Source organism: Pelomicrobium sp. G1, from assembly GCF_051905455.1.
Lineage (GTDB): Bacteria > Pseudomonadota > Gammaproteobacteria > Burkholderiales > UBA6910 > Pelomicrobium.
Genome location: NZ_JBQACR010000003.1, coordinates 223,228 through 278,881, shown reverse-complemented (window position 1 = coordinate 278,881; position 55,654 = coordinate 223,228). Strand labels below are relative to the sequence as shown.

The 55,654-nt window shown below is 68.0% G+C and carries 50 protein-coding genes and 1 pseudogene (2 of these 51 running past the window's edge); 22 read left to right on the top strand and 29 right to left on the bottom strand.

Translation table 11 applies throughout. The annotated features are described in order from the left end of the window. Positions 1 to 210, top strand: partial view of an acylphosphatase gene (locus tag ACTFO6_RS05005; protein ID WP_439933344.1) — the 3' portion only. It extends 57 nt beyond the left edge of the window; only the last 210 of its 267 coding nucleotides appear in the window; its start codon lies off the left edge, out of view; it ends in the stop codon at positions 208 to 210. A 427-nt stretch (positions 211 to 637) separates the two neighbouring features. Here ACTFO6_RS05005 and ACTFO6_RS05000 read toward each other — a convergent pair whose 3' ends face one another. Continuing rightward, on the bottom strand, positions 638 to 4,981 hold the full coding sequence (locus ACTFO6_RS05000) for a DEAD/DEAH box helicase (protein WP_439933343.1): 4,344 nt from the start codon (positions 4,979 to 4,981) through the stop codon (positions 638 to 640). A gap of 224 nt (positions 4,982 to 5,205) precedes the next feature. Between ACTFO6_RS05000 and brnA the strand changes: the two genes are divergently transcribed. Beyond that, positions 5,206 to 5,469, top strand: coding sequence for a type II toxin-antitoxin system BrnA family antitoxin (brnA, locus tag ACTFO6_RS04995; RefSeq protein ID WP_439933342.1), 264 nt, complete (start codon positions 5,206 to 5,208; stop codon positions 5,467 to 5,469). A 25-nt stretch (positions 5,470 to 5,494) separates the two neighbouring features. Here the strand turns inward: brnA and ACTFO6_RS04990 are convergent, their stop codons facing one another. From ACTFO6_RS04990 to ACTFO6_RS04975, 4 genes are all read right to left on the bottom strand, one after another. Beyond that, positions 5,495 to 7,093, bottom strand: coding sequence for a 4-hydroxyphenylacetate 3-hydroxylase family protein (locus tag ACTFO6_RS04990; RefSeq protein WP_439933341.1), 1,599 nt, complete (start codon positions 7,091 to 7,093; stop codon positions 5,495 to 5,497). A 165-nt stretch (positions 7,094 to 7,258) separates the two neighbouring features. Beyond that, positions 7,259 to 8,623, bottom strand: coding sequence for a SpoVR family protein (locus tag ACTFO6_RS04985; protein ID WP_439933340.1), 1,365 nt, complete (start codon positions 8,621 to 8,623; stop codon positions 7,259 to 7,261). A 10-nt stretch (positions 8,624 to 8,633) separates the two neighbouring features. Continuing rightward, entirely contained in the window at positions 8,634 to 9,827 is a 1,194-nt protein-coding gene (locus tag ACTFO6_RS04980) for a DUF444 family protein (RefSeq protein ID WP_439933339.1), read from the bottom strand. 34 nt (positions 9,828 to 9,861) lie between these two features. After that, on the bottom strand, positions 9,862 to 11,796 hold the full coding sequence (locus ACTFO6_RS04975) for a serine protein kinase (RefSeq protein ID WP_439933338.1): 1,935 nt from the start codon (positions 11,794 to 11,796) through the stop codon (positions 9,862 to 9,864). A gap of 593 nt (positions 11,797 to 12,389) precedes the next feature. Here ACTFO6_RS04975 and ACTFO6_RS04970 point away from each other — a divergent pair. Beyond that, on the top strand, positions 12,390 to 12,935 hold the full coding sequence (locus tag ACTFO6_RS04970) for a C40 family peptidase (RefSeq protein WP_439933337.1): 546 nt from the start codon (positions 12,390 to 12,392) through the stop codon (positions 12,933 to 12,935). Positions 12,936 to 13,077: 142 nt separating this feature from the next. Next, positions 13,078 to 13,836: an SDR family oxidoreductase gene (locus ACTFO6_RS04965; protein WP_439933336.1), complete on the top strand. Its 759-nt coding sequence runs from the start codon at positions 13,078 to 13,080 to the stop codon at positions 13,834 to 13,836. On the opposite strand, the gene ettA is transcribed toward ACTFO6_RS04965, so the two are convergent. Then, positions 13,833 to 15,506 carry an energy-dependent translational throttle protein EttA gene (gene ettA / locus ACTFO6_RS04960; protein ID WP_439933335.1) on the bottom strand — a complete coding sequence of 558 codons (1,674 nt, stop codon included), beginning with the start codon at positions 15,504 to 15,506 and terminating at the stop codon, positions 13,833 to 13,835. The two genes, ACTFO6_RS04965 and ettA, sit on opposite strands and share 4 nt — an antisense overlap. Before the next feature lie 331 nt (positions 15,507 to 15,837). Between ettA and ACTFO6_RS04955 the strand changes: the two genes are divergently transcribed. Next, complete coding sequence (locus tag ACTFO6_RS04955) at positions 15,838 to 16,266, top strand: DUF2917 domain-containing protein (protein ID WP_439933334.1); 429 nt, start codon at positions 15,838 to 15,840, stop codon at positions 16,264 to 16,266. A 237-nt stretch (positions 16,267 to 16,503) separates the two neighbouring features. Here ACTFO6_RS04955 and ACTFO6_RS04950 read toward each other — a convergent pair whose 3' ends face one another. Both ACTFO6_RS04950 and ACTFO6_RS04945 read right to left on the bottom strand, forming a co-directional pair. Beyond that, the gene (locus tag ACTFO6_RS04950) at positions 16,504 to 17,313 is read right to left on the bottom strand and encodes an enoyl-CoA hydratase/isomerase family protein (protein WP_439933333.1); all 810 of its coding nucleotides are present in this window, start codon (positions 17,311 to 17,313) and stop codon (positions 16,504 to 16,506) included. Between the two features lie 16 nt (positions 17,314 to 17,329). After that, the gene (locus ACTFO6_RS04945) at positions 17,330 to 18,265 is read right to left on the bottom strand and encodes an SMP-30/gluconolactonase/LRE family protein (protein WP_439933332.1); all 936 of its coding nucleotides are present in this window, start codon (positions 18,263 to 18,265) and stop codon (positions 17,330 to 17,332) included. A gap of 155 nt (positions 18,266 to 18,420) precedes the next feature. On the opposite strand from ACTFO6_RS04945, the gene gcvA reads away from it, so the two are divergent. Further along, entirely contained in the window at positions 18,421 to 19,326 is a 906-nt protein-coding gene (gcvA, locus tag ACTFO6_RS04940) for a transcriptional regulator GcvA (protein ID WP_439933331.1), read from the top strand. Positions 19,327 to 19,392: 66 nt separating this feature from the next. Then, positions 19,393 to 20,490 (top strand): NAD(P)H-dependent flavin oxidoreductase, encoded by a 1,098-nt coding sequence (locus ACTFO6_RS04935; RefSeq protein ID WP_439933330.1) that lies wholly within the window; start codon positions 19,393 to 19,395, stop codon positions 20,488 to 20,490. A 53-nt stretch (positions 20,491 to 20,543) separates the two neighbouring features. Here the strand turns inward: ACTFO6_RS04935 and ACTFO6_RS04930 are convergent. The 5 genes and pseudogenes from ACTFO6_RS04930 to ACTFO6_RS04910 all read right to left on the bottom strand — a co-directional run. Beyond that, positions 20,544 to 20,980 (bottom strand): annotated as a pseudogene (locus ACTFO6_RS04930) (CorA family divalent cation transporter); the annotation flags it as partial. Beyond that, on the bottom strand, positions 20,962 to 21,123 hold the full coding sequence (locus tag ACTFO6_RS04925; RefSeq protein ID WP_439933415.1) for a hypothetical protein: 162 nt from the start codon (positions 21,121 to 21,123) through the stop codon (positions 20,962 to 20,964). The gene ACTFO6_RS04925 and the pseudogene ACTFO6_RS04930, both read right to left, overlap by 19 nt. 120 nt (positions 21,124 to 21,243) lie before the next feature. Then, positions 21,244 to 21,552, bottom strand: a complete 309-nt coding sequence (locus tag ACTFO6_RS04920) for a PA2779 family protein (protein WP_439933329.1) — start codon at positions 21,550 to 21,552, stop codon at positions 21,244 to 21,246. Positions 21,553 to 21,701: 149 nt separating this feature from the next. Then, on the bottom strand, positions 21,702 to 21,968 hold the full coding sequence (locus tag ACTFO6_RS04915) for a YdcH family protein (protein WP_439933328.1): 267 nt from the start codon (positions 21,966 to 21,968) through the stop codon (positions 21,702 to 21,704). 170 nt (positions 21,969 to 22,138) lie between these two features. Continuing rightward, on the bottom strand, positions 22,139 to 22,444 hold the full coding sequence (locus ACTFO6_RS04910) for a hypothetical protein (protein WP_439933327.1): 306 nt from the start codon (positions 22,442 to 22,444) through the stop codon (positions 22,139 to 22,141). Between the two features lie 336 nt (positions 22,445 to 22,780). On the opposite strand from ACTFO6_RS04910, the gene ACTFO6_RS04905 reads away from it, so the two are divergent. Together ACTFO6_RS04905 and ACTFO6_RS04900 are read left to right on the top strand one after the other, a co-directional pair. Further along, the gene (locus ACTFO6_RS04905) at positions 22,781 to 22,945 is read left to right on the top strand and encodes an FmdB family zinc ribbon protein (protein WP_439933326.1); all 165 of its coding nucleotides are present in this window, start codon (positions 22,781 to 22,783) and stop codon (positions 22,943 to 22,945) included. Between the two features lie 127 nt (positions 22,946 to 23,072). Next, the gene (locus tag ACTFO6_RS04900; protein ID WP_439933325.1) at positions 23,073 to 23,681 is read left to right on the top strand and encodes a glycine zipper 2TM domain-containing protein; all 609 of its coding nucleotides are present in this window, start codon (positions 23,073 to 23,075) and stop codon (positions 23,679 to 23,681) included. Between the two features lie 549 nt (positions 23,682 to 24,230). On the opposite strand, the gene ACTFO6_RS04895 is transcribed toward ACTFO6_RS04900, so the two are convergent. Continuing rightward, complete coding sequence (locus ACTFO6_RS04895; RefSeq protein ID WP_439933323.1) at positions 24,231 to 24,884, bottom strand: 2OG-Fe(II) oxygenase family protein; 654 nt, start codon at positions 24,882 to 24,884, stop codon at positions 24,231 to 24,233. A 752-nt stretch (positions 24,885 to 25,636) separates the two neighbouring features. On the opposite strand from ACTFO6_RS04895, the gene pepN reads away from it, so the two are divergent. From pepN to chrA, 3 genes are all read left to right on the top strand, one after another. Further along, positions 25,637 to 28,306, top strand: a complete 2,670-nt coding sequence (gene pepN / locus ACTFO6_RS04890; protein WP_439933322.1) for an aminopeptidase N — start codon at positions 25,637 to 25,639, stop codon at positions 28,304 to 28,306. A 22-nt stretch (positions 28,307 to 28,328) separates the two neighbouring features. Next, positions 28,329 to 29,099 carry a DUF1499 domain-containing protein gene (locus ACTFO6_RS04885; protein ID WP_439933321.1) on the top strand — a complete coding sequence of 257 codons (771 nt, stop codon included), beginning with the start codon at positions 28,329 to 28,331 and terminating at the stop codon, positions 29,097 to 29,099. Between the two features lie 98 nt (positions 29,100 to 29,197). Next, positions 29,198 to 30,592, top strand: coding sequence for a chromate efflux transporter (gene chrA, locus ACTFO6_RS04880; protein WP_439933320.1), 1,395 nt, complete (start codon positions 29,198 to 29,200; stop codon positions 30,590 to 30,592). 54 nt (positions 30,593 to 30,646) lie between these two features. Here the strand turns inward: chrA and ribA are convergent, their stop codons facing one another. The 6 genes from ribA to ACTFO6_RS04850 form a co-directional block, all read right to left on the bottom strand. Continuing rightward, positions 30,647 to 31,279: a GTP cyclohydrolase II gene (gene ribA, locus ACTFO6_RS04875; RefSeq protein WP_439933319.1), complete on the bottom strand. Its 633-nt coding sequence runs from the start codon at positions 31,277 to 31,279 to the stop codon at positions 30,647 to 30,649. Between the two features lie 142 nt (positions 31,280 to 31,421). Further along, a complete protein-coding gene (locus ACTFO6_RS04870; protein ID WP_439933318.1) occupies positions 31,422 to 31,835 on the bottom strand; it encodes a thioesterase family protein in 414 nt (137 codons plus the stop codon). Positions 31,836 to 31,849: 14 nt separating this feature from the next. Continuing rightward, complete coding sequence (locus ACTFO6_RS04865; RefSeq protein ID WP_439933317.1) at positions 31,850 to 32,521, bottom strand: ceramidase domain-containing protein; 672 nt, start codon at positions 32,519 to 32,521, stop codon at positions 31,850 to 31,852. Between the two features lie 109 nt (positions 32,522 to 32,630). Then, positions 32,631 to 33,122, bottom strand: a complete 492-nt coding sequence (locus ACTFO6_RS04860) for an Hsp20/alpha crystallin family protein (protein WP_439933316.1) — start codon at positions 33,120 to 33,122, stop codon at positions 32,631 to 32,633. Between the two features lie 170 nt (positions 33,123 to 33,292). Beyond that, positions 33,293 to 35,734 (bottom strand): endopeptidase La, encoded by a 2,442-nt coding sequence (lon, locus tag ACTFO6_RS04855; protein ID WP_439933315.1) that lies wholly within the window; start codon positions 35,732 to 35,734, stop codon positions 33,293 to 33,295. A 13-nt stretch (positions 35,735 to 35,747) separates the two neighbouring features. Beyond that, positions 35,748 to 36,155, bottom strand: a complete 408-nt coding sequence (locus ACTFO6_RS04850) for an Hsp20/alpha crystallin family protein (RefSeq protein ID WP_439933314.1) — start codon at positions 36,153 to 36,155, stop codon at positions 35,748 to 35,750. Between the two features lie 160 nt (positions 36,156 to 36,315). On the opposite strand from ACTFO6_RS04850, the gene ACTFO6_RS04845 reads away from it, so the two are divergent. The 3 genes from ACTFO6_RS04845 to ACTFO6_RS04835 all read left to right on the top strand — a co-directional run bounded on the left by ACTFO6_RS04845 (position 36,316) and on the right by ACTFO6_RS04835 (position 40,339). Next, the gene (locus tag ACTFO6_RS04845; RefSeq protein ID WP_439933313.1) at positions 36,316 to 37,044 is read left to right on the top strand and encodes a DUF72 domain-containing protein; all 729 of its coding nucleotides are present in this window, start codon (positions 36,316 to 36,318) and stop codon (positions 37,042 to 37,044) included. Positions 37,045 to 37,150: 106 nt separating this feature from the next. Beyond that, complete coding sequence (locus ACTFO6_RS04840) at positions 37,151 to 38,491, top strand: HD-GYP domain-containing protein (RefSeq protein ID WP_439933312.1); 1,341 nt, start codon at positions 37,151 to 37,153, stop codon at positions 38,489 to 38,491. A 75-nt stretch (positions 38,492 to 38,566) separates the two neighbouring features. Further along, entirely contained in the window at positions 38,567 to 40,339 is a 1,773-nt protein-coding gene (locus ACTFO6_RS04835) for a putative bifunctional diguanylate cyclase/phosphodiesterase (RefSeq protein ID WP_439933311.1), read from the top strand. 87 nt (positions 40,340 to 40,426) lie between these two features. On the opposite strand, the gene ACTFO6_RS04830 is transcribed toward ACTFO6_RS04835, so the two are convergent. From ACTFO6_RS04830 to ACTFO6_RS04805, 6 genes are all read right to left on the bottom strand, one after another. Continuing rightward, on the bottom strand, positions 40,427 to 40,630 hold the full coding sequence (locus ACTFO6_RS04830) for a cold-shock protein (RefSeq protein ID WP_439933310.1): 204 nt from the start codon (positions 40,628 to 40,630) through the stop codon (positions 40,427 to 40,429). Positions 40,631 to 40,811: 181 nt separating this feature from the next. Beyond that, positions 40,812 to 42,365 (bottom strand): ATP-dependent DNA ligase, encoded by a 1,554-nt coding sequence (locus tag ACTFO6_RS04825; RefSeq protein ID WP_439933309.1) that lies wholly within the window; start codon positions 42,363 to 42,365, stop codon positions 40,812 to 40,814. 5 nt (positions 42,366 to 42,370) lie between these two features. Further along, positions 42,371 to 43,264, bottom strand: coding sequence for an alpha/beta fold hydrolase (locus tag ACTFO6_RS04820; RefSeq protein ID WP_439933308.1), 894 nt, complete (start codon positions 43,262 to 43,264; stop codon positions 42,371 to 42,373). Then, entirely contained in the window at positions 43,261 to 44,031 is a 771-nt protein-coding gene (locus ACTFO6_RS04815) for an alkaline phytoceramidase (RefSeq protein ID WP_439933307.1), read from the bottom strand. Before ACTFO6_RS04815 ends, ACTFO6_RS04820 begins: the two co-directional genes overlap by 4 nt. Before the next feature lie 251 nt (positions 44,032 to 44,282). Then, complete coding sequence (gene dnaE, locus ACTFO6_RS04810; RefSeq protein WP_439933306.1) at positions 44,283 to 47,708, bottom strand: DNA polymerase III subunit alpha; 3,426 nt, start codon at positions 47,706 to 47,708, stop codon at positions 44,283 to 44,285. 135 nt (positions 47,709 to 47,843) lie between these two features. Continuing rightward, positions 47,844 to 48,605, bottom strand: a complete 762-nt coding sequence (locus tag ACTFO6_RS04805) for a ribbon-helix-helix protein, CopG family (protein ID WP_439933305.1) — start codon at positions 48,603 to 48,605, stop codon at positions 47,844 to 47,846. Positions 48,606 to 48,778: 173 nt separating this feature from the next. Between ACTFO6_RS04805 and ACTFO6_RS04800 the strand changes: the two genes are divergently transcribed. From ACTFO6_RS04800 to ACTFO6_RS04770, 7 genes are all read left to right on the top strand, one after another. Next, positions 48,779 to 49,264: a DUF4124 domain-containing protein gene (locus ACTFO6_RS04800; protein ID WP_439933304.1), complete on the top strand. Its 486-nt coding sequence runs from the start codon at positions 48,779 to 48,781 to the stop codon at positions 49,262 to 49,264. A 5-nt stretch (positions 49,265 to 49,269) separates the two neighbouring features. Beyond that, the gene (locus tag ACTFO6_RS04795) at positions 49,270 to 50,148 is read left to right on the top strand and encodes an alpha/beta fold hydrolase (RefSeq protein WP_439933303.1); all 879 of its coding nucleotides are present in this window, start codon (positions 49,270 to 49,272) and stop codon (positions 50,146 to 50,148) included. Between the two features lies 1 nt (position 50,149). Continuing rightward, a complete protein-coding gene (locus ACTFO6_RS04790) occupies positions 50,150 to 50,803 on the top strand; it encodes a 2-hydroxychromene-2-carboxylate isomerase (RefSeq protein ID WP_439933302.1) in 654 nt (217 codons plus the stop codon). A 161-nt stretch (positions 50,804 to 50,964) separates the two neighbouring features. Beyond that, positions 50,965 to 51,864, top strand: coding sequence for a transporter substrate-binding domain-containing protein (locus ACTFO6_RS04785; protein WP_439933301.1), 900 nt, complete (start codon positions 50,965 to 50,967; stop codon positions 51,862 to 51,864). A 60-nt stretch (positions 51,865 to 51,924) separates the two neighbouring features. Then, positions 51,925 to 52,665, top strand: a complete 741-nt coding sequence (locus ACTFO6_RS04780; protein ID WP_439933300.1) for an amino acid ABC transporter permease — start codon at positions 51,925 to 51,927, stop codon at positions 52,663 to 52,665. A gap of 3 nt (positions 52,666 to 52,668) precedes the next feature. After that, complete coding sequence (locus ACTFO6_RS04775; RefSeq protein ID WP_439933299.1) at positions 52,669 to 53,352, top strand: amino acid ABC transporter permease; 684 nt, start codon at positions 52,669 to 52,671, stop codon at positions 53,350 to 53,352. Further along, a complete protein-coding gene (locus tag ACTFO6_RS04770) occupies positions 53,349 to 54,074 on the top strand; it encodes an amino acid ABC transporter ATP-binding protein (RefSeq protein WP_439933298.1) in 726 nt (241 codons plus the stop codon). Before ACTFO6_RS04775 ends, ACTFO6_RS04770 begins: the two co-directional genes overlap by 4 nt. Before the next feature lie 124 nt (positions 54,075 to 54,198). On the opposite strand, the gene ACTFO6_RS04765 is transcribed toward ACTFO6_RS04770, so the two are convergent. The 3 genes in view from ACTFO6_RS04765 to ggt are tightly spaced (at most 48 nt apart) and all read right to left on the bottom strand, a layout consistent with a single transcriptional unit that may run on beyond the window. Then, positions 54,199 to 54,408 carry a dodecin gene (locus ACTFO6_RS04765; protein ID WP_439933297.1) on the bottom strand — a complete coding sequence of 70 codons (210 nt, stop codon included), beginning with the start codon at positions 54,406 to 54,408 and terminating at the stop codon, positions 54,199 to 54,201. A 48-nt stretch (positions 54,409 to 54,456) separates the two neighbouring features. Beyond that, positions 54,457 to 55,476 (bottom strand): D-cysteine desulfhydrase family protein, encoded by a 1,020-nt coding sequence (locus ACTFO6_RS04760; RefSeq protein WP_439933296.1) that lies wholly within the window; start codon positions 55,474 to 55,476, stop codon positions 54,457 to 54,459. A 2-nt stretch (positions 55,477 to 55,478) separates the two neighbouring features. Then, positions 55,479 to 55,654, bottom strand: the 3' end of a protein-coding gene (ggt, locus tag ACTFO6_RS04755) for a gamma-glutamyltransferase (protein WP_439933411.1). Its footprint extends 1,414 nt past the window's final position; 176 of the gene's 1,590 nt are visible here — the last part of the coding sequence; the start codon falls outside the window, past its right edge; it ends in the stop codon at positions 55,479 to 55,481.

The window sequence follows — 55,654 nt, the reverse complement described above, 5'->3', positions numbered from 1 at the left end:
TACTCCATGGTGCGCAAGGCCCGGGAGCTGGGCGTCACCGGCTGGGTGCGAAACCTGCGCAGCGGGGACGTGGAAGCCATGGTGGAGGGCAGCCCGGAGGCGGTGGAGGCCATGATCGCCTGGGCGCGCAGAGGCCCGCCGGGCGCCCACGTCGCCGCCGTGGACATCCGCGAGGGGGAAGGCAGCTACGCGGATTTCGACATCCGGTAGTAGGCGCGAGACGCCGGCCCACGAGCAACGACGCCCGAAACACGAACCCCGGGCTACTCGTCACCTCCTTCGGCGTCATGGGAGACCGTCCGGCCGTCCTGGTCCAGATCGAGGACGCGCACGGCGCCGCGGGCGAGACGGCAACGCCTGAGCTCCGCGAGAACGGGCACCTCCGCCAGGGCCTTTTCGGGAAGCTTGTCCCAGTCGATGCCCTCCGGCGCAGGAAGAGGGTTGGGCGCCTCGATCGTTCCCTCCGGCGTGACGATCAGGGAAACCGGCAGATCGTGGGCCTCGACGGAAAGTCGTCGAGAAGCTGAAGCGGGTGCACGGTGGTGGCGACCGGCATCGGCGGATTGCCCAGCTTCCGCAGGATCCCGTACTCCAGACCCCGCCTCCAGCGCGGACGCCTTGTCCTTGAAGCCTAGTATCAGAGCAGCCGGGCGAGGGCGGGCGGCGCGTGGCTCTTCAACAGCACATTGGCGAGCTCCCACTGCCGGGCGGCGGGGAGGGTTTCCAGGAACCGCGCTTCGCCCGCGCTCAGCACGGCCAGGGCCGCCCCGTCCCGGTACAGCACCCGATTCGCGGCAAGGGCCGGCACCCGCGGCCCAGGCACCAGGAGGCCCACCAGATTGAGGGGATCGGCGCCGCTCACGCATACCAGCTCCCCGTTCTTTTCCTCCCGGCGGGTGTCCCGCAGCAGCCCCACCGCCTCGGGAAGGGCGAACTGCTCGCCGGCAAAACCGTCGACGAAGCGGCCACCCCGGATCTCGCCTCGGGCCTCCAGGCGACGATAGGCCATGAGCAACTCCCGCCACGGGGGCAGGACATCGGCCTCCCGGTAAACCAGCTTCCAGAACACCACCCCATATCGCTTGAGCAGGGTCCGGGCAGCGTGCTCCACGGCCTGAGGGTCGAAGCCCGCACCCGGCCGGCCGGCCGGTTCCCCCAGCCGGCCCACGAGGAACCAGCGGCCCGCGTCTTCGATGCCGAACAAGGCGGTGCGCCGCCGGCGTTCCCCTCCCCCGCCCATGGGCCGGCGCCGCCCGGCGGGGAGCAGCAGGGCCCGCAGGCCCGCGAAGCTGTCGCAGCTCGCGAGACCCCACGCGGTAAGCTCCCCCAGGGCCTCTTCCACATAGGTGCGCGGCAGCCGCGCCCCGTCCACGATCTCGTCGAAGAAGGACGCTCCGTGGGCGGCGAGATGCTCCAGGACGGCCCGCGCCCGGGAGCTCAGGCGCAAGGCGGCCGGATCGATCTTGGGAGCGAGCTTCGCCCAGTGGTTCAGGTGGCGGCGCAGGACCAGGGTCACCGGCGTCGCTCGCACCGGCCCGGCCACCCGTTCCCGCTCGGGCGAAAGCCGCTGGGCGTCCACCCGCATCCACGCCACCCGGCCCGCCAGACACAGGTCGTCGAGCCAGACCGGGTCGTAGCCGGCCACCCGGGCAGGCAGGATTTCCGACTCCCAGGCCACCGCCGGCGCCTCGAATCCCTCCAACTGGGCGATCACCGCCGCTACCGCATCGGGTCCCTCCATCCGCTCCCCGGGCGCGAGGCGCTGCCAGCGCAGGAGGAAGCGCAGGAAATCGCCGCTGACCACGGGCTGGATTTCGCTGCGTAGGCGCTTCAGGGTATAGCGGTGGATGCGGGCGAGGAGCCCGCGCTCGCACCATTCGTCCTCGGTCGCGCCGGGGGTGAAGCGCCCGCGCAGGGCGAACCCCTCGGCCTCCAGCCGGGCGAGGGCCCCTTCCACCGGGCCCGCCGGCAGCGCGCCGGCCGCCGCCAATCCCCGCGCGGTCACCGGGCCCAAGCCCTCCAACCGTCCCCGCACGATTTCCGTCAGCGCCTCCTCCGGCGTCCAGGCCCGGGCCGCGTACTCCGGGGGCGCTTCCAGGGCCGGCGTGACCGCCCGCTCGGGGTACAGGGATTGGAACTGGGGTAGCCGCTCGGCGGCGATCCACAGCCCTCCCCTTGCGCCCCCCAGGTCCAGCCGCCCGGCCCGCCGCTGCCGGGCGAGGGCTTCCAGCAGGGCGCACCAGGAAGGCTGCCGTTCCACTTCCGCGTCGCTCAGGTAACCGAGCCAGAGCAGGGCATCATGCAGCTCGTCCGCCGTTTCGGCTTCGGGCCAGGCCTCTTCCCGCACCCGGGCGATGGCTTCCGGGTCGAGCCGCCCCAGATCGGCGGCCGTCTGCGGGTCCAGCCAGCGCCGGCTGACGACCGCCTGGGTGCGCCGCTCTTCCAGGGGCGCGTCGTCGAGGAAGGCGTAGGGCCGGGCGGAGAGAATCTCCAGCGCCAGGGGGGAAGGCGAGGTGAGATCCCGGGCGATCACCTGCACCTCCCCCCGGGCCAGGGCGGCGAGCAACCGCTCCAGGCCCTCCACGTCCATCGCCTCGAACAGGCAGTCGGCGATCGCCTGCCGCACCAGGGGATGGTCGGGGATTTCCCGGTCGCCCACCAGGTTCTCGCCGCAGGCCACCTGGTCGGGGAAAACCGCTGCCAGCAGATCCTCCGCCGCCAGGCGCTGGAGCTGGGGCGAGACCCTGGCGCCGCCCCTGAAACGGGGCAGCGCCAGGGCGATGGTGGCATCCCAGCGCCAGCGCGTGACGAACATGGGGGCGTCTAGGAGCGCCTGGGTGAGGAGCTTGCGCACCTCTTGGGCGTTCAAGTAGCCCACCACCTCCTCTAGCGGAAAGCTGTGGGCCGAGGTGAGGGATAGGACAATGGCATCCTCCGTGGCGGCGGCCTGGAGCTCGAAGTTGAACTTGCGGCAGAAGCGCTTGCGCAGCGCCAGGCCCCAGGCCCGGTTCACCCGGCTGCCGTAGGGGGAGTGGATGACGAGCTGCTGCCCGCCGAGCTCGTCGAAGAAGCGCTCGAACACGATGCAATCCTGGCGGGGCAGGCGCCCCAGCGCCGCCCTGGCCGTCGCGTAATAGTCGACGAGCTGGGTGGCGGCTTCGGGAGCGAGGCCCACCGTCCCCACCAGCCACTCCAGGGCGCGGGCCCCGCCCTCCTCGCCGGCCGTCCCCGCGAGGCGCGCCTCGATCTCGGCCCGCAGGCGGGACACGGCGAACGACACTTCGTCGGTTCGCGCCGGCGCCTCCCCCAGCCAGAAGGGGATGCCGGGCGGCGCGTCTTTCGCGTCCTCCACCCGCACCCGCCCCGCTTCGATGCGGAGAATCCGGTAGGCCACGTTGCCCAGTTGGAACACGTCCCCCGCCAGGCTCTCCACGGCGAAGTCCTCGTTCACCGTGCCCACCACCTGGCCGCCAGGCTCCAGCACCACCTGGTAGTCGGCGGTGTCGGGGATGGTGCCGCCGCTGGTGAGGGCTGCGAGCCTCGCCCCCCGGCGGGGCTTGAGCCGCCGGTTCACCGCGTCCCGATGGATGTAGGCCCGGCTGCGGCCGCGCTTACCGTGGAAGCCGTCAGCCAGCATCTCCACCACCTGGCGATACTCCTCCCAGGCGAGCCCCCGGTAGGGCCAGGCGCGGCGGTAGCATTCGTAGAGGTCCTGCTCGTCCCATTCCCGGCAGGCCACCTCCGCGGCGATCTGCTGGGCCAGCACGTCCAGGGGTTTTTCCGGGATGGTGAGGCGGTCCAGCTCGTCGCGCCGCACCGCGTCCAGCAGCGCCGCACACTCCGCCAGGTCGTCCCGGGAGAGGGGGAACAGCCGCCCCTTGGGCACGCCGCCCACCCGGTGTCCCGAGCGGCCCGCCCGCTGGAGCAGCCCGGCGATGGAGCGGGGAGAGCCGATCTGGCACGCCAGATCCACGAAGCCCACGTCGATGCCCAGCTCCAGGGAAGAGGTGGCGACCAGAGCCTTAAGCTCCCCGCGCTTCAGCCGCTGCTCCGCCTCCAGCCGCCGCTCCCGGGAAAGGCTGCCGTGGTGGGAGGTCACCCGTTCCTCCCCGAGCCGCTCCGAGAGGTGCCGCGCCACCCGCTCCGCCAGGCGCCGGGTATTCACGAACACCAGGGTGGTGCGGTGCTCCTCGATCAGGGCCGCCAGGCGGTCGTAGACCTGGCTCCACACTTCCTGGGACATCACTGCCTCCAATGGGGAGCCCGGCACCTCGATGGCGAGATCCCGCTCCCGGGCGTAGCCGGTGTCGATGATGGTGCACGCCTCGCCCCCCGTCAGGAACCGGGCCACCTCCTCGATGGGCTTCTGGGTCGCCGACAGCCCGATGCGGGTGAGCTTGGCGGAGGCGAGGGCCTGGAGCCGCTCCAGGGAAAGGGCAAGGTGAGCCCCGCGCTTGTTGGGCGCGAGGGCGTGGATCTCGTCCACGATCACGCTTCTTACGGTGGCGAGCATTTTTCGGCCCGAGTCGCTGGTCGCCAGGATGTAGAGGGACTCGGGCGTGGTCACCAGGATGTGGGGCGGGCGGCGGCGCATGCGCTCCCGCTCGGCCTGGGGCGTGTCCCCGGTGCGCACCAGGGTGCGGATCTCCACCAGGGGCAGTCCCAGCGCCTCCAACGCTTCGCCGATGCCGATGAGGGGCAGCTCCAGGTTGCGCTGGATGTCGTTGGACAGGGCCTTCAAGGGCGAGACGTACACCACCTGGGTCTCGTCCTTAAGGCCCTCTTCCAGGGCCTGGCGCACCAGGGCGTCGAGGGCGGCGAGAAAGGCCGCCAGGGTCTTGCCCGAGCCCGTGGGCGCGGCGATCAGGACGTGACGGCCCTCGCGGATGGCTGGCCAGGCGCGGGCCTGGGGCTCCGTGGGCGCGGCGAAGGTGCGCCGGAACCAGTGGGCGACGGCGGGGTGGAAGGCGTCCAGGGGCATGGGCGGAGGTTAGCCGCGGCCGCACAGTGGATCAAGCGGTGGCTGCCGCTCTTCCCGGAGATGGCCGATCCCGGATTCGGGCGACGGCTCTGCAACGCCGCATTGCGCTGGGACAAACCCTGGAGGGCCGCCGGCTCTACATCACGTTTACCTTGCGGCGTGAGGGCACGCGCATCCGCGTGATCTCTCGGCTTGCGACATACCTCGGAGAAAGAGGGAACTCTATGAAAAGGAAGCTTAAGGCACAGCCCCGGTTTCGCAGCGAAGCCGCGGAAAGAAAGTTCTGGGAAAGCCACGACAGCACGGAGTATGTCGACTGGTCGAAGGCGGAACGGGCGGTTTTCCCCAACCTGAAACCGTCGCACCGGAGCATTTCCCTCAGGTTGCCGGTTCACATGCTGGAGTGGATCAAGGGGGCGGCCAACGCGCGGGACGTACCGTACCAGTCCCTCATCAAGATGTGGCTGGAGGAGAAGCTTTCCGCCTGATCCAAGTCCCGAGCGCGGGCGCCCTTCACGAACCCACCTCGCCGCTTTCCTCCCGGGTTTCGCCTTCTCGCGCCTTCGGTGGCTCGGCGGGCAGGGGCGCGACGGCGGGGACCTCGGGCGCCTGGCAGCCGGTGAGGCAGCACCGGCCGGGCTGGCGATTGCGGGTGATGGCGCGCCCAGGGCTCGCCAGCGCTTCCCGTTCCAGCAGCCGCTCCACCAGGTCCACCTTATTGCCCAGGGGGTAGTGGCGGAAGATTTCCATCTTCATCGCTTCCGGAGAACCACCGCCGTGCAGCGAGATGACCGAGTACCAGCCGCCGGCGTAGGAGGCGGTCACGTCCTCCAGGAGCCGGGCCACCTCCATGCGTTTTTCATAGGGAATGTCGGGTCGGCCCCGCAGCACCTCGGCCAGGGTTCCCGCGGTGTGGGGGTTGTGGTCCTCCTCCGGCCCGGGCAGCGCCACCACCAGTCCCCCGGACACGTAGTGGGCGATCCGGTGCATGTCGTAGATCTGGGTCGAGAGGAGGAGCTTGCCCACGTTGGCGAATACGGGCTCCGGCTCGAATCCACCCGACGGGTCCCTCATCCCGTAGACCGAGGCCGCCACGCCGCAGGCGAAAAAGCCCTCCACGATCTTGATCAGCTCCACCATGGCGTCGCGCAGATGATGGACGCGGTCCAGGTCCAGCCCGTTCGCCTCGCACATGAGGGCCCCCGCGCCGATCAGCAGGTCCCCGAACCCGGCCCGGGCGCCGATGCAGGAATGGCGATGGTGGGTGGCGTAGGTGCGGGTGAGATACTCGGAGTGCTCCCACTCGCCGGCGAGGAACACCCGCTCCCAAGGCACGAACACCCGGTCGAAGTGCACCACCGCGGTGGTCTGGCCGTAGCGGGCACTAAACCTGGCGCCAGGTTCCCCCGGCCGTCCCGCCGGCCGCGCCACTAGAGTGATTCCCGGCGCGTCCACCGGCACCGCGCAACACACGGCGAAGTCCGCATCCCGCTCGGTCATATTCCGGCACGGCATCACCAGCAGCTCGTGGGCTAGGGGCGCGCCGGTGACGATCGCCTTCACCCCCTGGATCACCAGGCCGTCGGCGCGCCGCTCCACGATGCGCACATAGCTCTCCGCGATCGGCTGCTCGTGGGGGCGGAGGCTGCGGTCCCCCTTGCCGTCGGTCATGGCCACCGCGCAGGTGAGGTCCCCCTCCTCGACGAAGCGCAGGTACTCCTGGAGCCGCGGGTGGTACTCGGTGCCCCGGTCCTGGTCGAGCCGGTAGGTGGACTGGAAGATGGCGTTGAGGGCGTCCTGGGTGAGATAGCGCTGGGCGCAACCCGACGCCTGGCACACCAGGCGCACCGCCTCCAGCTTGTTGAGGAGGTCCGCCCCGGAACGGTTGATGTGGAGAAAGCGGTTCACCACCCGCCCGCCCGGGGCCTGCTGGGCGGTCATCACCGGGCGCAGCCGCTCGTTGCGCGCGAAGTCGTAGGTCACGCCGATGGCGTTAAGTCCCGGGGCGAACAGGGGCTCGTCGGGCACGCTCTCCACCCGCCGGCCGTTGACGAACACCCGGGGCTTGTGCTTTCGCAGGGATTCCCGATAGTCGGCGGCGGACATCAGCATGGCGGCACCCTCCGGATGGCAAGGCATACAGAAAAGCCCGGCGCTTTTAAATTGTTACACGCCCTCCCGCCCCCTTAGGGAAAGGTCGGCGGGCAAGCGGAAACGGACCGGGGAGCGGTCGGCGCGGAACCCGGGCTGCCCCGTGGTATCCCGGCCGCCGGGCGCTCAACCGCTCGCGAGCTCCTTGGGCCGGCCGCGCTCGTCCACGGTGCGCAGCACTACCGGCCGGCGCCAGACCCGGTGGACGTACTGGATCACCTTGCGCGCCCGCTCCAGGTCCAGGCCGCGACCATCGAGCTGATGGTCGTGGGTGAGCTCCAGCGTGCCGTCCAGGTGGACGTGGGTCACGGCGACCGACGGGGCGCCGAAGTTGAACTTGGGCGCGAGCAGCTTTTCCCGCAGGGTTTCGATGTCCCCCTGCTCCACCCGGATGTCGCCCCCGGGGGCCGCCACGTACTCGAACAGGCGCAACTCCTCGGCCAGGTCCTCGGTCAGGTAATTGCGCACGAAGCTGAAGTCGTCGTCCTCCTGCATGACCTGACGGGCGAAGGGTGCGCCCCGCTCGGCCACGATGCTCTCCCACATCTTGAAGCCCAGGTGGTACGGGTTGATGGTGAGGGCGATCTCCCGCCCCCCGGCGTAGGGGCGCACCACGTCCGAATGGGCCTTGATCGCGTCCAGGTAGACCTGCTGGGGGAGAAAATCCGCCTTGCGCAGGAGCTGGGCGTGCCAGAAGCTCGCCCATCCCTCGTTCATGATCTGGCAGGCGAACACGGGGTAGAAGTAGAAGGACTCCTCCCGCACGACGAGAAAGATGTCCCGCTCCCAGCCTTCCAGCTCCGGCGCGTAGTGGGCGATGAACCACAGCAGATCCCGTTCGGGCGCGGGGGGCACCGGCGCGCGCTTGCGCTCCTTGGGGGGAGTCGGCCTTTCCCGCCCGCCGGCCAGCTTGTCGAAGCGGCTCATGAACTCCCCCGACACCGGCGGGGCCTTCTCGGGCAGGTATTCCGGGTAGCGCGGCCGCCGCAGGCCCAGGTGCACGTTCACGTACTGCTCCAGAGCGAGGGCCGCGTCCAGCACGGCTTCCACCCGCGCCTCCCCGTAGACCTCGATCGCTTCGGTGATCTGGCGGGCGTGGGCGGCCGCCTGCTCGACGATGTGGTAGCCCACCTCCTCCTGGGTCCGTTTGAACAGCAGGTTGTTCTTGGCGAAATCGGCGTGGCCCAGGACGTGGGCCATCACCAGGGTGTTCTCTTCGAGGCTGTTGCGCTGGGCCAGGTAGGCCCGGTTGGGGTTGCCGGGAAAGACCACCTCGAACAGCCGCGAATGCCCCATGCGGTGCTGGACGAACTGGTAGATGTAGCGCACGCCGAAGGACCAGTGGGGCATGCGCACCGGCAGCCCGTAGACCGCCACCTCGGTCATAAAGCTGTCGGGGACCGTCTCGAAGCTGACCGGGTAGTAGTCGAGCCCCTCCTCGCGGGCGAGGCTTTCGAGCTTGGCGCAATAGCTGGCGAGGGAATCGTCCATGGGGTCGCCGTTACGCTGCCTGCTCCTCCGCCCGCTCCCGGAAGAAGGCCCGGATCGCGTCCCAGACCATGGTCTCTTCGGACAGGTGGTAGACCCCCACCGGCGCGCGGGCGTGCTGCAGCTCCCGGAACATCTGAGCCATCTCGGAGGTCTCCCGGCCTCCGTCGGCCGCTCCGACCTCCACGAAGCCCATGTAGTTCGCCACGCCCCCCAGGCGGGTGAGGGCCTGGGTGGCCGCCTCCCGGTCCTGCACGAAGTTCTGCCCGTCGGAGGCGTAGAACACGTAAATGTTGTAGCGGGAAGGGGCGAACCCCCCTTCGATCCGCTGGATCACCCGGTTGAAAGCCGTGGAGGCGACGGTGCCGCCGGTGCCCCGCACCTCGAAGAACTGCTGCTCGTCGAACTCCCAGGCGTTTTCCGTATGGGCGATGAACACGGTGCTGATGTGCCGGTACTGCCTGCGCAAGCCCTGCACCACCCAGAAAAAGAAGGTCTTGGCGAGCTGGCGGTCGCGGCCGCCCATGCTGGCGGAGACGTCCATCACGAAAAACACCACCGCCTCCGAGGCCGGGCGCACGCGCTTGATAAGCTGGCGGTAGCGCAGGTCGGTATCGTGGAACGCCGGTCCGCCCTTCTGGATATTGCGCCGCTTGATGGATTCGATGAGGGAGCGGCGCCGGTCCAGCCGCGACCGGGCCCCCCGCCGGTCCCACCCTTCCCGGGTGTAGTCGGTCTGCTCCACCGACCCGGCCTTGGCGGTGAGATTGGGCAATTCCAGCTCCTCCCACAGCCAGTCCACGATGTCGTCCACCGTGAGCTCCACCACGAATTGGATTTCGCCCCGGTTGTTGCCCCCGCTGCCGGGTCCCTTGTCTTCGCCCGCCCCTCGCCCCCGGCGCAGGACGTCCCCCGGCTTCACGTCCCCCTGCCCGACGCCTGCGTGCTCGCCGTGCTCGGAGAGGCGAAAGCGGTAGTGCTCCAGCAGCCTCACCGGCACCTGCACGCGCCGGTTGCCGTCGGTGCCCAGGATGTCCGCCTGGGAAATCAAGTCCGGCAGGTTGGACCGGACCGCCTCCCGCACCTTCTCGTTGTGGCGCAGCCAATCCCGCGCCCCGCGGGAGAACAGGTCATACCACGCGCCGCTGCCCTGCTCACCGACCGGGGAAGCGGGAGTGCTGGAGGTGCCGCTCGTCATGCCTGTCATGCGCGTCATCGTCTTGGGGCGATCCGGCCGCCCCTTACTCCTGGGACAACAGGGTGGTCACGTAATTCATGGCCTCCTTGGCGCTATGGTCATCATAACCGTAATGGCTGACGAGCCTTTCCTGCACCGCGGAAATCTTCTTCTGGGCCTCTTCGTCCGGCCGGGCGGCCGAGGTCACCAGCCGCAGCACGTCCCGGCGCTCCTCAAACAGGTATTGCTCGATGGCGTCGTGGAGCCGGGAATGGCTGTCCAGGGTGAACTTCTGCCCGGCCTTGTAGGCCACCATGGCCTTGCGCACCACTTCCTGGCGGAACGTCTCCTTGCCCGAATCCGAGATCTTGATCTTCTCTTCCACGGAACGCAGGAAGCGCTCGTCCGGCGCCCGGCTTTCCCCGGTGATGGGATCGACCACCTCGCGCCGGTCCAGGGAGGCCTCCACCTCGTCCAGGTACTTGTCCAGGAGCTGCTGGGCCTCCTCCTCGAAGGAGGTGAACAGGGCCTTGTGCACGTCTTCCTTCACCCACCGGTTGTAGAAGTCCTTACGGGTCACCACCAGGTAGTCCATCCACTGCCGCTTCTGGTGGGCGTCCATGCGGGCATCCGACTCGATGGCGTCCTTGAGGGCAAGCAGCACCTCCATGCTGGTCAGGCTCGAGGTCTCGCTTCGGGTGATGGCGTTGGACAAGGCGTTGATCACGAAGCGGGGGCTCGCCCCGGACAGGCCCTCGTCCGGGTGCTCCGCCCGCACCCGCTCCACCTCGGTCTCCGGGAAACCGTCCACGTGCTCGCCCGCATACAGGCGCACCTTCTTCGACATGTCCAGGTCGTCCCGGGCCGACTTCTTGAGGCGGGTGAGCACCGCAAACACCGCCGCCACCTTGAGCGCATGGGGGTCCAGGTGCACGTCGCGGAAGGTCTTGGCCGCCGAGACCAGCTTGGCGTAGATCCTCGCCTCGTCCAGGTAGGAGAGGGTATAGGGCACCTTGACGATCACCATGCGGTCCAGCAGCGCCTCGTTTTCCTTTTCCTGCAAGAACTTGTGGAACTCAGCCAGGTTGGTATGGGCGACGATGGTCTCGTCCAGGTAGATCAGGGGGAAGCGGGAGACCTTCACGTTCTTTTCCTGAGTGAGGGTGAGCAGAACGTAGAGAAACTCCCGCTTGACCTTGAGGATCTCGATCATCTCCAGTAGGCCCCGGCTGGCTGAGTACAGCGCTCCCGACCAGGACCAGGCACGAGGATCGCCCTCGTCCCCGATCTCGGCCACCTTGGACAGGTTCACGGAGCCCACCAGGTCGGCGATGTCGGCGGTGCTGGGGTCATGGGGCGCGTAGGTACCCACCCCGGAGCGGGCCGCCTCCGAAATGAACATGCGGCGAACCGGGAACTGCATGAAATCGCCGCCGAACTCTATCTCCAGACGCACCCGGCAGTAGGGGCAGAGCTCCCCCTGGATCTCCACCCCATAGGTCTCCCGGACCTGGGCCCGGAGGGTATGGGGAATCAGGTGCAGGGGCGACTCGTTGACCGGGCAGCCGGCGATGGCGTAGAGGGCTCCCTCGTCGGTGCGGCTGTACTCTTCCAGCCCCTGCTTGAGCAGGATCACTAGGGTCGACTTGCCGCCGGAGGGCGGGCCCAGGAGCAGGAGCAGCCGGCGGCCCACGTCGGAGCCAGCGCTCGCCGCCTTGAAGTACTCGGTGACCCGGGTCAGCGCTGCGTCGATGCCGAAGAGTTCGTGGGAGAAGAGAGCCGTCACCGGCTTCGTTTCCCCATCGCTCTGCTTCTCGGCATACCAGCGCAGCATGTCCCAGATGTACTCATGGCTCAGCCGGCTGTGGCGCTGGGGCGCCTGGGGAACGATCTGCTCGATGAATTCCCTGAACGTTCCCGACCAGTGTTGGGCGTTGTGCTGACGCGCGAAGGCGGTCAGCGACTCCACCAGGCTGTTGCTCGAGTTTCGTTCCGTCATGTCTCGCTTCACCATGTTTGGGGCATCGGCTACTTCCAGTCTAGACGAAGCGCTGGAGGAAGTAGGAGTCGCAAGCCCGAATTACCCTCAATTTAACCTCTTTTTAGACGCCCCTGGCGAGGGAAACGTTCTGATCCCAGGGACCTTTTGCCCGCCTCGCCCGTCGTGCGCCTTTCCCGGCGGCCCGCTCCCGGTTCCCCTTCTCCCCGCACCCGGCAAGCCGCGGCGTGACACCTGCTTTTCGTCTCGGCCCGGAGTGGGGCAGGCTTGCTTCTCTATTTCATAGCAAACGCCCGCCGCGTCGGTGGGTTGACCTAGCGCAAGGAAGTGCCCTCTTCGCCGGCGCTTGAAAAGCCCACCGGACCCGAACCCTGATCGTCGGAAACGCATCCCAAAGCGGGATGGGACAGGTGGGCCGGCCGCAATCCTCGAAGAGACCCCATGCAAGACTGGGGCCAAGCCGAAAGAGATTCGACGACGCCGAGGAACTACCCTCCAGCGTCCACGAAGTGCCGTAAAGCGTCCGGCGCCACCGCCCTCACGCAGCAAAGCGGGGATTTCGACCGGCATGGATCTTGCGAAGCCGCAGCGCGATGGTGAAAGCTCTCCCTCGTCTCGTCTTGATCGCCGTGGTGGTCCATGGACTCGGGGGCTGCGCCAGTGCGCCCCCGCCCCGGCCGCCGATGGCGCCTCCCGTGGCCTCCGCCACCCTTTCCGCGGAAGAGGTAAACCCCGCGCTCCCCGGACCGATGGTCCAAGCCCAGGAAGCCGCCGGCCACGCCACCAGGGCTGTCCGCCATGCGCTGGCCATGGTGGGCAGACCATACCGGGCGGGAGGCGCCGGTCCGGACGGATTCGACTGCAGCGGGCTGGTCCACTACAGCTTTCTCCGCGCCGGCCTACCGGTGCCCCGGGATACCCGCTCCCTCCTTCAAGCGGGCAGGCCGGTCGAGACGGAGGCGCTGGCCCCAGGCGACCTGGTGTTCTTCGACCAGGAGGGCAAAAAGGCCTCCCACGTGGGCATTTACTTGGGCCGGGGCCGATTCGTGCACGCGCCGTCCACCGGCGGCCGGGTACGGGTGGATCGCCTGGATGCCCCCCACTGGCGCTTGAGCTTCAGCGAAGCCCGGCGGCTCTGACCGTTCGAAACCCATTTCCGATGCCGGGGGAAAGGCCCAAGCGTCCGCCGGGGCCGGCGTCCTGGATTACCATAAAAAAACCCGGCGGGCCGCGGGTGAACCCGTCCCTTTCATCAATAGGACTCAGAATGGAGAACCGACCATGAGCGCTCCCCCCAAGGCGGCGGTGGTGACCGGCGCCGGCACCGGCATCGGAAAAGTAGTGGCCCTCGCCCTGCTGAAGGAGGGCTACCGGGTCGCCCTGGCGGGACGCCGCCGGGAGCCCCTGGAGCAGGCCGCCGCCGAGGCCGGCCCCGCGGCCCCTCGGGCCTTGGTGGTGCCCACCGACGTGAGCGATCCGGCCTCCGTGCGCCAGCTCTTCGCCCGGGTTCGAGAAGCCTTCGGGCGGCTGGACCTGCTCTTTAACAACGCCGGGGTCTTTGTGCCGGGGGCGTCGCTGGAGGACGTCCCCTTCGAGCACTGGAAGGCCTCGGTGGACGTCAACCTGACCGGCGCCTTCCTGTGCACCCAGGAAGCGTTCAACATCATGAAAAATCAGACGCCGCGGGGCGGCCGCATCATCAACAACGGCTCCATCTCGGCCCACGCCCCCCGGCTCCACTCGGCCCCCTACACCGCCACCAAGCACGCCATCACGGGGCTGACCAAATCCACCTCCCTGGACGGGCGCAAATACGACATCGCCTGCGGCCAGATCGACATCGGCAACGCCGCCACCGACATGGCCGCCAAGTTCGCCCAGGGCGCGTTACAGGCGGACGGCTCGGTCAAACCCGAGCCGCTCCTGGACCTCACCCACGTGGCGAGCGCCGTGCTCTACATGGCCAGCCTGCCCCTGGACGCCAACGTGCAGTTCATGACCCTCATGGCCACCAAGATGCCCTTCATCGGCAGGGGCTAGGCCATCAGCGGCTTGTACTTGATCCGGTGCGGCCGGTCGGCTTCGTCCCCCAGCCGCCGGCGCCGGTCTTCCAGGTAGTCGGCGTAGTTGCCCTCGAACCACGCCACCCGGCTCTCCCCCTCGAAGGCGAGGATGTGGGTGGCGATGCGGTCCAGGAACCAGCGGTCGTGGGAAATCACCACCGCGCAGCCCGGGAAATCGAGCAATGCCTGTTCCAAAGCGCGCAAGGTCTCCACGTCCAGATCGTTGGTGGGCTCGTCCAGGAGCAACACGTTGCCCCCGCTCTTGAGTAGCTTGGCGAGGTGCAGCCGGTTGCGCTCGCCGCCGGAGAGCTCCCCCACCCGCTTCTGCTGATCCGGGCCCCTGAAGTTGAACCGTCCCAGGTAGGCCCGGCTCGGGATCTGGTAGCCGCCCACCTGGATCACGTCCAGGCCTCCGGAGACCTCCTCCCACACGGTCTTCTCCGAGTCCAAAGCCTCCCGGGACTGGTCCACGTAGGCGAGCTTGACCGTGTCGCCGAAGCGCAGCACGCCCCCGTCGGGCCGCTCCTCGCCCACCAGAATGCGAAAGAGCGTGGTCTTGCCCGCCCCGTTCGGGCCGATCACTCCCACGATGCCGCCCGGCGGAAGGCGGAAGCTCAGGTCTTCGAACAGGAGCCGGTCGCCGTAGGACTTTTTCAGGCTCTCCGCTTCGATCACTAGCGCTCCCAGCCGGGGCCCCGGCGGGATGTAGATTTCGTTAGTTTCGTTGCGTTTCTGATACTCCTGGGACTCCAGTTCGTGGAAGCGGGCGAGCCGCGCCTTGCTCTTGGCGTGGCGCCCCTTGGGATTGGCGCGCACCCATTCCAGCTCCGCCTGCATGGCCTTGATCCGGGCCGACTCCTGCCGGGCTTCGATCTCCAGGCGCTTCTCTTTCTGCTCGAGCCATGACGAGTAGTTGCCCTGCCACGGGATGCCCTGGCCCCGGTCTAGCTCCAGGATCCATCCGGCCACGTTGTCCAGGAAGTAGCGGTCGTGGGTCACCGCCACCACCGTGCCCGGGTAGTGCTTCAGGTACTGCTCCAGCCACTGCACGGAAAGCGCGTCCAGGTGGTTGGTGGGCTCGTCGAGCAGCAGCATGTCCGGCTGGGACAGGAGCAGCCGGCACAGGGCCACCCGGCGCTTTTCGCCCCCGGAGAGGGTGGTCACGTCCGCATCCCAGGGCGGCAGGCGCAGGGCGTCCGCCGCGATCTCCAGGCGCCGCTCCACCTCCCAGCCCTGGAGCGCGTCGATCTTGTTCTGGAGTTCTCCCTGCTCTTCCAAGAGCCGGGCCATCTCCTCGTCGTCGAGGGGTTCGGCGAAGCGCTCCGAGATGGCGTTGAAGCGGTGGATCAGGGCGAGGGTCTCCGCCACACCCTCTTCCACGTTGCCGCGCACGTCCTTGGACGGATCCAGCGAGGGCTCCTGGGGCAGGAAGCCGATCTTGATGCCCGGCATGGGGATCGCCTCCCCCTCGTACTCCCGGTCCACGCCCGCCATGATCCTGAGCAGCGTGGACTTGCCCGAGCCGTTCAGGCCCAGGACTCCGATCTTGGCGCCGGGCAGGAAGGAAAGGGAGATGTCCTTGAGGATCGCGCGCTGGGGCGGGACCACCTTGCCCACCCGCAGCATGGTGTAGACGTATTGAGCCATTCGATATGCCGTCCGATTCCGGTTGTCCTGGAAAGGCGAAATTATGAAGAAAAAAGGCGGCTACAACACGGCGCGGGAAGCACCGCCCCTGTGTCGAATGCGCCGATTCCCCCACGGTCTCGGGGCGAGGGCATGAGATGACGAGGCCGCGAGCCCAAAGGTTGCGACCGGACGGGCGGTACGAGAGACGGGCGCGTTTCGCTTTCTCATCGGCAAACCACGCAAGGGCATGCGCGCCCGGCAAATCCGTTTCGTCGATCGCTGAAAAACCTTCACTCATGCGACTCCGGAGGCCGCCTACAATGGGCCTGTCAGCAACGCGGTCCAGCCCATGCCTCATTCTATCCACGTCGCTTTTCGATCCGAGTGCAGCAGCCTGGGGGATCGTCTGCGCCGGTTGCTGTCGGGGCTCTTTCCCCTTCCCGGGACCCAGGGTGTTCATTGCGTCCCCGCGGTCGCGATCCCGTTCCGCCGCCTGGTGGTGCATCTCTCCAAGGGACAGCTCCTCGCGATCCGGGATGGAAGTGGCTGCGCCGTCCGGTGCGTGTCGGGAGAGTTGTGGATCACCCAGGACTGCTCGACGAGGGACGTCATTCTGAGTGCGCGTGAGGAATTTGTCCTGGACCTGCCGGGGCTTGCCCTCGTTCACGCGACGAAAGAGAGCGTTGCCTGCGTCACCCGGCCAGCGCCAGTCCCATCGCCCGAGCACGCATGGTGGATCAAGTTCTTCGACATGGATACTGCGGCAGGCAAGCCCTGACCGGGAAGTTGCACGATGGCTGACAAGGAGACCCCGTTCGCCATCTGTGCGCTCCGGAATCCGCCCTATCACCTCGTCCCGCGCCGCGTCGATGACCGGAATGGAATCGCGGCGGGTCGGCGGGCACCACTTACCGCCCACATAGATCCGAGCAAATTGCATGTCTCGTTGCTACTTATCCATCGGAGTCCTCCGAAACGCTTCGGCACAAGAGGCAGCGAGGTTCATGGTAGGGCATTACGCCCCTGTTGCGGCACGGCGGCCAACCCGTCCCGGATCGCTTTTTTCGTAGAACTGCTGCAACCGCCGCCTGACCTCATTCCCCAAGGCCATCCTCGAGTAGCCATTGATCGCCTCGATGCGGAGCTGATCGTCGAGGCCTCTGCCGATCATCTCCAGCACCGTGGCCTTGGCCGAGCGCACTGCCTCCTGATCGTTGCGCAGGATGTGTTCGGCGACGGCCAGCGCCTGATCCATGAGCGCCTCGTGAGGAACGACCCGGGAGACGAGCCCCGCCCGCAGGGCGCGCTCGGCGTCGACCGGCTCCGCGGTCAGCACCATCTCCATGGCGAAGCCCACGCCGCAACTGTTGACCAGCCTCGGAATGCCCCCGTCGCCGTGATGAAACCCGCGGCGGGCCTCGAAGGATCCGAACACGGCGCGCTCGGAAGCGATGCGGATGTCCGCCGCCAGCGCAAGCTCGAATCCGGCGGCGATGGCCCATCCGTTCACCGCCGCGATGATGGGCTTGCGCAGCCAATGCATGCCGCGGGTGATTCCGCCCAGGCCCACGGGAACGAGATCGAGCACCTTCTGCTGGTCCGCGCCCACGTACTCGGGGACGAAGGTCTTGAGGTCCATGCCGGCACAGAACGCCCCCCCGTTGCCGGTGATCACAGCGACGTCGAGATCGGCGCTTCGGCCAAATTCCCGCCACGCTTCAACCAGCAGATGATGCACGTCCTGGTCGATGGCGTTTCTCGCCTCGGGACGGTTCAGCGTCACCCACAGGACGCGCCCGCGCCGTTCCACCAATACCTTGCTCATAGGTCCTCCTTTTTCTTTAACAGGGGGTGGTCTTGTAAACCAGGTTGTTGTGGGGAACGTCGCCGCTCAGCCGGTGATTCCACAAGGCTTTCAGCCTCGAATGGGTGACGTATAGCCTCGTGCCATCGCTGTCCAGGCTCGTCGGCATTTCCACCGTGAAGCCCCCGAGGCATTCCGCGACGTCCGCCATTTCCCCTTCGCGGAGGCGAATGCGCGCCACCCGGTCGGTGAATCCGAGCGCGGCATAGGCGAGCGCATCTTCTTCCGCAGGCGCCTTTCCGCCCGTGTCGGCGCTGCGAACCGTCGAACGGATCGCCAGACCGCAAACGCCGGCAAGCCGCCCTGGGGGCGCGAGTCGTTCCGCGCGCCGGGTATCGAGATCGAACCGCCACAGCTCTCCCGCCGCCGAGGAGCCGGCCAGCAGCCACTTCCCGTCGGGCGAGACGGCCAGCGCGGAAAATCCCTCGGCCCCCGGCCCGCCGCCGCCAGCCGCGGCATGCCATGGGGCCAGCTCGAGGCTTTCCCCATCCACCCGGTAAATGTGCCCGCGGGTGTTGTCGGAGATGAATGCGCTTCCGTCCGGAGCCAGGGCGATGTCGGGCAGACAATGCCTCGCGCTCGCCCGCGTCGCCAGGAAAACGCCGTCTTTGACGAGCCGGAGCGATCCCAAGTCGTACACGTAGAGCGCGCCGTGATCCAGCACCCAGAGCCGGTTGCGCTTCTCGTCCACGCGCACCCGCGCGGCGCCGTATTTCCCGTCTGCATGGGGCGCGAGGAACTGCTTCTGCGCCTTTGCCGGGTCCAGAGGCAGGAGCACCAGGGTGCCGTCCTGGTGGCTTCCCACGATGAGCGCGTCCTGCGCCGGCCAGTAGGCGAGCGCCGTGGGGTGCCATAGGGGAGACGGGTCTTTCCAGAAGAGCCAGTTGTCTTGTGGCTTGCAACCCTGCGCCATCAGAACAGTTGCGGCCAGGAGGAGGAGATACAGCGTCGTTCGCGATGACATGTGCGTGCCCGGATGTTTCCCGCGGAAGTACCAGCGGCTATCATAGAGATGACGCCCCAGCGCCGCGCGGATTCTTTTTCATCGTTCGTTGAGCCCTTCTCACCATGGCATCGGTTCGGCACCTTCCGCCCCTTCAAACCTTGGCCGCCTTCGAGGCGGCCGCGCGTCTGGAGAGTTTCGCCCGCGCTGCCGACGAGCTCTGCGTGACCCACAGCGCCGTTAGCCATCGCATCCGTCTGCTGGAGAATCACCTGGGCGCGCGGCTGTTCTTGCGCCTGGGAAAGAAGGTCGTGCTCACGCCCCAGGGAATGAGTTTCCTCGAGACGGTCACGCGTGCCCTGGAACTGCTCCGCGCCGGGGCCGCATCGGTCGCGCGCCAGAGCGGCCGCCGGCTTCGCCTCTCGACGCTTCCGGCCTTCGCCCATAGCTGGCTGGTCTACCGCATCGAGCGCTTTCTCCGGGCCCATCCGGACATCGACCTGGAGATCGACACGACCCCCAGCGTGGTGGATCTCAAGTCCGGAGAAGCGGACCTCGCCATTCGCCACGGCCTGGGAAACTGGGAAGGATTGGAAGTGATACGCTTCCTGGACGACGAGCTGCAGGCGGTCTGCAGTCCTAACTTCCGGGACGCGCATCCGGAAATCAAGGAACCCCGCGATCTGAAGGAAGCGCCGCTGCTTCGCCACACCGCCCAGCGCTGGGCGCCGTGGTTTCGGGCGGCGGGACTGGACTGGCCGGAACCCGCCCGCGGCCCGGCGTACAGCGACAGCGCGGTGATGCTGGCTGCGGCCGCTGAAGGGCACGGCGTCGCGCTGGCCAAGCGCTTGCTCGCCGCGCCGGCGATCGAAAGCGGCCGCCTCGTTCCGCTGTTCCCGCTAGCGGTCAAGGCCCGGGAGGCCTATCATATCGTGTACGTGAAATCCGCCCGGGACCGGCCGGAGGTCAACGCGTTCGTGCAGTGGCTTCTTTCCGAGGCCGAGCCTTCCGGGAACGGGGCGAATTGCTGAGGCCCTGTGCCCCTTCAAGCGCTTCTGGACGACGATCGATCTTCTCCAAACCACCCCCCATCGCCCATGCCGATCCACACAGCACTGACACGAAAGCTGCCCCTCGATTGCCCCATCATCCAGGCGCCCATGGCCGGTGGCGCGACGACCGTGGACCTGGTCGTCGCGGTGTGCGAGGCCGGCGCTCTGGGTTTCATCGCCGGGGCCTATACCACGCCCGCCCAGATCCTGGAGACGGCGCGAGCCGTGCGCGAGCGCACCGCCAGGCCCTTCGGCATCAACCTGTTCGCGCCCCAGCCGATGCCCGAGCTGCCGGGGGACGCTGGCCGCGCCCTCGAGCGGGTCGCCCTCTACCACGCCGAGCTGGGCCTGCCGCCGCCCGAGCTCCCCGCCCCGGCGCCGGACCCGTTCGAGGAGCAGCTTCCCGCGGCGCTGGAATCCGGCGCCTCGGTCTTCAGCTTCACCTTCGGCCCCTTGCCCGAGGCGGCCGTCGCCGCCATCAAGGCCCGCGGCATGTTCCTGATGGGAACCGCCACCACGGTGGAAGAAGCGATCGCCCTGGAGAAGTCGGGCGTGGACGCCATCGTGGCCCAGGGCGCGGAGGCCGGCGCCCACCGCGGGACCTTCGCCGCCGATTTCGACGCCGCGATGGTGGGAACCCTGGCGCTGGTGCCCCAGGTGGCGGACGCGGTCCGGGTGCCGGTGGTCGCCTCCGGCGGCATCATGGACGGCCGGGGCATCGCGGCGGCGCTGGCGCTGGGGGCGGCCGGGGTGCAGATGGGCACGGCGTTCCTCGCCTGCCCCGAGGCGGGTGTTCCCGAAGCCCATAAGGCGGCGATCCTCACGGCGCGGGAGCATCGGACGCGGGTGACGCGAGCCTTCTCCGGCCGCCCGGCGCGGGGGCTCGTCAACCGCTTCATGACGGAAGTGGATGAGAGCGGCGCGATCCTGCCGTTCCCGCTGCAGAACAGCCTCACCCGGCCGCTGCGCGCGGCCGCCGCCCGGTTGAACCGCCCGGAATTTCTCTCCCTGTGGGCGGGCCAGGGGGTGGGGCTTGCCCGGCGGCAGCCGGCGGGCGCGCTCATCGCCCGGCTCAACCGGGAACTGGAGCAGGCGCTCGAGCGCCTGGCGGCGTCACAAAGAACGCCCGCGCAAGAAGGGTAAGCGCCCGGCGTCCCAAGGGCACAAAACCGGGGGCGGCCTTCCACACGGGCGAGTCAGCCTCCCCGGCCGTCTCTACAGCCAGCCCGCCTTCTGAAGCGCCGCCACAGCAGCGCGTCCGCCCCCGCCATCACCGCCAGGACCAGGGGATAGCCGAAGGTCCAGTCCAGCTCCGGCATGTGGCGGAAGTTCATGCCGCAGATGCCGGCGATCATGGTCGGAACGGCAACAACGCGGCGTAGGAGGCGAGCCGCCTCATCACCTCGTTTTCCGCCAGGGCGATCATGGCAAGATTGACCTGCATCACGGTATTCAGCATCTCGCGCCGGCCCTCGATGGTCCGCAGCACCCGCAGCAGGTGATCGGAGACGTCGCGGGAGTACTCCTGCATGCCGCCGCACACCGGGGGAGTGCGCCCGCCGTGGAGCTTGCTCACCGCCTCCAGCAGCTGGGCGACCGCATGCTGCACGATCATCAGGCGGTGCTTGAGGGAATCTGGGCGAGCTCCTGCGGAGTGGGGTCCTTGAGCGCCACCCACACGAAGCCGCCGGGTTTGACCAGATAATCGCTGATCCCCTCTACGGGGAGATCGGCAAGCTTTCGACCGTCCTGATAGGCAAGGCAGCTGATGAGCATAGGCGGGCTGGCACCGATTCGGGGGGCGAAGAAGAAAAGGCAACCGCCGCCTGCGCCTTGTGCGTGGGGAAGGCGCGGGCGCGGGAATTCCAGAGGCCGGGGAGTGCACCCCGCGCCGGATCAAACGATAAGGGCGATCAGCAGGACCACCAGGATGATGATGAGGAGATCCCGGACGCTCAGATCGCCGCCCGCCGGCAGGGTGTTGATCCTTTCGGACACCATCCTGACTTCCTCGGCGGTCATGGCGTCTACGCGCTTTTTCGCCAGCTCGGGCTCGACCCCCAGGGCCTTGAGTTTTTCCCGGGCCTCGTCCCGGTCGAGGACGCCCTTAAGCTGCTCGCGCTGGACCTCTACGCCGGCGGGATCCAGGAGCCGCTCGGTCGAGACAATCTCCGCCTGCCCGGCGACGCTCTGAAGCGCGAACATCGACCCCGCCAAGAAGCGGCTGCAAAAAGCAGGCACACGCAATGCCATCTTGATCCTCCCTATTGGACGGTGACAAGGCGATGCCATGTTAACCCCAACCCGGCCCGTATTTCCAGGCTCCCGCCAAAAGCCCTTGGTCCCTTCCCGGCTCAGCGCGGTGAATCGACTCCCTCGTTCTTGAGCTTGCGCAGGATCAGGTAGATCTCGTCCTTGAGCTTGAGCCGCCGTTTCTTCATCGCTTCGAACTCGAAGTCTTCGAACGGCTTGTCGTTTTCCTCGATGTCCACGATCTCCGCGTTCACTTTTTCGTACTCGTCGAACAGGTGCGCGAGATGGGGATCCCGCTCCCTGAGCTCGTGGATGAGGGGGACGAATTCCGGAAACTCGTGATCCAGGTCGTGGGGAAGAACTCGCATACTGGCCTCCCGTGTCCATCGGAACCTGCACGCCGGGGTGGGGTCCGGCGCCAGACAGCATAACGCCGGCGAGGCGACCCGACCAACCGGGCACGACCGGAAGCCCCCGCCGCAAGCGGGGTGCCCTTTCCCTCCGCGGGGAGCGGGAAGACCGGGGCTGGCCCACGCGCCTATTTCTTGTTTTCGGCGAGCTGGGCGATCAGCCACTGAAGCTCGCGGTCCACGATGGCGCGGGAGACCTCCACCCCTTGGGCGTACGCGATCACTTCCTCGGTGCTCAGGATGATGGATTTGGAACCCCGGGGGCTTTCCACGGTGACGCGGTGATGCTTCGCCCCCGGCAACCATCCAGCTTCATCCCACACGGGCTCGCCCCGCAACGCAACCCCCGCCTGCCTGGCCAGCGCGACCAACTTGCGCGAGATCTCTTTGGCTCCCAGTTTGGCCAGCTCGCTTGCCTCGGGCCTGGTGTCCATGGCTACGCGGGTAGGAATTTTTCGGACTCGAGGGGTGCAACAATAAGCATCCGCGGCAGGGAACCCCCATCACCACCTGCCCGGCGATGAAACAAACTCCTCCTTTCAATTATTTAGACTGTTTATGGGGCAGAAATTCCCGCGGATCCCCGTTCGCCCGCGAACCTGCCGCCGGAAGGAGAAGGGCGCCCGGGGGCGGCCGCGGTCTAAGGCACCCGGGCAGCCGCCGGACAGTCTAAGGGCGTGAAAAGGGCCGGACGCTGCCCCGGCATGTCCATCATCGGGGTGTGGCGGTACCCCAGGCCCGGCCCGGGCGTAACGAAACGGAGGAGAAGTATGCCGATCTACGAATACCAGTGCCGGGAGTGCGGCGAGAAGTTCGAGCGCTCCGAGCACATAGCCGAGCACGGCCGTGAGAAGCCCCGCTGCCCCAAGTGCGGGGGTGACAAGGTGGAGCCGCTCCTCGCGCCCTTCTTCGCCAAGACCTCCCGAAAGAGCTGAAAACCCTGTCTCCTGACCCGGCGGTTGGGGCGGTAGAAAGGGAGGCGCGCGTTCAGCCGGGGTTCAGCTTGTGCTCCCTAGGATGGGAGGGGTGACGGCAGATTGCCGTGCCTTACGAGGAAGCGCCATGAACAACAGGAACGCCACCATCGCTTTCGGTTTTGTGATCGCCGCCGCGGCCGTCCCGGCCGCCGCCCGCCACGACGATGGGTATGTCGTCGCCCGTGTCGTGTCCGCCACCCCCGTGTACCGGCAAGTCGTTGAGCCCCGCCAGGCGTGCTGGTTCGAGCGGGTCGCGGAGCAGGAGCGCTCCTACACCGGCGCCGTAATCGGCGGCATCGCGGGCGGGCTCCTGGGCCATCAAGTGGGCAAGGGAAGCGGCAAAACCCTCGCCACCGCGGCGGGGGCCGTTACCGGCGCCCTGGTGGGTGATCACTTGGCGAACCGGGACCGGGCCCCCGGCTACCGGGATGTGAAACGCTGCCGCACGGTGGAGCACGTCCGGCAAGTGCACGACGGCTACGAGGTGGTCTACCGCCACGCGGGCCGGGAGCACGTGACCGTCCTGCCCCACCCTCCCGGACCTACGGTGCGCATCCCGGTCTCCGTCCACGCGGTCCACGTCCATCCGGCGCATCCCTTTCCTCCCGGCTGGTACAAGCACAAGGTCAAGCACAAGGAAAAGCACAAGCACGGGGACTACGAGTACGAATACGAGTACGAGTGGGACGATTGAAGCCCGCCCGCCGGGCGCCGGTCACTCCGGGTCGCCCGGCCTCTCTTTGTCGCGCACTTCGAATCGGGTCTCCCCTCGATCGATCAGGGGCGCCGGATCTCCGCCGTCATTACCGGCCTCTTGGCCCGTGGCGGCGGAGAGCCTCCCCGGGACGGGCGGGCAGGCAATCGGCGGCACTGAACCACGGGCGGTGGGACGGCGCGCGGTGGTGCAATGCGCAACCCCGGCGCCGCCGGGCCCTGAACCGCGCCCGCGGCGGGAGGGACGGCACGCCCCGGGGCTTCCCCGAACGCAGCTGGCGGGTACGAAACCCGGTGGGAAGGCGGACGGAGAGGACCTGCCTGGCCGGATCCGGGCAGCGCTCGCAGGGGGTACGGTGTTTTCAGCCAGTGCGGCTACCCCCGGGGCGGGGCGGTGGGACGTTGGACAACGGGGCAGAACTTCCGGCTCTTGCGCCCTCCGGTATGAGTCTTGTGGACCCCTAGGGCCAGGGGAGCGGTTGGCCTTTGGGCTGGTTGAGCCAAGGAGGACTGCATTTTCGCCAGCGCCTTATTCTTCTCCCCAAAGGGGCCGGCTCAACTCTTCGGCGTAGCGCGGGAACATGATGTTGAAGCTCAGGCTCACCCGCTCTTCCGCGCTCGCGTTCTCCGGCACCGAATGGGGCAGCCAGGCGGGGAAGAGAAGCAGCATCCCCGGCCGCACCTGGATTACCGCCAGGTCGGTGTTCTCCCGAGTGAGCTCCGTCACCGGAGGGCGGATCACCCCGGCCTGGGGCCTCGGATCGTGGAAGTAAATGGTGTCCGCGCCCGCCGGAGTGCGGACGTAGTAGACTCCGCTCAGGAAGTTATTGGGGTGGTAGTGCACGGGGTGGGCCGCCCCGGGGGCGAGCACCGTGGCCCAGCAGCCGGTCACCTGGAACTCCGCCGCCCCCACCTTGAGAAAAGTCAGCACCCCATGGCCCGCCAGCTCGATGATCTCCACCAGGGCCCGCAGCTCGGTCCGCTTGTGCAGCCCATAACCGGACTGCCAGCCCTGGCCGCGGGCGAGGGGCGGCAACCTCCGGCGCCCTTCCTCCAGCACCCGGGTCACCGCCGCCTGGATCGGCCCGGAGGTCTCCTCCTTGAGCTGGAACTGCCACACCATCGCGGGAAACAGGGCGTGAAGATCCGTCGCCGCGAGGTGGGGTTTGAGCCTGGCGATCATGGCGCCACCGGAACCGGGACGGGCAATCTTCGCCACAAGGCGCACTACCCGTCCTATTCCAGTCAAGCAAATCTGGACCAAGTTGCAACCGCGGCCCGCCTGGCCCGGGCCGGGTTGGAAACCAGCCAGATCAAGGGATTTGCCCGGCCTGTCCGAGAGGGCTTCCCAGGGTCGGCCGGTATTTCTCCTTGACGGGTCGGAGCGACTTTCCTAGTTTTAAAGCAGGCGAGGAAGCGCGCGGTCCTGCTTTCCGCCGCTCCGGGCAGAGCACACGGATCTCTCTCGACCGCCTGGAGTTTTGCGCTGCACATCGAGGCACGACGTGCCGGTCGAGAGGTCGTGCAACAGTTGCAGCGCCGCGCACGCGATTTCCGTGCGACGAGAAAAGCCGCATGAGTTCCCCGCTCTCTTGCGGGGAGACAGCTTGCACACATGGCCGCCGCCTGAAACGCGGCCTGGTCCGCGGGGCGATACCGACCGGTTGTGCGGTCTAACGTGCAAGCCGGGGCCGCAAGCACCTCCATGAGCTCGTGGGGGTCAAGGCTCCAGGCCCGGGGACGGAAGCCCTGCCCCGGGCCTTTCATTTGGAGCGCTTTCCGGCCTTCGTCCCCCATGGCCGCGTCTTCCCTCCCGGCGCCGGCTATGCAAAGATTTCCGCCGCCCGGAACTCATGCTGGCGCGCCCGAGTCAACCCAACGCGGCCGGGCGGCATTCCCGTTCCGTTTCCTCGAACGACAACTCGACGACTTCCCATGCGCGACCCGACTCCGAAGGCCATCTATCTCAAGGACTACACTCCGCCCCCCTTCCTGGTGGACGCCGTCGACCTGGACATCGATCTTCGTGACGACCATGCCCGGGTGCGGGCGCGACTCGACCTTCGCCGCAATCCCAGGGCCGGCGCCTCCAGTGGGTTGGCACTGGACGGGGACGAGCTCGCGCTGGAGTCCGTGCGGCTGGATGGCCGCCCCCTCAGCGAAGGGGAGTACGTGCTGAAGAATTCCCAGCTCCTCATCCCCGGGGCGCCGGATGCCCTCACCCTGGAGACGGTGGTGCGCATCCATCCCCATCAGAACACCCAGCTCATGGGGCTTTACGTTTCCAAGGACGGGTTCTTCACTCAGTGCGAGCCGGAGGGTTTCCGCCGCATCACTTTCTTCATCGACCGGCCGGACGTGATGGCCCGTTACACCACCACCCTCCATGCCAGCAAGACGGAGTGCCCCTGGCTTCTCTCCAACGGCAACCTGATCGCCCAGGGGGAGGAAGAAGGAAATCGCCATTGGGCCAGATGGGAGGATCCGTTCCCTAAGCCTTCGTACCTCTTCGCCATGGTGGCGGCCAGGCTCGACAAGCTGGAGGACACCTTCGTCACCCGCTCGGGCAAGCGGGCGAAGCTGCAGATCTACGTGGAGCCCGGCAAGCTGGACCAGGCGGGCTTCGCCATGCAGGCGCTCAAAAAGGCGATGAAATGGGACGAGGATACCTTCGGCCTGGAGCTGGACCTGGACCAGTACATGATCGTCGCGGTGGGCGACTTCAACATGGGGGCCATGGAGAACAAGGGCCTCAACATCTTTAACACCAAGTACGTACTGGCCCGGCCCGACATCGCCACCGACCAGGATTTCCGGCACATCGACCAGGTGGTGGCCCACGAGTACTTCCACAACTGGACCGGCAACCGGGTGACCTGCCGTGACTGGTTCCAGCTCTCGCTGAAGGAGGGCCTTACCGTGTTCCGCGACCAGGAGTTCACTGCGGACCTGTACTCCCGCCCGGTCCAGCGCATCCGGGACGTGCGCCACCTGCGCGCCGTCCAGTTCCCCGAGGACGCGGGTCCCATGGCCCACCCGGTGCGCCCCCAATCCTACATGGAGATCAGCAATTTCTACACCGCCACCGTGTACGAGAAGGGCGCGGAAGTGGTGCGCATGCTCCAAACCCTGCTCGGCAAGGAAGGGTTCCGCAAGGGCATGGACCTCTACTTCCAGCGCCACGACGGCCAGGCGGTCACCTGCGATGATTTCGTGCGCGCCATGGCCGATGCCAACGGCATGAACCTCGCCCAGTTCATGCGCTGGTACGACCAGGCGGGCACGCCCGTGCTGGACGTCTCGGACCATTACGACCCGGCGAGCCGGCGCTACGCCCTCACGGTGAAGCAGTCCTGCCCGCCCACGCCCGGCCAGCCGGAGAAGCTGCCGTTCCACATTCCCCTGGCAGTGGGACTGCTGGATCGGGACGGCAAAGACATTCAGCTCCGGCTCGAGGGCGAGCCCCCCGCGCCCCGCTCCCCGGACGGCACCACCCGGGTGCTCCCCCTCACCCGGCCCGAACACCGCTTCGTCTTCGTGGACGTGCCTGAGAGACCGGTGCCCTCCCTCGCCCGAGGCTTCTCCGCGCCGGTCGACGTGCGCTACCCCTATAGCAGGGAGGCCCTCGCCCATCTCATTGCTCACGACACGGATCCCTTCAACCGCTGGGACGCGGGCCAGCGCCTGGCCACCGATCTCATCCTCCAGGGCATCGAAGCGCTGAAGGCCGGCCGCGAGCCGGCGGTGCCGGAGGCCTTTGTCCGAGCCATGGCCCGGCAGCTCCAGGGAGAAGACGGACACGGACCCCGGGATCCGGCCTTCGCCGCGGAAGCCCTGTCGCTCCCCGAAGAGAGCTTCATCGCCGAGCGCATGGAGGTGGTGGACCCGGACGCGATCCACGGCGTGCGCACGGGCCTCGCCCGCGCCCTGGCCGAACGCCTGCACGGCGAGTTCATGCACGCCTACCGCGCCCAGGCGGTGCCGGGCCCGTACCGCCCGGACCCGGCTTCCGCCGGCAAGCGGGCGCTGCGCAATTTGTGCCTCGCCTATCTGGCCGAGACCGAGGACCCGGAGGCGCTGCGCCTCGCCTTCGTCCAGTTCGAAACCGCCGACAACATGACCGACGCCCTGGCGGCGCTTTCCATCCTCGCCCACTTCGACTGCCCCGAGCGGGAGCGGGCGCTGGAAGCGTTCTACGCCCGGTGGAAGGATGAGCCCCTGGTGGTGGACAAGTGGCTGCGGGTGCAGGCCGTCTCCCGCCTTCCGGGGACGCTGGAGAACGTCAAGCGCCTCACCGAGCACCCGGCCTTCTCCCTGCGGAACCCGAACAAGGTGTACGCCCTGATCGGGGCGTTCAGCATGGGCAACCACGTGCGCTTCCACGCCGCCGACGGCAGCGGCTACCAGTTCCTCGCCGACCAGGTGATCGTCCTGGACAAGCTCAATCCCCAGGTGGCGGCGCGCCTCGCCCGGGCGTTCGACCGCTGGCAGAAGTTCGATGAAGGGCGCAAGGCCCATGCCCGGGCAGCCCTGGAGCGCATCCGGGACACGGCGGGCCTCTCCAAGGACGTGGCCGAGATCGTCACCAAGGCGCTGGGCGACTAGCCTGGATTCCAGAACCCCGGAAATGGCCTCCTCGACCGGCGCTTCCAGGGCGGCCGCTCGGCTCGCCGGCCTCGGCCTCGGGCTGGCCCTCGCCGCCGCGACGGTGGGGCTCGCTTCCGGGATCGGCCACCGTCTCGGAGGGTGGCACTACGCGACCGGCATCCCCATGCTGCGCTGGGCCTTCTGGATCGCCCTGGCGGCGATCGTGCCCGCGGCGCTCGCCCTCGTCGTGGCACGCGCCGGGCGGGTCGTTCCGATGGCGCTGCTGGGCCTCGCCGTCGCCGCCGTCACCGCCTATCTTCCCTGGAGCCACTGGCGCCTCGCTCGAAGCGTTCCCCCGATCCACGACATCACCACCGACACCGAGCACCCGCCGGCCTTCGTCGCCACGGCCGCCCTGCGCAAGCCCGGCGACCATTCCCCCGCCTACGCCGGGCCCGCCGCCGCCGAGCAGCAGCGGCAAGCCTATCCCGACATCGCGCCCCTCATCGTGAAGGCGTCCAAGGAGGACGCGTTCGACGCCGCCCGCTCGGTCCTGGCGGCGATGGGGCTGGAGATCATCGATGCCGACCCGTCGGAAGGGCGCTTGGAGGCCACGGACACGAGCCTGCTCTTCGGCTTCAAGGACGACCTGGTGGTTCGCGTGACCGGCACCGCCGAAGGCACCCGCATCGACGCGCGCTCCCAGTCCCGGGTGGGGCGAAGCGACTTGGGCGTCAACGCCAAGCGAGTCCGCACCTTTCTTCGGGAGCTCGCCTCCCGCCTGGAAGCGGAGCGGCGAGCGCCTGGCTGATCCGCCGCTTCACCGATCCCGAGAGGCGTTCCTTCTGGGGATGGAAAAGCCTTCCGACTGCCCCCAAAATCGCGTCATCTCAGGACCTGTCGAAATCCATGCGCGAAGAAGAAACGGCCACCCACCGGGCGAGGGAGCGATACGGCCACTCCATCGCCTTCGCCGAGGCGCTGAAAGTCTGGGCCCGGGTCGCCGCCCTGAGCTTCGGCGGGCCCGCGGGCCAGATCGCGGTCATGCACCGCATCCTGGTGGAAGAGAAGAAATGGGTGAGCGAAAGCCGCTTTCTCCACGCCCTCAATTACTGCATGCTGCTGCCCGGCCCGGAGGCGCAGCAGCTCGCCACCTACATCGGCTGGCTGCTACACGGGACCGCCGGGGGCCTGGTCGCCGGGACCCTCTTCGTGCTGCCGGGTTTCCTCAGCATCCTGGCCTTGAGCGTCCTCTACGCCGGGTTCCAGGAGTTGACCGTGGTCCAGGCGGTGTTCTTCGGCATCAAGGCGGCGGTGCTGGCCGTGGTGGTGGAGGCGGTGCTGCGCATCGGCAAGCGGGCGCTCAAGACCGCGCCCATGGTCCTGCTCGCCGCGGCGGCGTTCATCGCGATCTTTTTCTTCGACATGCCCTTCCCCGCCATCATCCTGGCCGCCGCCGCCATCGGCTTCCTCGGCGGACGCCTGGACCCCCGGCGCTTCGTGGTCATCAAGGGGCATGAGCCGGCCGGCGGAGATGAACCCGCCGTGGACGCCCTGCTGGCCGAGGGCCGCCCTAGCCACACCCGCCCTTCCCTCGCCCGGGCGGTCAAGGTGGCCGCCGTGTGGCTTAGCCTGTGGTTTGCGCCTTTGATCGCCCTCGGCGCCACGCTGGGATCGGGCAACGTCTTCACCCAGATCGGGATCTTCTTCAGCAAGCTCGCGGTGGTCACCTTCGGCGGCGCCTACGCGGTGCTCGCCTACATGGCCCAGGAAGCAGTGGAGCGCTACGGCTGGCTCGCCCCCGGCGAGATGCTGGACGGCCTCGGCATGGCGGAGACCACCCCGGGCCCCCTGATCCAGGTGGTGCAGTTCGTAGCCTTCATGGGCGCCTTCCGCGACCCCGGTGCCCTGGACCCCTACAGCGCCGGCATTCTCGCCTCGGTGCTCGCCACCTGGGTCACCTTCGTGCCCTGCTTCCTCTGGATCTTTCTGGGGGCGCCCTACGTGGAGTCCCTGCGCGGGAGCGGCGCCTTGAGCGCCGCCCTCTCCGGCATCACCGCGGCGGTGGTGGGCGTGGTGCTGAACCTGGCCGTGTGGTTCGCCCTCCACGTAAGCTTCGGGGAGATCGAAGAGATGCACGCCTATGGAATAAAGCTGCTGGTGCCGGCGCTCGACACCGTCAACGTCCCGAGCGTGCTCCTCACCCTCGCAGCCTTCGCCGCCCTGATGCGCTTCAAAGCGGGGATGATCCCGGTGATCGGCGGAGCCGCCGCCCTGGGCGCCGCCTATTACCTGCTGGCCTGAGGGCTAACGCCCTTTCGGGGCGTTAGCCCCGAAAGGGCCGCCGGAAGCTTCCGGTCAGACCGGGATCCAGTGGCCGAGCCGCCGGGCCTTGGCTCGTAGGTAACGGTGGTTGTGGGGATTGGTCCCGGCCACCAGGGGCCGGCGGGAGGCGACCTGGATGCCGAGGGCTTCCAGCGCCGCCACCTTGCGCGGGTTGTTGGTCATGAGGTGCACCGCCCCCACGCCCAGGTGCTCGAAGATGGGCTTCACCGCGTCGTAACGGCGTTCGTCCTCGCCAAAGCCCAGGTGCCGGTTCGCCTCTACCGTGTCCATGCCCTCGTCCTGAAGGCGGTAGGCGCGGATCTTGTTGAGGAGCCCGATGCCGCGCCCTTCCTGGCGCAGGTACACCAGCACGCCCCGGCCCTTGGCGGCGATGCGCTTCATCGCCGTCTCGAGCTGGGCGCCGCAGTCGCAGCGGCGGCTGAAAAGGGCGTCCCCGGTCAGGCATTCCGAGTGCACCCGGGCGAGCACCGGCTCCCCGCCCGCCACGTCTCCCAGGGTGAGGGCCACGTGCTCCCGGCCGCCGGCCCGGTCGATGAAACCGTGCAGGCGGAAGGTGGCCCAGGGAGTGGGCAGGTCGCTCGACTCCACGTATTCGACCGAAAGCTCCCGCTCTCCGGCGGGCACCAGAGGGATTACGTTAGTCATGGCTGTTGTTTCCCTTCGCCGCGATGGAGCGCTTTGCCCCGCAAAGATAAGGGCATTGCCCCCGCAAATGCCAGAAAATTCTTTTCATTGGGCCATTTAATCCCGTTGAAGGACGGAAAGCCAGCCCATCTCCCCCGGCGACTCAGGGCCCGCGCCCCCGGGCTTTCTCCTGGACCCGCCGGTCGAAGCGCTCCACGTTGACCACCACCCGCTCGTGGATGCCCTCCCCGATCAGCTCCCGCTCGTCCTCGGCGCGCACGCGAAAGGTCAACCGGCGCCCGTCCACCCGCAGGAGCACCGCCTCAGCCCGCACCCGCATGCCCACCGGGGTGGCGGCCACGTGGGACACTTCCAGGCGCGTGCCCAGGCTCTGGTGGCCAGCCGGCAAGTAGGCTTCCACTGCGGCGAGGGCCGCCGCCTCCATCAGGTTCACCATCACCGGGGTGGCCAGGACGGGGATCTTGCCGCTGCCCACGTGGGGCGCGGTGTGCTCGGGTCCCACCACCACTTCGTGGCTCCCCGCCATGCCCGGCTCGAGCTGCAAAGTCAGTCCCATGAAATCCCCCCTTGTTATGTGCGCGCCGCGAGGACCGAAGCCGCCTGGCGCACCAGCGCCACCACCAGGCGGTAAAGCACCACCGCGTTCAGAAGATGCCAGAGAAAATGGGTCCCCACCGGCCATCCCTCGCACACCCACAAGTCCCCGGTGCGCAACGCCAGGGACAGGGTGAAGAGGGCCCAGGTCAAGGCGAAATCCCGCCCGAGGGGCGAGTCCCGGAGGCCCAGCCAGGCCACCAGGATGCCCAGGGTCGCCCAGGCGGGCCCGTAGAAGATGGAGCCGTTCAGGAAGTCCGGAGGGAAAAGCCCCCGCAGGCCGAAGTTGGCCGCCTGGAACAGCCCGAACCAGAAGAGGACCCAGGGTAGCGGAAGGGCCCCGACCCGGTGGAGGAAGCTCGGCAGGAACACGCTGATGAAGAGTAGGATCGGGATCTCGTCGGCCAGCGCCGCCCAGCGGGTGGCCAGTAGATGCCACAGGGTGCTCCCCACCCCGATGGCGACGACCAGGGCGATCAGGAGCGCCAGGTCCCAGCCGTTGCGAAGGCTTAGGCCCGGGGTTTCCCTGAAGCGCCGGACCGCGGCGGCCGCCGCCAGGAAAAAGGCCCCGTTGCTCAAGGTGTTCGCCGGCTCCTGCCACCAGCCCGGACCCGCGCGCTCACAGTAGGCGTCGATCAGCTCGTTCATGGAGGGAGAGGCTCCTCTGGCGAGCCGCCAGTGTGCCCGAACGCTCCCGCCGCAGCCAAGATGGCACAAAAAAGCCCGGCCGCGCCGGGCTTCTTGGAGTAAACGGAAATCAACTCACCTTGATGGTGCGCTTGCGGGACTTCTCCACCTTGGGCAGCGTGATCTCCAGGATACCGTCGGCCAGGGTGGCTTTGGCCTTGGACTCATCCACCGCGGCCGGAAGCGGGAGGGTGCGGGAGAAGGCGCCGTAGGCCATCTCGGACCGGTAGTAGTCGCCTTTTTCTTCCTTCTCTTCCCGCTTCACTTCGCCCTTCAGGGTGATGAGATCCCCGTCGATGGTGATTTCCACGTCCTCTTTCTTCACGCCTGGCATTTCGGCCCTGACCACCACTTCCTCGTCCCGGTCGATCACGTCCACCCGGGGCACTCGCCCTTCAAAGGGGAGTTCCGCCGGAAGCGCCCGCTCCCACCGGAACGGACGGAGCCAACCCCGCCCAAGGAACTCTTCGAAGAGCCGGTCGATGTCCTCGAACGGGGTTAGCGCCCGGGTCACGCCACGCCCCCGGGTCACGGGTACGTCTTTCCTGGTGTTCTCAGCCATAAAAACCTCCATTCGAAATCCGATCTGGTCAACGAATGCTTGATCCATTCGTTATGTAATATAGTGGCGCTCGGCGCGCCATCAAGCGGGCCGGGTTCGGATCACCCGCATCACGCGAGTCGGAAACCGGAGAGGGCGTTTTGATCCGGGCCGGCGCCCATGGGTGCGGGTCAACCGGCCGGCGCCTCCCGGCGCTCGCTGGTGGCCAGGTCGCCGCCGATGGCCGCCCGCAGGGCATCGTCCACCGTCTCGAGCCACACGAAGGTGAGACGCTTGCGGGCGTCCTCGGGAATTTCCTCCAGGTCGCGCTTGTTGCGCGCGGGCAGCAGCACCGTGGTGATGCCCGCCCGCAGCGCCGCCAGCACCTTCTCCTTGATGCCGCCCACCGGCAACACCAGCCCGCGCAGGGAGATCTCCCCGGTCATGGCCACGTCGTTCCTCACCGGCTTGTCGCATAAGAGGGAGACCAGGGCGGTGAAAATGGCCACCCCCGCCGAAGGCCCGTCCTTGGGCGTCGCCCCCGCCGGCACGTGGATGTGGATGTCCTGCTTTTCCAGGCTCTCGGGCGCGACGCACGGCACCCGCGCCTTGGCCAGAGACAGGGCCGTCTGGGCGCTTTCCTTCATCACGTCGCCGAGCTGGCCGGTGAGGATCAGCTTGCCGGAGCCCGCCACCTTGGACGCCTCGATGAACAGGATGTCGCCCCCCACCGGCGTCCAGGCCAAGCCCGTGGCCACCCCGGGCACCGAGACCCGCATGGCCACTTCGTTTTCGAACTTGCGCGGCCCGAGGATGGCGGGCAGGTCGTCCACGTCGATGCGGGCGCGCTCGATGGTCCCCTCGGCGATGCGCATGGCCACGTTGCGGAACACGGCGCCGATCTCCCGCTCCAGGTTGCGCACCCCCGCCTCCCGGGTATAGTCGGTGATGATGGCGCGGATCGCCGCCCCGGTGATCTCGCACTGCTCGGGCTTGAGCCCGTTCGCTTCGAGCTGGCGCTTAACCAGGTAGCGGAGCGCGATCTGCAGCTTCTCCTCCTCCGTGTAGCCGGGGATCTGGATGATCTCCATGCGGTCCCGCAGGGGCCCGGGAATGGTGTCCAGCACGTTGGCCGTGCAGATGAACAGCACCCGGGACAGATCGAAGGGCACCCCCAGGTAGTTGTCCCGGAAGGTGGCGTTCTGCTCCGGGTCCAGCACCTCCAGCAGCGCGGAGGCGGGATCGCCGTGGAAGCCGCCCGCCCCCAGCTTGTCCACCTCGTCCAGCATGAGCACGGGATTGCGCGTTCCCGCCTTGCGAATCGCCTGGATGATGTTGCCCGGCAGCGCTCCGATGTAGGTGCGCCGGTGGCCCCGGATCTCCGCCTCGTCGTGCACGCCGCCCAGGGAGATGCGCGCGAACTTGCGGTTGGTGGCCCGAGCGATGGACTGGCCCAGGGAGGTCTTGCCCACCCCCGGGGGGCCCACGAAGCACAGGATCGGGCTCTTGCCCGAGGGGTTGAGCTTCCTCACCGCCAGGTACTCCAGGATCCGCCGCTTGACTTTCTCCAGGCCGTAGTGGTCCTCCTCCAGGATGCGGCGGGCTTCGGCGATGTCGATGCGATCCTCCGTCTCCTTGGACCAGGGCAGCTCGATCAGCCAGTCCAGGTAGGTGCGGATCATGGGGTACTCGCCCGAGCCTTCGCTCATGCGCTGCAGGCGCTTCAGCTCCTTCTTCGCGTGGGTGGCCACCTCCTCGGGCATTTTGGCTTCTTCGATCGCCTTGGCCAGCTCCTCGAGCTCCGCGGTCTGCTCGTCGCCCTCGCCCAGCTCCTTCTGGATCGCACGCAACTGCTCCCGCAGCAGCACCTCCCGGTGACGCTCGTCCATGGCCTGCTTGGTCTGCTGGCTGATCTCCCTGGAGAGCTTCAACACCTCGATGCGGTGGGCCATGAGCTGGATCATCCGGTCGAGGCGCGCCTTCAGGTCGAAGGTTTCCAGCAGTTCCTGTTTCTCCTCGGGCTTCAAATCCATGAAGCCCGCCAGCAGGTCCGCCAGCGCCCCGGCCGAGGTGATGTTCTCCAGGGTATTGGCGAGTTCCGCCGGCACCTGAGGGAGCAGCTCCAGGATCTCCTTGGTCCGCTCCTTGAGCTGGAGCACCCGGGCCTCGATTTCCGCGCTCTGGGGCTCCTCTTCCTGGATGCGCTGGACGCGGGCCACCATGAAAGGCCAGCCTTCCAGGAACTGGAGCACCCGGAAGCGGCTTTCGCCCTGGGCCACGATGTGGTGGGTGCCGTCCGGCGTGGTGACGTAACGCAGCACGTTGGCCACCGTCCCCACCCAGTACAGATCCTCGGGCCCCGGCGTGTCGTTGGCCGCATCCCGCTGCAGCAGCAGCCCGATGGGCCGTTCGGAACGGGCCGCCTCCTGGGCGGCCGCCACGGATTTTTCCCGGCGCATGGAAATCGGCAGGATCACCCCCGGGAACAGCACCACGTTGCGCACCGGGATGAGGATCAGTGCGTCCTCGGGCAGCGGCTTCACGGGCTGCGCGGGCGCCCCCGCCGGCCTCTCCTGCAGTTCGCCCGCCGGGGCGCCGTTGACAAAAAGGCTTTGACGCTCGTTCGAACTCATGATGACTCCGTCGTCACGGCACTTTGCGCAGCAAAAGCCTGAGGCATCCGTCGCGAAGCTCTTGCCGTTCCAGTTGCAGGCGCCCCGCGACCAGCTCGATGCGGCGCTCGAAGCGGCCATAGGGAATCTCCAGGCGGTGGATCACCGCGCGGCGGGAGCCCGCCGGCAATGGCCGATGACCGACCACCCGCAGCATCGGCCCGTCGATCATGACCTCCACCGCCTCGGAAGGCACTCCGGGCAGCGCCACCAGGATGGTGACCAGGGCCCCGTCCTCCACGATGTCCACCGGCGGCTCCCAAGTGGGACGCCGGGCAAGGCCGCGCCCCAACTGGAAGAACCGGCGTTGCAGCCGGTCCGCCCGCTCCAGCAACTCGCAGGCCTCCGCCCACATCCACTCTGGCGTGTCGCGTATCGTCATCGGCGCCGTTTCCTGTCGAAGATGGCAGCGGAGCGTCCGGTGCCGCCGCCCGCACTTTCTGTCAACATGGGCACCGCGGGGCGGGTTTTCAATAGAGGCGAATCCGGCCCCTCCCGCAGCGCTGCTCAATCTCTGAAAACCAGACGCTTATACCCTTTCCATGGCCGCACCCCGGGATATCCGCGTCGGCTGCTGCGGCTTCTCCATGGCCCGGGCGGCCTACTTCCGCCGCTTCCGGGTGGTAGAAGTGCAGCAAACCTTCTACCAGCCGCCCCGGATCGGGACCCTGGAGCGCTGGCGGGCGGAGGCCGGCGCCGGGTTCGAGTTCACCCTCAAGGCCTGGCAGCTCATCACCCACGAGCCGGCGAGCCCTACCTACCGCCGCCTCAAATCCCCCATTCCCGAGGCGCTCAAGGACCGCTACGGCAGTTTTCGGCCGACGCAGGAAGTCATGGAAGCCTGGCGGGTGACGGCGGCCTGCGCCCGGGCGTTGCAGGCCCGGATTGTGGTCTTCCAGTGCCCGACCTCCTTCGGCCCCACGGAAGAGCGCATCGCCCACCTCATCCGCTTCTTCCGGGCGGCGCGGGCGGGCCACGAGGATCTCGTCTTTGCCTGGGAGCCCCGGGGACCGTGGCCCGAGGCCACGGTCGCCGGGCTCTGCCGCGACTTGGGTCTAGTCCACGTGGTGGATCCGTTCCAGGCCCTGCCCGCGGCGCCGGGCCTGCGCTATTACCGGCTCCACGGCATCGGTGGCTACCGCTACCGCTACACGGACGCGGACCTGAAGCGCCTGGCGGGGTGGTGCCGGGGCACTACCTACTGCCTGTTCAACAACATGACCATGGCCAAGGACGCGGCCCGCTTCGCGCGATTGTTAAAGAACCTCTGAGCGGCCGGCGTCCGGTCGCGGGTCCCGGCATCCTGGTCTACAATGGGGCAGGTGTCTGATTCTTAAAACAGGAGCGGGCCACCGTTCCATACTCCGGACGGAAGTCATGAAACGCAAGGTGGCGGTGGAGGAGCTTAAGTACGGCATGTTCGTGTGCGAGCTGGATCGGCCCTGGCTCGAGACACCTTTCCTATTCCAGGGTTTTCTTCTGGAAACGGAAGAGCAGCTCCAGATGCTCAAGCGCTACTGCCAGTACGTCTACGTGGACGTCATGCGCTCGGCCGAGCCCGGGACCGCCGGGCGCCCTCCCCAGAGCGTGGCTTTCGAGCGGGCGGCCGTGGCCGAGCCGTCCCCCCGCGCCGGGAGACCCCTCACCCTCTCCAGCACACCGTTCAAGACCGAACGCGGGTCCGGCATCCAGGCCGAGCTTGCCATCCCCCACGCCTCCCTGGCCGGGCTCCACCATCCCGGGCTGGGAGCGGTCACCTATTCGGACGCCGCCTGCGTCGAGGAAGAGGTCGCGCCCGCCCGGGAATCCACGGCGAACCTGGAGCGCCTAGTGGACGAGATCCATGTCCACCTCCTGGCGGAGCCCACCTTCGACCTCAAGCGGGTCCATTCCGCCATCCGGGAGATGGTGGACAGCATCGCCAGGAACCCCGACGCCCTGCTGCTCTTGAACCGGCTGAAGATCAAGGACACCAAGTCCTTCCAGCAGTCCATCTATACTGCCGCCCTCCTCATGGCCTTCGGCCGCCAGCTCGGCCTACCCAAGGAAGACCTGGTGGTGCTCGGGGAGGGGGGGCTGCTTTTCGACGTGGGCAAGATAAGGCTACCCCGGCAGGTGCTGGATCCCCAGCGCTCCCTCACCCCCGATGAGCTCAAGGAGTTCAAGAGCCACGTGGTGATCGGAGAACAGCTCCTCGGCGGCATGCGGGAGTTTCCCGAGGCCGCCCTCGCCATCGTGTCCCAGCACCACGAGCGGGAAAACGGCAGCGGCTATCCCCGTGGCCTGGTGGGCAACAAGATCTCCCTCTTCGGCAAGATGGCCGCCATCGTAGACTGTTACCAGAGCCTGTGCCAGGGCTACATGGGCGGCTCGCCCATGGCGTCCCACAGCGCCCTGCAGATGCTGCACGGGCTCGCGGGCAGCGCCTTCCATCCCGGCCTGGTGGAGCAGTTCATCCGCTGCATCGGCATCTACCCGGTGGGCACCCTGGTGGAGCTGCAGACGGGGGAAGTAGCCATCGTGTTCGCCCAGCACCGGGGCAGGAGCATGGAGCCGCGGGTCATGGTGGTGCTCGACGGCGCCAAGAAGCCCTATCCCAAGCCCTTCATCCTGGATCTGGCCGAGGGCCCCGCCGCGGCCTCGGGCGAGCCCTACCGCATCGTGAAGGGTCTGGAAGACGGAGCGCACGGCATTGACGCGCGGGAATACTATCTCTGATCCGATGGGAGCCGCCGATCCGCTAGAACCCCCCGCGACCCGGGCCCCCGGGCCGCGGGGCTGCGCGAGGGCCGGTTGATCCCGATCCCGCCGGCCAACGATCCCCAGGACGGGGCCTGGATCCGCAAGATCCACGCCTGCCTCGGCGGAGAGCTCCTTCCCACCCTGGAAGCGCTGATCGACGCAGCCACCACGCCCGCAGACCCGCCCTTCGATCCCGAGGAACGCGCCCGCTTCCGGGCCTTCGCCCTAGCCTACTTCCAGCATCTGGACCGGAGCGAGCCCGGCGACGAAATGGCGAGCGCCCTGGAAAGGACCTGGCACCAATACGGCGGCGCCGGCTTGAGCCTCGACTGGGTGCACCGGGCTTTCAACGCCTATCTGGCCGCCATGACCCGGGCCGCCCTCACCCGGCTGCCAGCGCCGGCGGAGGAGCGCGCCCAGGCCGCCCTGGCCCTGCAGCAGGCCGCACTGGCGAAGCTCGCCGCCGTGGCCCGGGCGGTACACGTTCCCGCCGCCGCGGCCCGGGCGATTGGCGAGGAAGCGCTGGCTGACCGGGTGGACTATCCCGCCTTTCTCGAGCGTTTGCGCTTTGAGATGGACGGCAAGGGTACCGAAGCGACCCTGGTGGCGGTGCTGGTGGCGGAGATCGACACCATCCGGGAGGTGGACAGCGTCATGGGCTATGCCTCCGGGGACCGGCTGGCGGAGGCCCTCCTCGAGCGGCTGCGCCGGGCCCTGCGCACCCGGGACGTGGTGGGCCGCATCGGCCGCAGCGACATGGGCTTCATCCTTCCCGGCATCCTCCACGAAGGCACGGCCACCCTGGCGGCCAACAAGATCCTGCGCGTCCTGGCCGAGCCTTTCCAGATGGAGGCCCGGCAGGTGGCGGTGGACGCCCGGGTCGGCATCACCCTGGGCACCCGGGGCTCCGTCACGGCGGAGGAGGCCCTGCGCCAGGCCTGCATCGCCGCGCGGGAAGCGCGGCGCAACCACGTGGGCTACACCGCCCACGCCGAGCTGGACGCGCTCGCGGGAGACTCTCCCCTCATCCTGCGCACCGATCTGCGGGAGGCGATCGAGGAGAACGAGATCTTTCTATGCTTCCAGCCCCAGGTGGACCTACGCACCGGTCGCGTCGCGGGGGCGGAGGCCCTGCTCCGCTGGGTGCACAGCAAGCGCGGGCCGGTGCCGCCCAACGTGTTCGTGCGCATCGCCGAGCACGGGGGGCTCATCTCCTCCCTCACCACCTGGGTGCTGAACGCCGCCGCCCGACACTGCGCCAGTCTGGTGGGCGCGGGCCTCGACGTGCGCATGGCGGTCAACGTGTCCGCCTACGACCTGCTGGACACCGATTTCGCCGATTTCACCGCCCACGCCCTGGAGCTGTGGGGCGTGCCGCCGGAGCGGCTGGTGGTGGAAGTGACGGAGACCGCGGTCATGGAGGACCAGCAGCGGGCCTTCGAGATGCTGGTGCGGCTCAAGCAACTGGGAGTGCGGGTCTCCATGGACGACTTCGGCACGGGCTACTCGTCCATGGCCCGGTTGCGGCACCTGCCCATCGACGAGCTGAAAATCGACCTCTCCTTCGTGAAGGCGGTGCTGGACGGGGACAAGGACAAGAAGATCGTCAAGTCTATGATCGACCTGGGGCACGGGCTCGACATGGAAGTGGTGGCGGAAGGCGTGGAGAACCAGGACACCCTGGGCTGCCTGGCCGAGCTGGGGATCGACCTCGCCCAGGGCTACCTGATCTCCAAGCCCCTGTCGTTCGCCGACTTCGAGCGCTTCGTCCGCGCTTTCGACCCGGGGCAGTTTGCCGTGCGTCGGTCGAAGGAACCGCGCTAATCCCTTGCGGAGCTGGGCAGGTTCCAGAGCAGAAACAAAAACCCCGGGGGATGCCCGGGGTTTCGGCTACAACGTTTTTCCCGCGCTTCAGGCGGCCTGGATGTTGGACGCCTGCAGCCCCTTGGGGCCGCGGGTTACCTCGAAGCTCACCCGCTGGCCTTCCTTAAGGGTCTTGAAGCCCTGCCCTTGGATGGCGGAGAAATGGGCGAAGAGATCTTCGCCGCCGCCGTCGGGGGTGATGAAGCCGAAGCCTTTAGCGTCGTTGAACCACTTGACGATACCGGTTGCCATTTACAGTCCTTTTCAACAAATCAAACGAAAGCGGGCGATTCCCGCACCCTCGATGCCTGAATCGCAAGACTGCAAACCGCCAAACGGGTATCGCACAACTTGGAATCCGACAACGAGCCGCCTTTGTACGCGGTTTCCGGGCCGGAGTCAAATGTTTTTTTACGGGCGGCGGCAAACGCCTTCAAGCGGTCGTCGAGCCCGCCGCGAGCGCCCGGGCGAACAGCCGCCGCACGGTCTCCACGGTGTCTGCCTCCTCCGGCCGCTTGTCGGGCCGCAGCCGCTTCACTCGGGCGAAGCGCAGCGCCATCCCGGTCGGGTACTGGGGGCTCGCCTGGACCTCGTTGCATTCGATTTCCACCACCAGCTCCGGCTTCACGTACACGGTCCAGTCGTCCCGGGAGAGCTCCAGGGCGAGGAGCTTCTCCGTCTGCCAGTGCAGCATCTCGTCGCTCAGGCCCTTGAAGGTCTTGCCCAGCATGACGAAGGTGCCCGTCTCCGGGTCCCGGGCGGCGAGGTGCAGGTTGGAGAGCCAGCCCTGGCGCCGTCCGTGCCCCCACTCGGCGGCAATCACCACCAGGTCCAGGGTATGGGCCCGCTTCACCTTGAGCCAGGCGGCGCCCCGGCTGCCGGCCGCGTAGGGCGCATCCAGCGCCTTGGCCATGACTCCTTCATGGCCACGCGCCACCGCGGCGTCGAAAAACGCCTGGGCCTCGGACAGGTCGTTCGTGATAATCCGGGGTACCACCAGCCCGGCGGAAACGGCTTCCGCCAGGGCCTCGAAGCGGCTGCGGGCCGGCTGGTCGAGAAGGCTCTCCCCGTCGAGATAGAGGCAGTCGAAGAAAAAAACCGATAGGGGAAGCTGCCGGCGCATGGCCGCCACGTCCAGCTTGCGCCCAAAGCGGCGCATGGTCACCTGGAAGGGCTCGGGGGTGCCGTCGCGCCGCAAGGCAATGGCTTCCCCGTCCAGGATCAGCTCGCGGGCGGGAAGCGCCGCCACCGCTTCCGCCACTTCGGGCACGGAGCAGGTCACCTCGTTGAGGCGCCGCGTGAAGACCGCCACGTCCGCGCCCTGCTTGTGCACCTGGACCCGGGCGCCGTCCAGCTTCCACTCCAGGGCCGCCTGGCCCAACTGGGCCAGGGCGTCGCCCGCGTCCTCGGCGCTCCCCGCCAACATGGGCAGGACAGGATGAAACAGGCGCAGGGAGAACCGCTCGAGTCCCGCCGCGCCCTGGACGAGGGCGGCCACGGCTACCGCGCCGAGATCGCCAGCAAGCATCGCAGCGCGGCGCACCCCCGCCGGCGGAAGCCCCGCCGCCTGGGCCACCGCATCCATCATGACCCCTTCCAGGGCGCCCTGGCGCAGCTCGCCGGCAAGCAACCGGAGCAGGAACGCTTGCTCATCCCCGGTGGCCTGCCGAAGCAGGGTGCGCAGCCGCTCGCTTCGCTTGGCCGCCGAGCTCGGGCCGAAAAGGCCGGCGATCCCGGCCAGGGCCCGGTCCACATCAGTGAGGGTCAAGGTGGGCGAGGGCGCCGAAGGGCCGAGGGCCTGGCGCAGCGCCGCCGGGCCGATGCCGAGCTTTTTCTGGCGCGGCTCGCCGGAGAGAAAGGCCACGCCGATCGGCACCTCCTCGGGCGCAAGGCACTTCAAGCACTCGGCGAGCGCCTGCACCTTGGCGCTGCGGCTGGAGGTCGCGGCCACCCGGTTCGAGGCGGCCACCAGTTCCGCGAGCTGCATGGAACTCAGCCGATCGCGCCCCGCGCCGCCTGCAGGCAGGCCTCGATCACGGCCTGCGGGCGCTCGCGCTGGGGAAAATGCCCCACGCCGGGCAGCACTTCCCGGCGATAGCCGGCGGTGAAGAACCCCTCCTTACCCGCCGAGGTTTCCAGCAGGGTCGCCCCGTCCTCGGCCCCGTGGAGCATGAAGGTGGGGACCTGCACTTTTTCCGGCGTCGCGAGCCGCCGCTCCAGCGCCTCATGGTGGGGATCCCCCGGGGCATAGCCCCAGCGATGGCGGTAGGAGTGGAGGGTGACGTCGATCCAGTCCGGGTTGTCGAAGGAAACCGCCGTCGCCTCGAATTCTTCGTCGGTGAATCGCCAGGAAGGCGACCACAGGCGCCACAGGCGGCGGGTGAAGTCCTGGCGGTCCCGCTCCAGCGCCTCCCGCCCCCGCTCCAGGGCGAAGTACCAGTGATACCAGTACTGGCGTGCCTGGTCGAAGGACAGGACTTGATCGGGCGTATTGGTGCCGTAGCCCACGGAAAGAGTCACCAGGGCGCGGATGCGCTCGGGGATCAATACCGCCGCCACATAGGCGGCGCGGGCGCCCCAGTCGTGGCCTACCAGCACGAAATCGCGCAGCTCCAAGGTCTCGGCGAAGTCCACCACGTCCTGCCCCAGAGCCGAGATCTGGCCGCTGCGCATGACAGAGGCATTGCGGAAGCGGGTGGGCCCGAAGCCACGCAAATAGGGGCACAGGACCCGGTAGCCCTCCTCCGCCAGCCGGTCGGCCACGTAGCCCCAGGTGCGGACATCGTCCGGCCAGCCATGGAGCAGCAGGAAAGTGGCGGCGTCCCGCACGCCCCGCTCTTCATAGGCGATTCGAAGGGTGGGCGTAGTCACGGTTTTCGCGCTCATTCGATCCTCCTCGCCGGACTTTTTCGCGGCAAGCCACGGGGCGCGCGCCGCATCAACATGCGCAGCACCCAATACATGGCCGCGGCCGCCAGCAGATGCTTCAGGGTGTGGCCGCTCACCCCATAGCCCAGGGCGAAGATAGCATGATCATGCCACTCCGCCGCCAGCGCGGCCGCGTACAGCAGGAACGCCGCCCATAGGTCCCCGCGCCTCGTGTAGCGCGACGGCAACGCGGTAAGGGTGAGCGTCGCCGCGCACGCGGCGGCCTGGAACGCCAGGTAAGGAAGCACGTTCTCGGCCCCCAGCGCGGCGCTCGCGCGCCAGTAGGCGACCGTTCCTACCCCGAGGGCGACGATGAGTAGAAAGGCCGGCAGCACCGCCTTCGAATCGCTGCGATCCGCCAGGGCGGCGGCCACGAGGGCCGAGAAGACAAGCGTCATGGCGGCGCGGTCCCATGCCAGGGCGTCATCCGTCGGCGCCCAGTGATAATACGCCGAGCCCAGCCCCGTGAGCACGGCACCGGCAAAGAAGGCGAGATAAGGCCAATGGCCCCGCTCCTCCAGGAAGGCCAGGCGGCCCGGGCCACGAAGGAAGCGCAACCCGAGCCATCCCACCGCCAGGAAGCCCGCGTTGGAGACCACGTTGGCGAAGTTGGAAACGCCGAGAAACGCGCGGGCATCCGCGAAGGCGTGATACGCCTGGGGCTGGGGATATGCGGGCGCGAGCAGGGCCACGGCCACCACGAAGAGCCCCAGGACGGCCGCCACGCCAAAACAGGCCGCCCCGGAGAGGGTGCGGTCGCGCCGGCCGGCTCGGGCCGGAGTCTCCGGATAGGCCGATGCGGCGATGGGCCGATCCTCCTCGTCGAGATGGTTCCGCAGCCGTTCGGCGGCGGGGGTTGCCGTTCTTTCGCCGGCGCGGGCGAGCCCCTGCCTCCGCGCTCAACCGGCCCGGAAGGACCGATTCGATCAAGCGCATTTCGCCCATCGTCGCGTCGCCGCGCCTGTCTTCCGCCGGCTCAGTAGAGGACTTGCACGTTCTCGGGCGCAAGCCACGCTTCAAGCCCGGCGATGAGATCGTCCTCCAGCCGCACCCGCCACCCGTCTCCCAAGGGAAGGTCGCACTCGGCCACCCCGTTCACGTAGTGCACTACCACCGGGCAGGTGCCGTTGCGATAAGGCTCCAGCAGATCCCGCAGCTTGACCGGGTCGGAAGCGCCATTGCACACAAGCCGCACCGCCTTGGCGTAGCGGCTGCGGGCCTGGGCCAGGCTCATGAGCTTTTCCGCCGTCAGGCGTACGCCCCCGCTGAACTCGTCGTAGACTACCTTGGCTTCCACCACCGCCAGGGCCTCTTCCCGCAGCCAGGCGCGGTGCTGCTCGAAGAGCTCCGAAAACGCCACCACCTCCACCTTGGCGCTGCCGTCGTCCAGCACGATGACCCCCATGCGGCCGCGCCGGGTGGGCTGGATGCGCAGGCTGTAGATCATGCCGGCCACCAGCACGCTACTCTGGGAGGGTTGCAGCTCGGCCAGGCGGGTCTTCACGAAGGCGGAGACTTCCCGGGCGTAGGCGTTAAACGGATGGCCCGAGAGGTAGAAGCCCAGAGCGAGCTTTTCGTTTTGCAGCCGCTCGGCCTCGCTCCACCGGGGGCAGTCGATCAGCTCCGGCGGGTGCTCGGCCCCCTCCCCCGCGTCGAAGAGGCTCACCTGGGAGGAAGCGAGGTCCCGCCGCTCCGCCTCTTCTAGGGCAATGCCCACCGAGGCGAGCAGGCTCGCCCGATGCTCGTTCACCGAGTCGAAGGCGCCGGCGCGCACCAGCGATTCCACCACGCGCCGGTTCACCAGGCGCTTGTCCACCCGCCGGCAGAAGTCGAACAGGCTGCGGAACGGCCCGCCCTCGGCCCGGGCGGCGAGGATGCACTCGATGGCCGCCTGGCCCGTGCCCTTGATGGCGCCGAGGCCGTAGCGGAGGGTGCGCTCGTCCACCGGGACGAAGCGGTAGCCGCTCTGGTTCACGTCCGGCGCGAGCACGGTGAGTCCGTTCTGCCTGGCGTCCTCGTAGAGCTGCTCCACCTTGTCGGTGTCATCCATCACCGCGGAGAGGTTCGCCGCCATGAAAGCCGCCGGATGGTGAGCCTTCATGTACGCCGTCTGGTAGGCCACCAGGGCGTAGGCGGCGGCGTGGGACTTGTTGAAGCCGTAGCCCGCGAACTTCTCCATGAGATCGAAGAGCTGGGTCGCCTTGTCCCGGCGCACTCCGTTCTTCTGCGCGCCGGCGACGAAGATCTCCCGGTGCCTCGCCATCTCCTCGGGCTTCTTCTTGCCCATGGCCCGCCGCAGCAGATCCGCGCCGCCCAGGGTGTAGCCGCCGATCACCTGGGCGATCTGCATCACCTGCTCCTGGTACACCATGATCCCGTAGGTGGGGCCTAGGATCGGCTCCAGCCTCGGGTCCAGGTATTCCACCGCCTTGCGCCCGTGCTTGCGCTCGATAAACTCCGGGATGAGATCCATGGGACCCGGGCGGTAGAGCGCCACTAGGGCGATCAAGTCCTCGAAGCGGTCGGGCCGGGCCCGCTTCAACAGATCCCGCATGCCACGGGATTCGAACTGGAACACCGCGGTGGTGTTGGCGCTGGAGAAGATCCTGTAGGTGTCCGGGTCGCCCAGGGGCAGGGACTCCAGGGACAGGGGGGAGGCGGGGTCGAGCTCGCGCACGTAGCGCAGCGTCCAGTCGAGAATGGTGAGGGTGGTCAGGCCGAGGAAGTCGAACTTCACCAGCCCGATCTTCTCCACGTCGTCCTTGTCCAGCTGAGAGACCACGCTCTGGGAGCCCTGAGCCGCGTACAGGGGGCAGAAATCGGTGAGCCGCCCCGGGGCGATCAGCACGCCCCCCGCGTGCATGCCCACGTTGCGTGTCAGGCCCTCCAGCCGCTCGGCCAGCGCGAGCAACTCCTGCACCTCTTCCTCGTTCTTCTCCCGCTCGGCAAGCAGGGGCTCCGCCTGCCGCGCCTCGGCAAGGGTGATGTGCTTGCCCGGCTGGAAAGGGATCAGCTTCGCTAACTGGTCGCAAAAGTTGTACCCCAGGTCCAGCACCCGCCCCACGTCCCGCACCACGGCCCGCGCCGCCATGGTGCCGAAAGTGGCGATCTGGGAGACGCTCTCGTGACCGTATTTCTCCCGCACGTACTCGATCACCCGGTCGCGCCCGTCCTGGCAGAAGTCGATGTCGAAGTCGGGCATGGACACCCGTTCCGGGTTCAGGAAGCGCTCGAACAGCAGGTCGTAGCGGATGGGATCCAGGTCGGTGATGCCCAGGGAGTAGGCCACGAGAGAGCCCGCGCCGGAGCCACGCCCCGGCCCCACCGGCACGCCGTTCGACTTCGCCCAGTTGATGAAGTCGGCCACGATCAGGAAGTAGCCGGAGAAGCCCATCTGCTGGATGGTCTCGATCTCAAAGGCGAGCCGCTCCCGGTAGCGGGGCGCCGCCCGTTCGCGCTCTTCCGCGTCGGGGAAAAGCCGGGTGAGCCGGCGCTCGAGGCCCGCCCGCGCCTCCCGCTCCAGGTATTCGTCCAGGGACGCACCCTCGGGCGTGGGGAAGCGGGGGAGTTTCGCCTTGCCCAGCTCGATTTCCAGGTTGCAGCGCCGGGCGATTTCCACGCTGTTGGCGAGCGCTTCCGGCAGGTCGGCGAAGAGGGCCCCCATCTCCGCCTGGGTCTTGAAGTACTGTTCGGGGGTGAAGGCCTTGGGCCGGCGCTGGTCGGACAGGATGTAGCCACCGGCGATGCACACCCGCGCCTCGTGGGCGCGGAAGTCCCCGGGCGCCAAGAACTGGACCGGGTGGGTCGCCACGACCGGCAGTCCCAGGCGGGCGGCTAGGGCCGCGGCGGCCCTGGTGCAGCTTTCGGCGTTGGGCGTGCCGTCCCGCTGGAGCTCCAGGTAGAAGCGGGCGGGGAAAAGCCGGGCGTAGTCCAGGCAAAGCGAGCGGGCCCGCTCGGCGTCACCCCGGGCCAGGGCCGCGCCCACATCGCCGTGGTGAGCGCCGGAGAGCAGGATCAGCCCTTCGGTGCCCTCCTCTTCGAACCACCCTTTCCTGATCTCGGGCCGACCCCGGTGCTGGTTTTCCAGGTAGGCCCGGGTCAACAGCCGCGACAGCCGCAGGTAGCCTTCCCGGGACTGACACAGGAGCAGGATCCGGTGGGCGTTGGCCCGGTCGGCCTCGTTGGTGAGCCACAGGTCGCAGCCGATGACCGGCTTCACCCCCTGGCCGCGGGCGGCCTCGTAGAACTTCACCATGCCGAACACGTTGGCGAGATCGGTGAGGGCCAGCGCCGGCATGCGATCTTCCCGGGCCCGGCGCACCGCGTCCTCGATCCGCACGATGCCGTCCACGATGGAGTATTCGCTGTGGAGCCTCAGGTGGACGAAAGCGGGATCGGGCATGGCGCTACAATGGCGCGCGCTTCGAAGTCGGGTGCGTGCCCCCAACGGCAGCACGCGGTGAAATTCTACCTCAGGCGGCAACACCCCTTGAACCGAATCGATCTGGACACGCGCGCCGGGGTTCCTGAAGGTTCCTTACGCCAGCATTTCGAAGGCAACGTGGCGGTGGCCGCGCCGGAGGCGGTACACGCCGAAGTCCTTGCGATCGATGGTGAAAATCCTCTGTAACCGGAGCTGCTCGGCAGCAACGACCAGGGACGCGTCGGCCAGGTCCATCGGCACGTCGCGGTAGCGGATCATCAGCTCGAACGCGCGCCCGAGCGTGGGCTCGTCGAGGAACCAGACGCTTAAGCCCCCGCCGGCGACGAAATCCATCAGGCGTTGCGCTCCATTGCTCCCCGGAGCGAGCAAATGGAACGCCTCCGCGAGACCGGCGTCGTGGTGCAAAGCGGCTCGTTCACGCGCTTGAGCCGATCCACGCACCTGCCGTGCCACTCGTCGGCCGGATCGAACAACGCAACCAGCGGGCCTATATCGACGAGGATCACCCGGCAACCGCGGGTCAAGGGTCTTTCTGGTCCGGGTGTTGGCCAAACCGGGGGGCTCGGGATGGAACGCGCCCCGTTGCCCGGATAGCTTCTTGCGATGTTTGCGCCGGATCACCTCCGCGACGGCGTGCTTCGCGTCCGCGGCGGCGGCCCGGGACCAGCCGCCGGCGCCTAGGTCCAAGCGCCGGTAGACTTCGTAGGGCCGGAGGGAGCCCTCGTGCCGAGCGTGTTTCTCGTATGCCTCCAAACCGCGCTTGAGCACTTCGGAGATGGAGAGGCCGGTCGCCTTGCGCAGTCTGGAGAGGGTTCTCTCGGCGTCTTCGTCGAGCCTTACCGTGCGGGTGCCCATTGGTCTTGCCCGCCGATGCGCGTCTTTGTAATACGGAATGTAATACGAAATATTCCGGGTCAACGCGCTGCCCGCCTTGCCCCGGTTCCCTGGTGCGACGCGCCGGCGGTCCCCGTTCTTGCGGCAGGCGCTGCCCTATAATGCTCCCCAACGACCCTGCTGCTCCTTCCCCGATGGGATCCGCCCGCCTCCTGCTCCTGGCCGCCCTCGCGTTCACCCCCGCCGCGGCCCAGGTCTACAAGTCCACCCTGCCCGACGGCCGGGTGGTCTACGGGGACAAGCCCGCGCCGGGGGCGCGGAAGGTGGAGCAGATGGCGCCGGCGCCCCAGCCTTCGGAAGCGGAACGGCAAGCTGGCGAAGCGCAGCGGCAAAAGGCCCTGGAGCGGGCCGAGCAGACCGCCGCGCGGCTGCGCGAGCGAGAGCGTGAGCGGGCGGCCGCCGAGGAAGAAGTGCGCCGGGCGGAAGCGGCCCTCGAGGAGGCGCGGCAGGCCCGGGAGGCGGGGCGTGCGCCGCTCCCAGGGGAGTACCTGGGCACGGCGGGTGGCGGAATGCGTCCCACCGAGGTCTACCAGGCCCGACAGCGGGCCCTGGAGGAAGCCGTCTCCGCTGCCGAGGCGCAGCTCGCCCGGGCCCGCCAGGCGCTGGAGGCGCTGCGCTGAGGGCGATGCGCTCCGGTAAACCGAGCCGGTCCAGCTTCCTGACGATCCGCGGCGTGCGCTACCACGTGCGCCGTTGGGGGCCGCCCGATGGGCCCCCGCTCTTTCTGTTGCACGGCTGGATGGACGTCTCGGCCTCCTTCCAGTTTCTGGTGGATGCCCTCGAAGGGCCCTGGCAGTGCATCGCCCCCGACTGGCGCGGCTTCGGGCTCTCCGGCTGGAACGAAGAGGGCTACTGGTTCCCCGATTACCTGGCGGACCTGGACGCCCTGCTCGATCTTTGCCCCGGCCGGGGGCTCGTTCCGCTGGTAGGCCACAGCATGGGCGGCAACATCGCCTGTCTCTACGCCGGGGTGCGGCCCGAACGGGTGAGCCGCGTGGTGTCCCTGGAAGGCTTCGGGCTCCCCGCCACCCGCCCGGAAGAGGCCCCCGAACGCTACCGGCGCTGGCTGGATGAGCTGAAGACCCCTGCGGCCTTCTCCGACTATCCTTCGCTGGAGGCGGTGGCCGCGCGGCTGCGGAAAAACAATCCGCGCCTCACCGAAGACCAGGCCCGGTTCCTCGCCCCCCACTGGGCCGCGCCCGGCCCCGACGGCCGGGCGCGGCTGCGCAGCGACCCCCAGCATAAGCGGGTGAACCCGGTCCTCTACCGGCTGGAGGAGGCGATGGCCTGCTGGCGCGGGATCGAGGCGCCGGTGCTGTGGGTGCTGGGGGAGGAGTCCGCCCTCGCCCGCCGGCGCCGGGAAGCCCCGGAAGAGTTCGACCAGCGCAGCGCCGCCATCCGCCGGCTGCGGGTGGAGACCCTGGCGGGTGCCGGCCATATGATGCACCATGACCAGCCCCGCGCCCTGGCGCGGCTGGTCGAAGCGTTTTTAATGGAGTCCTGATATGGCCGTTGCGACGCCGAGGGTCCTGGACTGGTACTTCGACTACGTCTCGCCCTTTTCCTACCTGCAGCTCGAAGCGTTCCACCGCCTGCCTGCCGGCGTGACCGTGCGGCCGCGGCCGATCCTCTTCGCCGGGCTCCTGGACGCATGGGGGCACAAGGGGCCGGCCGAGATCCCGGAGAAGCGCAAGTTCACCTACCGCTTCGCGGTATGGACCGCGGACAAGTACGGCATCCCCTTGAAGTTTCCGCCGGCCCACCCGTTCAACCCCCTCAAGCCCCTGCGCCTCACGGTGGCCCTCGGCGACCAGCCGGCAGTGGTCCGCCACATCTTCCGCTTCATCTGGCGGGAAGGCCGGCTGGTGGAAGATCCCAAGGAGTGGGCGCGGCTCGCCGCGGAGCTGGGCGCGCCGGACGCGGACGCGAAGATCGCCCAGCCCTGGGTCAAGGAGCGGCTGAAAGCGAACGGCGAGGAGGCCGTCGGCCGCGGCGTTTTCGGCGTGCCCACCTTCTGGGTCGAGGCAGAGTTGTTCTGGGGCTTCGACGCCACCGATTTCCTGCTCACCTTCCTGGAGAACCCGGGTCTCTTGCGCGAAGGCGAGCTGGCCCGCGTCTCCAGCCTTCCCGCCGCCACCCAGCGCAAGGGCCACCCATGAGGCTGCCGTCCCGGCGGCCTTGCCGGGCCTGGGCGCCCGGGGCACGCCTTCTGGACAAAGGGGGGCGCTTGGGCTAGATTCCTCTGCGGCCCGGAAGGAATCACAACGATTACAAGGCCTAACGTTTTCCATCCCAAACGCCATCGAGAGGAGAGAACAACATGAAACTCAGAAGCCGCATCGCCACCGCGGCCGCCGTCGTCGTCGCCCTCGTCGCGGCGCCGGCCCTGGCCGCCGAGCTCACCGGCACGATGAAGAAGATCAAGGACACCGGCGCCATCGTGATCGGCCACCGGGAGGCGTCAATCCCGTTCTCCTATCTGGACGACCAGCAGCGGCCCATCGGCTACTCCATGGACATCTGCGCTCGCATCGTGGAGGCGGTGAAGAAAGAGCTCAACATGCCCAATCTCCAGGTGCGGTACAACCCGGTGACGCCCCAGACGCGCATCCCCCTCATGGCCAACGGCACCATCGACCTGGAGTGCGGCTCCACCACCAACACCGTGGAGCGCCAGAAACAGGTGGGCTTCGCCGTGACCACCTTCATCACCGGCACCAAGCTGCTGGTGAAGAAGGACTCCGGGATCAAGAGCATCGACGACCTGAAGGGCAAGACCGTGGTGGTGACCCAGGGGACCACCAACGAGCGGGCGGTGAAGCAGATCAACGACGAGAAGAATCTGGGCATCCGCTTTCTTCACGCCAAGGACCACGCCGAGTCGTTCCTGACCGTGGAGACGGGCCGGGCGGTGGCCTTCCCCATGGATCACATTCTGCTCTACGGTCTGATCGCCAACTCCAAGAACCCGGCCGAGTGGGACGTGGTGGGCGACTTCCTGTCCTTCGATCCCTACGCCGTCATGCTACGCAAGGACGACCCCCAGTGGAAGAAGTTCGTCGACGCCGTGATCATCGGCCTGATGAAGAGCGGCGAGCTGGAGAAGCTCTACAATAAGTGGTTCCTGTCGCCGATTCCGCCCAAGAACGTGACGCTCAACGTGCCCATGACCCCGCAGCTCGTGGAGCAGTTCAAGAACCCCAACGACAAGGGCGCGTAAAGCGCGCAGTCAGCCTGGGGAGGGGCATCCGGCCCCTCCCCGTCGTTTCAAGCCCGCGCAATGCAGTACAACTGGAACTGGGGCATTTTCTTCCAGCCCGCCTTTTCCGGGGGCGGAACCTACCTGGACTGGATCCTTTCCGGGCTCAAGTGGACCGTCCTGGTGTCCCTGGCGGCCTGGGCGATCGCCTTCAGCCTGGGCTCGGTCATCGGCGTCCTGCGCACGACACCCGTCAAGCCGCTGCGCGCGATTGCCACCTGGTACGTGGAGCTGTTCCGCAACGTGCCGCTGCTGGTGCAGATGTTCCTGTGGTTCTTCGTAGTGCCGGAGCTCCTGCCCAAGGCCTGGGGCGATTGGCTCAAGCAGGAACTACCCCTGCCCGCCTTCTGGACCGCGGTGGTGAGCCTGGGCACCTACACCGCTTCCCGGGTCGCCGAGCAGGTGCGCTCCGGCATCCAGTCGATCCCCAAAGGGCAGACCTACGCGGGGCTCGCCATGGGGCTGTCGCTGCCCCAGGTGTACCGCCACGTGCTGCTCCCCATGGCCTACCGGATCATCATCCCGCCCTTGACCTCCGAGTTCCTGACCATTTTCAAGAACTCCTCCGTGGCCCTCACCATTGGGCTCCTGGAGCTCACCGCCCAGAGCCGCCAGATCACCGACTTCACCTTCCACGGCTTCGAGGCCTTCACCGTGGCCACGCTCCTGTACGTGATGATCACCATGATCGTCATGGTTGGCATGCGGATCCTGGAAGCCCGGGTGCGGGTCCCGGGCTACATCGGCAGCGGCGGACGGTAGCCCATGTTCGGGGAATTCGACTTCAATGTGATCGTGCGGGCGCTGCCTTTCCTGTGGCGGGGCATGCAGTTCTCCCTCTACCTCACGGCCCTCGCCATGGCGGGAGGCATCGTGCTGGGCACGCTGCTCGCCCTCATGCGGCTCTCCCGCTTCAAGCTCCTCAACCTGCCCGCGGGCGCCTACGTCAACCTGCTGCGCTCCATTCCCCTCATCCTGGTGATCTTCTGGTTCTACTTCCTGGTGCCCATCGTCATGCGCGCCATCCAGGGCACCGAGTACGCCGCGGGCATCGGCCCGTTCTACTCCGCCCTCATCGCCTTCACCCTGTTCGAGGCCGCCTACTATTGCGAGATCATCCGCGCCGGCATCCAAAGCGTGCCCAAGGGCCAGGTCAACGCCGCCTACGCCCTCGGGCTCTCCTATGGCCAGGCGATGCGCCACGTGGTACTGCCCCAGGCGTTCCGCAACATGGTCCCGATCCTGCTCACCCAGGACATCATCCTGTTCCAGGACACCTCCCTCGTGTACGTGGTGGGCCTGTCCGACTTCATGGGGGTGGCGAGCAAGGTGGCCCAGCGGGACGGCCGCCTGGTGGAGCTCTATCTCTTCGCCGCCCTCGTGTATTTCGTCATGTGCTACGCCGCCTCCTACTTGGTGAAGCGCTTGCAACAGAGGTTCTCCGTATGATCACGATCAAGAACGTCTCCAAGTGGTACGGGAACTTCCAGGTGCTCAAGAACTGCTCCACCTACGTGGACAAGGGCCAGGTGGTGGTGTGCGGCCCATCCGGCTCGGGAAAGTCGACCCTGATCAAGTGCGTGAACGGGCTGGAACCGTTCCAGGAGGGAGAGATCATTGTCAATGGCGTGTCGGTGGGGGACCCGAAGACCAACCTCACCAAGCTGCGCTCCCAGGTGGGCATGGTGTTCCAGCACTTCGAGCTGTTCCCCCACATGAAGGTCATCGACAACGTCAACCTGGCTCAGGTCAAGGTGCTGGGCCGGTCCAAGGAGGAAGCCACCGAGAAGTCGTTGAAGCTCCTGGACCGGGTCGGCCTCAAGGATCAGGCGTACAAGTACCCCGGGCAGCTCTCCGGCGGCCAGCAGCAGCGGGTGGCCATCGCCCGGGCGCTGGCTATGGACCCGGTGTGCATGCTGTTCGACGAGCCTACCTCCGCCCTCGACCCGGAGATGATCAACGAGGTGCTGGACGTGATGGTGGAGCTCGCCCGGGAAGGCATGACCATGATGGTGGTCACCCACGAGATGGGCTTCGCGCGCAAGGTGGCCCACCGGGTGGTCTTCATGGACGAGGGCGAGATTGTGGAGGACGCCCTCAAGGAGGATTTCTTCGGCAAGCCCCGCTCCGACCGGGCCCAGCAGTTCCTGTCCAAGATCCTTCATCACTGAAGCCCGCGGGGCCGTCAGCCGGCGCCAGCCTGCAGCCTTGATCACGGGCCAGACCAGGGTCGACAGTCACCCCAGCCCCGCCACCAGGAGGGCGAGGAGAACGACACTCCCCAGGACCGTCTATTCAGTCTTCGAGGGTGAAACCCACCTTGAGGGTCACCTGCCAATGGGCCACCTTGCCCTCGGCGATGGCGCCCCGGGTTTCCACGATCTGGAACCAGTGAAGGTTGCGCAGCGTCTTCGACGCCTTGGCGATCGCGTTCTGCACCGCATCCTCGATGCTGGTGCTCGACGAGCCGGTCAGCTCGATTAGCTTGTACACATGGTCGGTCATGGTCATCCTCCTTTCGATCGACTTCCCCTCTCTCCGCGGAAGCCCGATTCAAGCAAACACATCCGCGTAGGCAAACAGACCCGGCAGCCCGCCGGTGTGCAGAAACGCCACCGTCTCGTCGCGGCCGATCCCGCCCTTGCGCGCGAGGTCCACGAGCCCCGCCATGGCCTTGCCGGTGTACACCGGATCGAGGAGCAGGCCTTCGGTGCCCGCGGCCAGGGCGAGCGCCTCCTTCATCGGCTGCGTCGGTTCACCGTAGCCCGCCCCGAGGTAGGCGTCGGTCACCTCCACCGCCTCGTCCGGCGGCGCCGACTCGGAACCAAGGGCCCCCGCGGCTTGAGCGGCAAGCCGGGTGACCAGCGGCCGCTGCTCGGACGCGCTCGCGCGCACGGCGATGCCCGTCACCCGGACCGCTGCACCCATCACGTGGAAACCGGCCACGAGCCCCGCGTGGCTGCCGCCGCTGCCGCTGGCGAGCACCACCCGGTCGAGGTGGACGCCCTGGGCCCGCGCCTGGGCCAGAAGCTCAACGGCGCATTCGGCGTAGCCGAGATCGCCGAGAAGGCACGTGCCGCCGCGAGGGATGACGTAAGGTTTCGCCCCTTGGGAGGCAAGCTTCGCCGCCAACCGCTCCATCGCCGCCGTCGGCTCCTCGCCCGGTTCGAGGGCATGGAGGCGGGCGCCCAGCAGCCGATCGAGCAGCAGGTTGCCGCCCCGGGTGTATTCGATGCCCGCGTCCGGGCGGGAGGGCGAGAGCAGCAGATGGCAGGCGAGCCCAAGCCGGGCGGCCGCGGCGGCGGTCTGGCGGGCGTGGTTCGACTGCCACGCGCCGGTGGTGATGAGGGTGTCCGCCCCGCGGGCGAGGGCCTCGCCCAACAGGTATTCCAGCTTGCGGACCTTGTTGCCGCCGCCCCCGAGCCCCGTCAAGTCGTCGCGCTTGACCCACAACCGCAACCCGCCGAGGGCCCGCCCCAGCCGCGAGAGCGGCTCCAGGGGCGTGGGCTTGACCGCCAGCGACACCTTGGGATAGCGGCCGAGCTGCTCCATCAGCACGTCAGCCGCGGACATTTTCAGTATCCCACCGCCTGGCCATCGGCCCGGGGCTCGGACGCCCCCAGGTAGCCGCCCTCCAGGCGGTAGATAGCCTGGGCGCGCCCGAATTCCGTGGCGAAGCGGGGCGCGACCCGCACGACGTGGCCCCGGCGCCGGAGCGCCTCCACGGTGGCCGCCGGCATGGAATGCTCCA

Coding starts and splice junctions, on each gene's coding strand:
- ACTFO6_RS04765 (WP_439933297.1), bottom strand. CDS start 54,408: ATGACCGACCATGTGTACAAGCTAATCGAGCTGACCGGCTCGTCGAGC.
- ACTFO6_RS04790 (WP_439933302.1), top strand. CDS start 50,150: ATGGCCGTTGCGACGCCGAGGGTCCTGGACTGGTACTTCGACTACGTC.
- ACTFO6_RS04870 (WP_439933318.1), bottom strand. CDS start 31,835: ATGGGACTGACTTTGCAGCTCGAGCCGGGCATGGCGGGGAGCCACGAA.
- ACTFO6_RS04820 (WP_439933308.1), bottom strand. CDS start 43,264: ATGAGCGCGAAAACCGTGACTACGCCCACCCTTCGAATCGCCTATGAA.
- ACTFO6_RS04830 (WP_439933310.1), bottom strand. CDS start 40,630: ATGGCAACCGGTATCGTCAAGTGGTTCAACGACGCTAAAGGCTTCGGC.
- chrA (WP_439933320.1), top strand. CDS start 29,198: ATGCGCGAAGAAGAAACGGCCACCCACCGGGCGAGGGAGCGATACGGC.
- ACTFO6_RS04785 (WP_439933301.1), top strand. CDS start 50,965: ATGAAACTCAGAAGCCGCATCGCCACCGCGGCCGCCGTCGTCGTCGCC.
- ACTFO6_RS04805 (WP_439933305.1), bottom strand. CDS start 48,605: ATGGGCACCCGCACGGTAAGGCTCGACGAAGACGCCGAGAGAACCCTC.
- ACTFO6_RS04950 (WP_439933333.1), bottom strand. CDS start 17,313: ATGAGCAAGGTATTGGTGGAACGGCGCGGGCGCGTCCTGTGGGTGACG.
- ACTFO6_RS04860 (WP_439933316.1), bottom strand. CDS start 33,122: ATGGCTGAGAACACCAGGAAAGACGTACCCGTGACCCGGGGGCGTGGC.
- dnaE (WP_439933306.1), bottom strand. CDS start 47,708: ATGCCCGATCCCGCTTTCGTCCACCTGAGGCTCCACAGCGAATACTCC.
- ACTFO6_RS04955 (WP_439933334.1), top strand. CDS start 15,838: ATGCCTCATTCTATCCACGTCGCTTTTCGATCCGAGTGCAGCAGCCTG.
- ACTFO6_RS04775 (WP_439933299.1), top strand. CDS start 52,669: ATGTTCGGGGAATTCGACTTCAATGTGATCGTGCGGGCGCTGCCTTTC.
- ettA (WP_439933335.1), bottom strand. CDS start 15,506: ATGGCTCAATACGTCTACACCATGCTGCGGGTGGGCAAGGTGGTCCCG.
- ACTFO6_RS04760 (WP_439933296.1), bottom strand. CDS start 55,476: ATGTCCGCGGCTGACGTGCTGATGGAGCAGCTCGGCCGCTATCCCAAG.
- ACTFO6_RS04990 (WP_439933341.1), bottom strand. CDS start 7,093: ATGCTGATGTCCGCCGCCGACTATCGGGAATCCCTGCGAAAGCACAAG.
- ACTFO6_RS04885 (WP_439933321.1), top strand. CDS start 28,329: ATGGCCTCCTCGACCGGCGCTTCCAGGGCGGCCGCTCGGCTCGCCGGC.
- ACTFO6_RS04780 (WP_439933300.1), top strand. CDS start 51,925: ATGCAGTACAACTGGAACTGGGGCATTTTCTTCCAGCCCGCCTTTTCC.
- ACTFO6_RS04840 (WP_439933312.1), top strand. CDS start 37,151: ATGAAACGCAAGGTGGCGGTGGAGGAGCTTAAGTACGGCATGTTCGTG.
- ACTFO6_RS04825 (WP_439933309.1), bottom strand. CDS start 42,365: ATGCAGCTCGCGGAACTGGTGGCCGCCTCGAACCGGGTGGCCGCGACC.
- ACTFO6_RS04920 (WP_439933329.1), bottom strand. CDS start 21,552: ATGTTCGCGCTTCAGAGCGTCGCCGGGCAGGCGGAGATTGTCTCGACC.
- ACTFO6_RS04905 (WP_439933326.1), top strand. CDS start 22,781: ATGCCGATCTACGAATACCAGTGCCGGGAGTGCGGCGAGAAGTTCGAG.
- ACTFO6_RS04850 (WP_439933314.1), bottom strand. CDS start 36,155: ATGACGATACGCGACACGCCAGAGTGGATGTGGGCGGAGGCCTGCGAG.
- ACTFO6_RS04915 (WP_439933328.1), bottom strand. CDS start 21,968: ATGCGAGTTCTTCCCCACGACCTGGATCACGAGTTTCCGGAATTCGTC.
- ACTFO6_RS04895 (WP_439933323.1), bottom strand. CDS start 24,884: ATGATCGCCAGGCTCAAACCCCACCTCGCGGCGACGGATCTTCACGCC.
- ACTFO6_RS04910 (WP_439933327.1), bottom strand. CDS start 22,444: ATGGACACCAGGCCCGAGGCAAGCGAGCTGGCCAAACTGGGAGCCAAA.
- lon (WP_439933315.1), bottom strand. CDS start 35,734: ATGAGTTCGAACGAGCGTCAAAGCCTTTTTGTCAACGGCGCCCCGGCG.
- ACTFO6_RS04925 (WP_439933415.1), bottom strand. CDS start 21,123: ATGCTCATCAGCTGCCTTGCCTATCAGGACGGTCGAAAGCTTGCCGAT.
- ACTFO6_RS04980 (WP_439933339.1), bottom strand. CDS start 9,827: ATGACAGGCATGACGAGCGGCACCTCCAGCACTCCCGCTTCCCCGGTC.
- ACTFO6_RS04900 (WP_439933325.1), top strand. CDS start 23,073: ATGAACAACAGGAACGCCACCATCGCTTTCGGTTTTGTGATCGCCGCC.
- ACTFO6_RS04800 (WP_439933304.1), top strand. CDS start 48,779: ATGGGATCCGCCCGCCTCCTGCTCCTGGCCGCCCTCGCGTTCACCCCC.
- ACTFO6_RS04985 (WP_439933340.1), bottom strand. CDS start 8,623: ATGGACGATTCCCTCGCCAGCTATTGCGCCAAGCTCGAAAGCCTCGCC.
- ACTFO6_RS04975 (WP_439933338.1), bottom strand. CDS start 11,796: ATGACGGAACGAAACTCGAGCAACAGCCTGGTGGAGTCGCTGACCGCC.
- ACTFO6_RS04770 (WP_439933298.1), top strand. CDS start 53,349: ATGATCACGATCAAGAACGTCTCCAAGTGGTACGGGAACTTCCAGGTG.
- ACTFO6_RS04795 (WP_439933303.1), top strand. CDS start 49,270: ATGCGCTCCGGTAAACCGAGCCGGTCCAGCTTCCTGACGATCCGCGGC.
- ribA (WP_439933319.1), bottom strand. CDS start 31,279: ATGACTAACGTAATCCCTCTGGTGCCCGCCGGAGAGCGGGAGCTTTCG.
- pepN (WP_439933322.1), top strand. CDS start 25,637: ATGCGCGACCCGACTCCGAAGGCCATCTATCTCAAGGACTACACTCCG.
- gcvA (WP_439933331.1), top strand. CDS start 18,421: ATGGCATCGGTTCGGCACCTTCCGCCCCTTCAAACCTTGGCCGCCTTC.
- ACTFO6_RS04935 (WP_439933330.1), top strand. CDS start 19,393: ATGCCGATCCACACAGCACTGACACGAAAGCTGCCCCTCGATTGCCCC.
- ACTFO6_RS05000 (WP_439933343.1), bottom strand. CDS start 4,981: ATGCCCCTGGACGCCTTCCACCCCGCCGTCGCCCACTGGTTCCGGCGC.
- ACTFO6_RS04970 (WP_439933337.1), top strand. CDS start 12,390: ATGGTGAAAGCTCTCCCTCGTCTCGTCTTGATCGCCGTGGTGGTCCAT.
- ACTFO6_RS04845 (WP_439933313.1), top strand. CDS start 36,316: ATGGCCGCACCCCGGGATATCCGCGTCGGCTGCTGCGGCTTCTCCATG.
- ACTFO6_RS04865 (WP_439933317.1), bottom strand. CDS start 32,521: ATGAACGAGCTGATCGACGCCTACTGTGAGCGCGCGGGTCCGGGCTGG.
- ACTFO6_RS04945 (WP_439933332.1), bottom strand. CDS start 18,265: ATGGCGCAGGGTTGCAAGCCACAAGACAACTGGCTCTTCTGGAAAGAC.
- ACTFO6_RS04965 (WP_439933336.1), top strand. CDS start 13,078: ATGAGCGCTCCCCCCAAGGCGGCGGTGGTGACCGGCGCCGGCACCGGC.
- brnA (WP_439933342.1), top strand. CDS start 5,206: ATGAAAAGGAAGCTTAAGGCACAGCCCCGGTTTCGCAGCGAAGCCGCG.